The sequence below is a fragment of the Rathayibacter sp. AY1B8 genome (assembly GCF_002932775.1).
Lineage (GTDB): Bacteria > Actinomycetota > Actinomycetes > Actinomycetales > Microbacteriaceae > Rathayibacter.
The window spans coordinates 228977-286647 of the sequence record NZ_PSWJ01000002.1 but is presented as its reverse complement, the minus strand read 5'-3'; the positions used below and the strand labels follow the sequence as shown (position 1 = coordinate 286647).

Genomic DNA, 57671 nt, shown 5'->3' with positions numbered 1-57671 from the left:
CTGGTCTGCACGAAGACGACGCCGGTGGGCCGCCCGCCGCCCTCGACGCCGCGGGTCAGGATCGTCTTCACCATCGCCTCGGCGACGGGCGGGTGCGCGGCCACCGCCGCTCCGATCGCCTCGAGCCAGGCGGCCCGGTCCGGCCGGGGCAGGTCGAGCATCCGGGCCGAGCGCTCGAAGCGGTCCAGGTGCGCGTCGAGCGCCTGCAGCCGTCCGTCGACCAGGTTGATCGTCTCGAACACGCCGTCGCCGCGGGTGAAGCCGAGGTCGGTGACGTCCAGATCGCCGCGCCCGCTCGGATCGATGCGGTGCGCGGGTCCTCCCGGCGAGTGCGCCTCGGCGTCGAGGGAGGGTCGGTCGAGGACGACGAGGGTCTCAGCGGGCATGGGCGGTGCGGTCCTTCCGGGAGCGGCGGCGGGGGGAGAAGCGGAGCAGCGCGATCGTCAGCAGGGCGCCGATCAGGGAGCCGCTGCCGTTCGAGACGAGGTCCTGCACGTCGGAGACGCGGGTCGGCAGCCACAGCAGCTGCGCTGTCTCGACGGCCGCCGACACGGCGAGCCCGATGACGGCGGCCCACAGGCGGCGACCCGCCGGCAACTGCGCGGCGATCAGCGCACCGAGCGGCACGAAGAGCAGCACGTTCGCGGTGAACTCCGCCACGTCGAAGTCGAACCAGCCGGTGAGCGGCGTGGAAGCGAGGAAGGCGATGATCCCGCGGATCAGCGCGTTGGGCTCCCCGGCCGGGTAGGGCGCGGGCGTCAGCGTGATCAGGGCGATCAGCGCGAGCCAGGCGAGCGTCGCGAGGCGGAGAGGTCTCGAGCGGCGCATCGTCCGATTCTGCCAGCCCGTCGGGGTCGGGCACGGCGGGCGCGGTGTGGGAGGCTGGAGGGCATGACCAGCGAGGACCCCGGCGCGGACGCCGTGCTCCCGCGCCACCCCTTCGACGCGTCGCTCGGCGACGGCTGGGTCGAGATCGGCGACGGACGCCGCTTCTGGGGACGCTTCGGCGCCGCCGGCCTCCTCCTGCGCGATCCGTCGGGACGCGTCCTGCTCCAGCACCGCGTCAGCTGGAGCCACTTCGGGGACACCTGGGGGCTGCCCGGCGGCGCCCGTCACCCCGAGGAGACGGCCTTCGAGGCGGCCCTCCGGGAGTCGGAGGAGGAGGCGGGCGTCCCCGCCGACCTGATCCGGCCCGTGCTCTCCAGCGTCGTCGTGATCGGACCGTGGAGCTACTCCACAGTCCTGGCCGAGTCCCGCGAGCACTTCACTCCCCGCATCAGCGACGCCGAGAGCACCGAGCTGCGCTGGGTCGCCCCCGACGAGGTCGACTCCCTGCCGCTGCACCCGGGCTTCGGAGCGGCCTGGCCGGGCCTGCGCGCGCTCGGCTCCTCGATCCCGGTGCTCGTCGTGGACGCCGCCAACGTAGTCGGCTCACGCCCCGACGGCTGGTGGCGCGACCGCGCCGGCGCCGCGGAGCGCCTCCTCGCCTCCCTGGCCCGCCTCGCGGAGGCCGGCGTCCCCGGCCGTCTCCTGGGGATCGACGCCGACACGGTCTGGCCGCGCATCGCCGTGGTGCTCGAGGGAGCGGCGCGCGCCGCCCGTCCTGAGCCGGGCGCTCTCACGGAGCGGCTCACGGTCCACTCGGCCGACGGCTCGGGCGACGACGCGATCGTCGAGCTGGTCGGCGCGCTCGAGACCGCGGTCGTCGTGACGGCCGACCGGGGACTGGCCGCCCGCGTCGAGGCGCTCGGGGCCGCCGTGGTCGGTCCGCGCTCGCTGCTCGACCTCCTCGATCCCGCCCGGGAATAGGCCGCGGGGGCACCCGGTTGCATCCCCCATGGCTACGACTGCGATGACCCTCGACTCCCACGACCAGACGATCGCCGACGGCATCGTCCTCATCGACTTCTGGGCCGACTGGTGCGGCCCGTGCAAGCAGTTCGCTCCGGTCTTCGAGGCCACGAGCGAGAAGAACGCCGACATCACGTTCGCGAAGGTCGACACGGAGGACCAGCAGCAGCTCGCCGCGAGCTACGGCATCTCCTCCATCCCCACCCTCGTGGTGTACCGCGACGGCATCCCGCTGATGGCTCAGCCCGGCGCCCTGCCCGCCCCCGCGCTCGACAACCTGATCGAGCAGGTCCGCGGCCTCGACATGGTCGAGGTGCGCCGCCAGTACGAGGAGGCGAAGGCCGCTCAGGAGGCCGGCGCCGCCCCGCAGGCCTGATCCACCCGGCGCCTCGACCCGCTCCTCAGGCGGGAGGCGCCCGCAGACGCACGAGAACCCCCGGCAGCCGTGAGGCCGCCGGGGGTTCCGTCGTTCCGAGCCGGGATCAGCCGGTGTTCTGCAGACCCGCCGCGACTCCGTTGACCGCGAGCAGGAGCAGCCGCTGGTTCTGCTCCGTCCCGGATCCGCCCGGGTCGGTGCGGAGCGCCTTCAGTGCGCGCAGCTGCAGGAGCGAGAGCGCGTTGACGTACGGGGTGCGCAGGCGCACGGCACGGCCGAGCACGCGGTGGCCCGTGAGCAGGCTCTCCTCGCCGGTGATCGAGAGCACCCACCGGCGGGTGAGCGCCATCTCGTCGAGCACGAGTCCGGCGAGGTCGTCGCGGGAGTCGAGGGCGAGGTAGCGGCGGGCGATGCCCTCGTCGGTCTTCGCAAGCGACATCTCGACGTTGTCGACCATCGTCGTGAACAGCGGCCAGGAGGCGTAGGCCTCGCGGAGCAGGTCGAGGTCGCCGACGGCCTCGAGCGCGCTGCCCAGCCCGAACCAGCCGGTCAGGTTGACGCGGGCCTGGGTCCAGGCGAAGACCCACGGGATCGCTCGCAGGTCCTCGAGCGACTCGACGGAGAGGCCGCGGCGGGCCGGACGCGAGCCGAGGGCGAGCAGGCCCACCTCCTCCTGCGGGGTGACCCGGGCGAACCACGGCGCGAAGCCGTCGGCCTTCACGAGCTCGAAGAAGCGGCGGCGCGACTCGCGGTCCATCGTCGCCGCCACCTCGGCGAAGCGCTCCGCGGCGCCCGCGTTGCGCTCGCCGACAGCGGGGGAGGAGGCGAGCAGCGTCGCTCCCGCCACCTGCTCGATGTGCCGGGTGGCGATGTCCGGGTTGCCGTAGCGGGCGAAGATGACCTCGCCCTGCTCCGTCAGCTTGAAGCGGCCGTCCACCGATCCGGGCGGCTGCGCGAGGACGGCCCGGTTGGCCGGCCCGCCGCCGCGGCCGAGCGCTCCGCCGCGACCGTGGAACAGCGTGAGCACGATGCCCTCGTCGGCCGCCCACTGCGCGATGCGCGCCTGCGCGTCGTAGAGCGCGAGCGTCGCCGAGACCGGTCCGACGTCCTTCGACGAGTCGGAGTAGCCGAGCATCACCTCGAGCCGGTTGCCGGTGGCCGCGAGGCGCGCCTGAACCTGGGGGAGGCGGATCATCTCGGCGAGGATGTCGGTCGAGGCGTCGAGGTCGGCGAAGGTCTCGAAGAGCGGGACCGCGTCGATGATCGGCGGCTTGCCGTCGGTCGCCGCCTCGGCCAGTTCGAAGACCGTCCGCAGGTCGTCGGCCGACTGCGTGAAGGAGACGATGTACCGCCTCGCCGCGTCGGTGCCGAAGCGCTCCTGGACCTTCGCGATCGCCCGGAACACCGACAGGACCTCGAGGCCGCGCTCGTCGAGCTCCTCGCCGGCGCGGATCGCGGCGATCGTCTCGCGGTGCACCTTCGAGTGCTGGCGCACCTCGATCTCGGCGAGGTGGAAGCCGAAGGTCTCGAGCTGCCAGACGAAGTCCTGGAGGTCGCCGTAGGCGGCGCGGACGTCCTCGGCCTCGACCAGGGACTCCTGGATGGTGCGCAGCTCGGCCAGCAGCTCGGCGGCGGCGGAGTAGGCCAGCGGCCCCTCGGACCGGGTCGCGGCCAGGCGCTCGGCCGCGAAGAGCAGGACGCGGCGGTGCGCCTCGTTGGGCGAGCGCTCGGCGATGTCGGCGGCGAGCTCGGGAGCCCGCTCGACGCAGGAGGCCCAGAGCGCCTCGACGGCGGCCGACGGGGGAGTGGTCGACGCGTCGAGGGTCAGCGCGCGGCCCACGCGGCGGGCGACCCGCTCGAGGCCCATGAGGACGTGCTCGGAGGCGATGTCCACCGCAGCGAGGGTCGTCTCGGCGGTGACGAAGGGATTGCCGTCGCGGTCGCCGCCGATCCAGGTGCCCAGGCGGACGAAGGCCGGTGCGACCGGAGCCCGGGTGCCCGAGCCCTCGCCGAGCAGAGCGTCGTCGAGGCGGCGGTAGACGCGGGGGAGCACCGAGAACAGCGACTCGTCGAAGACGCTCATCGCGGTGCGCACCTCGTCGAGGGGAGTGGGCTTGGACTCGCGCAGCGGAGCGGTGCGCCACAGCGTGTCGACCTCGGCCAGCAGCCTGCGGCGGATCTCCACCAGCACGACGCCGCCCATGCGCGGGTCGTCGCGCTGCTCGAGCAGGTCGCTGATGCGGCGGATGGTCGAGGCCACTGCGCGGCGGCGCGCCTCGGTCGGGTGCGCCGTGAGGACCGGGCGGAACTCCAGTCGGGACAGGCGCGCGAACGCCTCGTCCTCCCCGAGCTCCCCGGTCAGCCGGCGCATCGAGGCGAGGATCGAGTCCTCGGGCGACTGCGCGCCGGCGTCGGCCTCGCGCCGGCGCAGCACGCGGACGCGGTGGAACTCCTCCGCCACGTTGACGAGGTGGAAGTAGCAGGTGAACGCCCGGGCGACCTCCTCGGCGCGCTCGAGCGTGAGCGAGGCGACGAACTCCTCCGCCTCCGCGGTCCCGGCGGCGTCGCCGCTGTCGTAGGCGCTGATCGTGAGCGCGCGCAGGCGCTCCACGTCCTCGTAGAGGGAGGGCTCGCCCGACTCGCGGAGCACCTGGCCGAGCAGCTCGCCCAGCAGGTGGACGTCGGCGCGGATCCTCTCGTCGAGCGGAGGCGCGGTCGTCCCGTCGGCGGAGGAGGGGGCGGTGGCGGAGGCGGGTGCTGCGGTCGCGGCGGACGCGTCGGAGAACGGATGCACGGGAGAGACCTTAGCGGCGGTGCGTATCGAGCACATGACGCCTGCGTCACGATCCGAACTGGAATGATCGAGGGGTGACCGTGACAACCGCACCCCCCGCTCCAGCCGTCCAGACCGAGCAGGCGGCACCCCATGTCGTCGTGCTGTTCGGCGCCGTCGGCGACCTGGCCCGGCGCAAGCTCATCCCGGGGATGGCCCACCTCGCGCTCTCCTCCCTCGCACCGGACCTGCAGATCGTCGGCACCTCGCTCGAGGAGCACGACGACGCCTCGTTCCGTGCCTTCGCGAAGCTGGCCTACGACGAGTTCGGGAGCCGCTCCCTGACGCCGGCGCAGTGGGACGAGTTCGCGTCCAAGCTCCGCTACGTCCCGCAGTCCGCGGGCCCGGCCGCGCTGGCCGCCGCCGTGACCGACGCCGAGGCGGTCCTCGGCCCGGACGTGAGCCGGCTGCACTACCTCAGCGTCCCGCCCAGGGCCGCGCTCTCCGTCGTGCGGATGCTCGCCGAGGCCGGGCTGGTCGAGCGCTCGCGGATCATCATGGAGAAGCCGTTCGGCGTCGACCTCGAGAGCGCGGTCGTCCTCAACGCGGAGCTCCACGAGACCTTCAGCGAGGAGCAGATCTTCCGGATCGACCACTTCCTCGGCAAGGAGCCGGCGCAGAACATCCTGGCCTTCCGCTTCGCCAACGGCCTCTTCGAGCCGATCTGGAACCGCAACTTCATCGATCACGTCCAGATCGACATCCCCGAGCGCCTGACTCTCGACCGCCGCGCCGAGTTCTACGAGTCCACCGGCGCCTACAAGGACATGGTCGTCACCCACCTCTTCCAGGTGCTGGCGTTCATGGCGATGGAGCCGCCGACCGCGCTGGAGCCCCAGGCCATCAGCGAGGAGAAGAACAAGGTCTTCCGCTCGATGCGTCCGCTGAACCCCGAGAACGTGGTGCGCGGCCAGTACATCGGCTACCGCGACGAGCCGGGCGTCGCCGCCGACTCCGAGACCGACACCTTCGTCGCGCTGAAGTGCGAGATCGACAACTGGCGCTGGGCGGGAGTGCCGTTCTACCTCCGCACCGGCAAGCGGATGGCCGAGGGCCAGCGCATCATCTCGATCGCGTTCCGCGAGCCCCCGAAGAGCATGTTCCCGCAGGGCTCCGGAGTCGGTGCCCACGGCCCGGACCACCTCACCTTCGACCTGGCGGACGCCTCGAAGGTCTCGCTCTCGTTCTACGGGAAGCGCCCCGGTCCCGGCATGCGGCTCGACAAGCTGAGCATGCAGTTCGCGCTCCAGGAGACCGACCGCGCGGGCGACGCGCTCGAGGCCTACGAGCGCCTGATCCTCGACGCGATGCGCGGAGACCACACGCTGTTCACCACCGCGGAGGGCATCGAGCGGCTCTGGGAGGTCTCCGCGCCGCTCCTGCAGGATCCGCCGCCCGTCCGTCTCTACGCGCCCGGCTCCTGGGGGCCGAACGCCATCCACCAGCTGATCGCGCCGCACGCCTGGCGCCTGCCGTTCGAGCGGGTCTGGCGCGACAAGCGCTGACCACGCCGCCGTGCGCCCCGCCTAGGCTGGGCGCATGGCGCGCACCGGTGAGGACCGGATCTGGACGGTCCCGAACGTCCTCAGCTTGGTGCGCCTCGCCCTGGTGCCGGTGTTCCTCGTGCTCGTGGTCCTCGGCGAGGACGCGCTCGCGCTCCTGACCCTCGTGGTCTCGAGCCTCACCGACTACCTCGACGGCTGGATCGCGCGCCGCTTCGACCAGATGACGCGCCTCGGCCGCGTCCTCGATCCGGCCGCCGACCGCCTCTACATCTTCGCCACCGTCCTGGGCCTCGCGGCCCGCGGACTGGTGCCCTGGTGGCTGGTCGCCGTGCTGCTCGCCCGCGACCTGATGCTCGTGGTCCTGGCGGTCGTCCTGGCGAACAACGGCTACGGACCGCTTCCCGTGCACCACCTGGGGAAATTCGCGACCTTCTGCCTCTTCTACGCGCTCCCGCTGATCATGCTGGGGCAGGCGTTCCCGGCCCTCGCGCCCGCCTCGCTCCCCATCGCCTGGGCCTTCGCGCTGTGGGGCGCGTTCCTCTACTGGTGGGCCGGGATCGTCTACGCCGTCCAGACGCGGGACCTCGTCCTGGGGGTCCGCACAGGTGCTCAGGGGTCCGACGAGGGTCACGATTCGGATACGCTGACCTGATAGGAGGTACGTCTTGGTCGAGCCCGTCGGTGGAGCATCATCCGCCCAGCACAATTCCGTTCCCGGTGAGCCGTCGACGGAGACGACTCTGACGTTCACCGACGACATCGGTGCCCAGCTCGCCGCTCTCGACAACCGCGCGTCCCGCGAGGAGGCCGAGGCCGTCGGGGCTCTGCCCTCGGGATCCGCGCTGCTGGTCGTGCGCCGCGGACCGAACACCGGCGCCCGCTTCCTCCTCGACACCGACTCCACGACGGTCGGCCGTCACCCCGACGCGGGCATCTTCCTCGACGACGTCACGGTCTCGCGCCGGCACGCCGAGTTCGTCCGCCGCGGCACGGCGTTCGAGGTCCACGACCTCGGCTCCCTGAACGGCACCTACTTCGACGGGGTCCGGATCGAGTCCGCGATCCTCACCGACGGCTCCGAGGTGCAGGTCGGCAAGTTCCGACTCACCTTCTACGCGTCCCGCGCCGACCTCGTCGCCGCTCCGGACGCGTGAGCCGTGGGCCGCTCCTCCGCGCGCGCCCTCCCCACCGGCTCCGCCGCTCTGCTGAGCATCGGGCAGGTGCTGGCCAGGCTGACCAGTGAGTTCCCGGACGTCACCCCGTCCAAGCTGCGCTTCCTCGAGGAGCAGGGGCTCGTCTCGCCGGCCCGCACCGACTCCGGCTACCGCAAGTTCTCGGGCTCCGACGTCGAGCGGCTCCGGATGATCCTCGCTCTGCAGCGCGACCACTACCTCCCCCTCAAGGTCATCCGCGGATACCTCGACGACATCGACGCCGGACGCGAGCCCGCCCTGCCGGCCGGTGTCGGGGGTCCGAGCGCCTCGCTCCTCGGCCCCGCCACGCGGTTGACCCGCGAGGGCCTCGCGGCCGAGTCCGGTGCCACGCCCGCTCTCGTCCAGGAGGCCATCGCCGCCGGGCTCGTGCGGGGCGGGGACGTGTTCGGGGACGAGGCCGTGACGACGCTCAAGGCGCTCGTCGACCTCGGCCGATCCGGTATCGAGCCCCGCCATCTCCGACCGCTCCGCGTCGCCGTCGAGCGCGAGATGTCGCTCATCGAGAGCGTCGTCGCCTCCAGCGCCCGCCGCGGAGAGGCGTCCGGCTCCGCCGGCGCTGCCGAGAACGCGGTGGGGCTCGCGACCCAGCTGGGCACGATCCGCGGGGCGATGGTGCGCAGCGCCCTCTCGCGGATCGCCCGCTCGTGAGGGCCGCGCCGCCGGCCGTCGGGCGGCCCGTGCGACACGCCGCGGCGCCGAGGCCGATGTCGTTTACTCGGCCTGCGCCGGTCGGTACGGTAGGGAGCGCGTTCGGAGGATCCGGCGTCCGGATCCGAGAGGCACAGGGATGAGAGAAGTCAGCCGCGACGTCAGCGGCCAGCGCGACCTCGTCCTGTTCACCGACGGACTGCCCGAGCTCGACGCCGACGCGGGCTACCGCGGGGCCGTCGCGGCGCGCGCCGCGGGGATCACCTACCGGCAGCTCGACTACTGGGCGCGGACCGAGCTCGTCGAGCCCACCGTGCGCGGCGCGTCCGGCTCCGGAACGCAGCGCCTCTACGGCTTCCGCGACATCCTCGTGCTGAAGCTGGTCAAGCGCCTGCTCGACACCGGGATCTCGCTCCAGCAGATCCGCACGGCGGTCAACCAGCTCCGCGAGTCCGGGGTCGACGACCTCGCGCAGACGACCCTGATGAGCGACGGCGCGAGCGTCTACCTCTGCACCTCGAACGACGAGGTCATCGACCTGCTCAGCCGCGGCCAGGGCGTCTTCGGCATCGCCGTCGGCAAGGTCCTCCGCGAGGTCGAGTCGAGCCTCGTCGAGCTCGACCACCAGTCGGTCGACCCTGGCGACGAGCTCGCCCAGCGCCGCGCCTCCCGCCGCGTCGGCTGACCGCCCACCCCTCGCAGGTCGACCGCGGCCCCGGGGACTCCCGGGTCCCCTTCGCACGCTCAGCCGATCAGGAGCGGACCCGCCTGCAGCCGCGCTGTGCGAGCAACGGGCGCCATCCGAGTCTGACCGTGCTGATCGAGTGGCGGGCTCCTCCCACGCATCGAGAGTCCGCGCTGAACTCTGACGCCGAGCGTCCGCCGGCGCCGTCCCTGGCACTCATCGAGCATCGAGCATCGCCCGCGTCCCGAGAGCTCGAGCCGGAGAAGTCCGGCGGACCCGCCGGCCCTAGGTCGCGGCGGGGACCTGCTCGCCGATGCGTCCGGTGCGGATGACGCGGTCGAGCAGCAGGTCGAAGTTGTGCGCCATCTCCTGGGCGCTCTCCCCGGGCCAGACGTGGACGGGCTTCGCCGCGCCCTGCGCCTGCTGGAGGGAGGTGCGCTCCGGGAGCTGCGGGCTGAGGACGAGCGGCCCGAACATGTCGCGCAGCTCCTTGATCCGGAACTGGTGCTCCAGCGACTGGACGCGGGCGCGGTTGACGATGATGCCCAGCGGCTGGAGGCGCGGGCTGAGTCCGCGGCGGATCTCCTCGATCGCCCGGAGCGCCCGGTCGGCGGCGGCCACCGAGAACAGGCCCGGCTCCGTGACGACGGCGACGCGGTCGCTCGCGGCCCAGGCCGTGCGGGTCAGGGCGTTGAGCGACGGGGCGCAGTCGATCAACACGAGGTCGTAGTCGGCCTCGACGCTCGCGAGGGCCTCCTCGAGCTTCCAGATGTCGCGGATGCTGGGGTGCGGCCCGTCGAAGTTGATCGCGGAGGGGCTGCCGATCAGCACGTCGATCGTGCCGTGGTGCTCCTTGGTCCAGCCGGAGGGGGCTATCGCCGAGCGGACGATCTTCTCCTTCGGCGACGTCAGGACGTCGGCGATGTTGAGGTGGCCGGCGACGTTGATGTCCATTCCGGTCGACACGTCGGACTGGGGATCGAGGTCGACGACCAGCGTTCGCAGGCCCTTCGAGAACGCCGCGGATGCAAGGCCGAGCGTCACCGTGGTCTTGCCGACGCCGCCCTTGAGGGAGCTCACGCTGAGTACATGCATGGCTGACTACTTTACGTTCCTCCGGGCGGCAGAACCTAACCGTTCGCTGCACGCGCCGTCCGCGCCGCATCCGGAAGCGGGCCGCACTAGCAGTCGGAGCGCGCTCCGACCAAGCCGCCCGGCGCGATCCGGGCCCGCCGGTACACTCGTCCTGAGCGGAAGGAGGCTCGTTCGCATGGATGAGCGCAACGACGAACAGCCCGACACCGGCACCGGTCCCACGCCGCGGACCGCCATGGACGCGGCTCGGGAATCGGGTCAGTACTCCCCGCGAGCGAGCGACACCGCTCCGACCCTCCTGCCCGACGGCGTGCGGATCACCCCGCCCGGCCCGCGGCGCCGCTCCACCGCCCCTGCTCCGGTCGAGGACGAGGACGCGATCGACGTCGGCCGCCTCGGCCTGCCGCCCTCGCGCTCGCACGCTCTCGTGCCCCCGGAGCCGAGTCCTGCTCCGACCCCCTCACCGGCTCCCGCTCACCCGTCAGGCGCGAACGGACCGGTCTCGGCGGGGATCCCCGCCCGAGCGGAGTCCGCCGAGAAGCCCGCGGCGTCCGAGTCCGCGGGGGAGCCCGCCGCCGTCCCCACGCGCCGCGACCGCCTCCGCGCCGAGTCCTCGAGCGTCGCTCCCGCCCCGTCCGCGCCGAGCGCCGCCGTCCCCGAGTCGGCGTCGATGCTCACCCCGGACAGGCTGCTAGAGGTCAACCGCAAGACCCGTCCCGCTCCCACGGGCGGCTGGCACCGCTTCCTCTACGGCCTGACCTTCCACACGGTCAACCTCGGCGACTCCGCGAAGGTGAAGGCGTGGAAGGCGATGGACGAGCGGATCGGCCGGCAGTTCGAGGGCGGCACCCGCTTCGTCCCGGTCATGACCCGCAAGGGCGGCGTCGGCAAGACCACGGTCACGACGCTCCTGGGCATGGCCCTCGCCGACGCGCGCGAGGACCGCATCATCGCGGTCGACGCGAACCCCGACCGCGGCACCCTGGCCGAGCGCGTCCCCAAGCAGACGCGGGCGACCGTCCGCGACGTCGTGAACCGCGCGGCCGGCGTGACCGGGTTCACCGAGTTCTCGACGATGGTCTCCCGCGACGAGACCCGCCTCGACGTCCTCGCCTCCGACACCGACCCGCAGCTCTCCGAGGCCTTCGACGAGGACGACTACAACGTGGTCGCCGACCTGGTCGAGCGCTTCTACTCGATCATGCTCACCGACTGCGGCACGGGCATCGTGCACTCGGTGATGCGGCCCACGCTGCAGCGCGCCGACACGGTGGTGATCGTCTCGGGCGGCAGCGTCGACGAGGCCCGCCTGGCCTCCGAGACCCTCACCTGGCTGGACGCGAACGGCTACGGCGCCCTTGTGCGCAACGCTGTCGTCGCGCTCAACACGGCGACGCAGGGCACGAGCCTGGTGAAGCTGGAGGAGATCGAGTCGCACTTCCGCTCCCGCGTCCGCGACATCGTCCGGATCCCCTACGACCCGGTGCTCGCCGCCGGATCCGTGGTGAAGTGGGAGCAGCTGCGCGAGGGCACGAAGGACGCCGCACGCCTGCTCGCCGCGCTCGTGGTCGAGGGCATGCCGGTCCGACGTGTCTGAGCCCCGGGCTTCCGGGGCGGCGTCCGCCGCGCACCAGGACCGCACCGACGGACCCGACGCGTCCACCGACGCCTTCGACCTGATCGTCATCGGGGCCGGCTCCGGCAACTCGATCGTCGGTCCGGAGTTCGACGGCCTGCGGGTCGCGATCCTCGACGACGGGGAGTGGTTCGGCGGCACCTGCCTCAACGCCGGCTGCATCCCGACCAAGATGTTCGTCCATGTCGCCGACGTGGTCACCGACGTCGACCAGGGCGGCCCGATCGGCGTCCACTCCCGCCTGCGCCGCCCCGAGTGGGCCGAGGTGCGCGACCGGGTCTTCGGCCGGATCGACGCGATCAGCGAGGGCGGTTTCGAGTACCGCGATCAGCGCTCCCCGAACGTGACCGTCCTCCGCGAGAGCTTCGGCTTCGAGTCGCTCGGAGACGGCGACCGCCCGCACGTCCTCGTCAGCGCCAGCGGTGCCCGCATCAGTGCGCCGCAGGTGGTCGTGGCCGCCGGCTCGCGGCCCAGGCCGCTCCTCGCCGCGTACGAGCCGGACCCCCGCATCCAGGACTCCTCCTCCGTCATGCGGCTCGACGAGCTCCCCGAGCGGATGCTGATCCTCGGCGGCGGCGCGGTGGCCGTCGAGTTCGCCCACGTCTTCTCCTCCTTCGGCACGGCCGTGACCGTCGCCGTCCGCGGCGACCGCCTCCTCCGCGCCCTCGACGAGGACGTCTCGCGCCGGTTCACCGGGATCGCCGCCCAGCGGTACACGGTGCTCACCGGAGTGAGCGCCGAGAGCGTCGACGCCCGCCCTGACGGGCTCCGCGTCGCCCTCAGCGACGGCACGACAGTCGAGACCGACCTGCTGCTCGTCGCGCTCGGCCGCGACCCCAACAGCGACACGGTCGCCGCCGCCTCCGTCGGGATCGATCTGCACGAGGACGGCCGGATCAGCGTCGACACCGAGCAGCGCGTCCTCTCCGGCGGACACCCCGTGCCCGGCCTCTTCGCCCTCGGCGACGTGTCGTCCCGCTGGCAGCTCAAGCACGTCGCCAACCACGAGGCGCGCCTCGTGGCGCACAACCTCCTGCACCCGGGAGAGCTGCTCTCCGACACCCTCTCGCCGGTGCCCGGCGCGATCTTCGCCCACCCGCAGATCGCCCACTTCGGGCTCACCGCGGCCGAAGCGCGGGACCAGGGCCTGGACGTCGTCACCGTCACCCAGGAGTACGGCTCCACCGCCTTCGGCTGGGCGCTCGAGGACGACTCCAGCGCCTGCCTCCTGGTCGTCGGACTCGACGGCACCCTCCTCGGCGCGCACATCATCGGGCCGCAGGCCAGTATCCTCATTCAGCCGCTCGTCCAGGCCGCCAGCGCCGGCACCGGCATCCGCGGACTCGCCCGCAGCCAGTACTGGCCGCACCCCGCAGCGAGCGAAGTCGTCGAGAACGCCCTCCTGAGCGCGGAGGAGGCCCTGAGGGAGCGCACCACATGACCGAACGCCAGATCCGCATCTTCGGGGACCCGGTGCTGAAGACCCCGTCCACGACCATCGCGACGGTCGACGCCGGCGTCCGCGGCCTCGTCGAGGACCTCGTCGACAGCGTCCGCCCGCCCGGACGCGCCGGCGTCGCAGCCCCCCAGATCGGCGTCAACCTCCGCGCCTTCAGCTACAACGTCGACGGCGTCATCGGCTACATCCTCAACCCCGAGATCATCGAGCTCAGCGGAGACCCGCAACCGGTCGACGAGGGCTGCCTCTCCGTCCCGAACCTCTGGTACCCCGCGATCCGCTACCCGCACGCGAAGGTCCGCGGTACCGACCTCGACGGCAACGAGATCGTCCTCGAAGGCGACGGCCTCATGGCCCAGGCCCTCCAGCACGAATGCGACCACCTCGACGGACGCCTGTACCTCGACCGCCTCTCCAAGGACGACCGCCGCGCCGCCATGAAGGCCGTCCGGGAATCCGACTGGTTCTGAGTTCGATTCCGGGCCGGTCCCTGCCCGGCCCGGCGCGGTCGGCTTGTCGAGGTGGGCGCGTTCTGTGGAGCGTCGTGCGTTCCGCCGACGGGAAAGCGCTGGGACGCGCTTTCCCGGATACGGCTGTGTTGGTGGGGAGCCGGTCCTTGCCCGGCTCCACGCAGTCGGCCGCTCGAGGTGGGCGCGTTCCGTGGAGCGTCGTGCGTTCCGCCGACGGTGAAGCGCTGGCACGCGCTTCACCGGATACGGCTGTGTTTTGGGGAGCCGGTCCTTGCCCGGCTCCGCGCGGTCGGCCTTTCGAGGTGGGGAGTTTCGTGGAGCGTCGGGCGTTCCGCCGACGGGAAAGCGCTGGGACGCGCTTTCCCGGATACGGCTGTGTGAGGGGGAGCCGGTCCTTTCCCGGCTCGGCGCGGTCTGCATCGCGACGTGGGCGCGACGAGGAGAGCGTCGGGCGTTCCGCCGACGGGATAGAGCTGGGCGCGCTGTCCCGGAGGCGGCTGCGATCGGGACGGCCTGCTGGTAACGGCAGGAGAGCGCGGGGTCAGCGGAGGGAGATGCCCTCGGTGGCGGGGGCGGCGGAGTAGACGGCGGCGATGGTGTCGGCGAAGTCGGCGAGGATGACGTTGCGCTTGATGCTCATCTTCGGAGTCAGGTGACCGCTCGCCTCCGTGAACTCGGTCGGGAGGATCACGAACTTCCGGATCGACTCGGCGCGGGACACGCGCTCGTTCGCCGCATCGACGGCCCGCTGCACCTCGGCCAGAACGACCGGGTTCACGGCCGCGTCCTCGAGTGAGAGGCCCTTGTCCTGCCCGTTGTTCGCGAGCCACGTCGGCAGCATCTCGGAGTCGAGCGTGACAAGAGCGGCGATGAACGGGCGCTGATCGCCGACGACGACGACCTGGCCGACCAGCGGGTTCGCGCGGATCGGATCCTCCAGCGCCGCCGGAGCGACGTTCTTGCCGCCGGCGGTGACGATGATCTCCTTCTTCCGCCCGGTGACGCGCAGGTACCCGTCCTCGTCCAGGGTTCCGAGGTCGCCCGTGCGGAACCACTCGCCGTCGAAAGACTCGGCCGTCGCCGCCTCGTTGTTCCAGTAGCCGCCGAAGACGTCGATGCCGCGCACCTGGATCTCGCCGTCGCCCGCGATCCGGATCGAGACCCCGGGCATCGCCGGGCCCACCGAGCCGATCTTGAACCGCTCGGTGCGGTTGACGGTGGCGGGCGCCGTCGTCTCCGTGAGGCCGTAACCCTCGAGGATCTTGATGCCGAGGCTGTGGAAGAAGTGCCCGAGCCGGTCTCCCAGCGGCGCCGAGCCGGACACGGCGAAGCGGACGTTCCCGCCCATGGCGGTGCGCAGCTTCGAGTAGACGAGCCGGTCGAAGAGGAGGAACTGCAGCTTCAGCGCGAGCGGCACCGAGCCCGCCTCGAGCGCCATCGAGTGGGCGACGGCGACGTCGGCCGCGCGGCGGAAGATCTTCCCCTTCCCCCCGGCCTCGGCCTTCTGCTCGGCGGAGTTGTAGACCTTCTCGAACACGCGCGGCACGGCCAGGAGGAACGTCGGCTTGAAGGACGCGAGTGAGGGGAGCAGCTGCCTGGTGTCGGCCTGGTGCCCCACCTTCACCCCGCCGTGCACGCAGAGGATCGCGATGAAGCGGGCGAACACGTGCGCCGTGGTGATGAACAGCAGCGTCGACGCGCCGGGCTGGTGGATCAGCTCCGTCAGGGCGACCGCCGAGTTGCGGCTGAGCTCGACGAAGTTCGAGTGCCGGATGATGCAGCCCTTGGGGCGGCCGGTGGAGCCGGAGGTGTAGATGATCGTCGCGATGTCGGTGCCGGTCGCCAGCGAGCGGCGGCGCTCGATCTCGGCGTCCGGCACGTCGACGCCGCGCGCGACGAGCTTGTCCAGATCGCCCAGCCCGATCTGCCAGGCGAGTCGGACCTCGGGAAGGTCGGCGCGGATCTCGTCGAAGCGGGCGAAGTGCTCGGGGGTCTCGACGATCACGGCGTGCGCGCCGGAGTCGGCGAGGTTCCACTGCACCTGCGCGGGGGAGGAGGTCTCGTACACCGGGACGAGGATCCCGCCGGCGAACCAGACGGCGAAGTCGATCAGCGTCCACTCGTAGCGCGTCTTGCAGATCAGCCCGACCTTCTCGCCCGGCTCGAGGCCGGCGGCGACGAAGCCCTTCGCGAGGGCCGTGACCTGGTCGAGGAACTCCTGCGCCGTCACATCGCGCCATCCGTCGCCGTCGGGCAGCGCGAAGAGCGGGCGATCGGGCGTCTCGCGGACGCGGTCCAGCAGGAGGGCGGTCGTGTTGGCCTGGGGATCGGCCGGAACCACCAGGGGGGAATCGAACTGGTCCACGGCAACTCCTTCGGTACCTGAATGAACGTCGTCTCCACCCTACCGGCGCGGCGCAAGCTGTGGATCCGTTCAGGGTAACGATCCAGGGGTGGCTCCGCGAGGAGGGCCGACACGCGTCGCCGGGTCTCGCCGCTGAGCCGCATCGGAGCGCTCGCGGTCACTACACTCGTCCTGGCCGCCGCTCAGGGCGGCCCGCCGACGCTGCCGCGCCGGTGGCGACGGGAAGGCGGTTCGCGTGCACGCGATCGGGATCGACATCGGCGGCACGAAGATCGCCGGAGCCCTGGTCGACGAGTTCGGGGGGATCCTCCGCGAGGACCGTCGGCCCACGCCCGCCGGGCACCCCGAGCTGATCGTCGACGTCGTGGTCGAGATGGTCGAGCATCTGCGCTCCGGCCTGCTCCCGGGAGACGTCTCCGCGGTCGGAGTCGCGGCCGCCGGCTTCATCGACGCCTCGCAGTCGATCGTCTACTACGCCCCGAACATCAACTGGCGCAACGAGCCCTTCCGCGAGAAGCTCTCGGCCCGCATCGACCTGCCGATCATCATCGAGAACGATGCGAACGCCGCCGGCTGGGCCGAGTTCCGCTACGGCTCGGGCCGCCTCGTCAGCGACATGCTGATGCTCACCATCGGCACCGGAGTGGGTGGCGCGATCGTCATCAACGACCGGCTCCTGCGCGGCGGCTTCGGCGCCGCGGCCGAGATCGGGCACATGCGCGTCGTCCCCGGAGGCCTGCCCTGCGGCTGCGGCGCCCGCGGCTGCATCGAGCAGTACGGCTCGGGCCGCGCGCTCCAGCGCTTCGCCGGCGAGCTGGCCGACGCGGGCGGGATCGGCCAGGGCATCGCCGACGCCCGCGCCCGCAACGGCGGCGAGCTGAACGGCCACCTCATCTCCGAGCTGATCACCGCCGGAGACCTCGGCGCCCTCGCGGCGCTGCGCCAGCTCGGCCACTGGCTGGGCGAGGCGGCGGCCAGCCTGAGCGCCGTCCTCGACCCGCAGATATTCGTCATCGGCGGCGGAGTGGCGCAGGCGGGCGACCTCCTGCTGGACCCCATCCGCCAGGCCTACCTCGACAACCTCCCCGCCCGGGGCTACCACCCCGAGCCCGAGTTCCGCATCGCGGAGCTCGTCAACGACGCCGGAGTCGTGGGGGCCGCCGACCTGGCGCGCCTGCACGCGAGCTCCCTCTAGCGGCACCCGCCGCACCCGATCCGCCGCACCGCCGAGGAGCCCGATGTTCTACTGGTTCATGAAGCACATCGTCGCGGGCCCGCTCCTGAAGACGATCTTCCGGCCGTGGGTGGTCGGCGCCGACAAGGTGCCGCAGAACGGCGGCGTGATCCTCGCGAGCAACCACCTCTCCTTCATCGACTCCGTGATCCTCCCGCTGGTGATCGAGCGGAACATGGTCTTCCTCGCCAAGAGCGACTACTTCACCGGCAAGGGCCTCAAGGGCTGGGCGACGCGGACGTTCTTCACCGCCACGGGGATGCTGCCCATCGACCGCTCCGGTGGCAAGGCGTCGGAGGCCTCGCTCAACACGGGCCTTCGCGTCCTCGCGGGCGGCCACGCCCTGGGCATCTATCCCGAGGGCACGCGCAGCCCCGACGGCCGCATGTACCGCGGCCGCACCGGTGTCGCGCGCATGGTCCTCGAGGCCCGCGTGCCCGTCATCCCGGTCGCCATGATCGACACCGCGCGCATCATGCCCATCGGGAAGCGCCTGCCGAAGCTGGGCCGCATCGGCATCGTCTTCGGGGAGCCGCTCGACTTCAGCCGCTTCGAGGGCATGGAGGGCGACCGGTTCATCCTCCGCTCGATCACCGACGAGATCATGTACGAGCTCCTCGCCCTGAGCGGCCAGGAGTACCTCGACGTCTACGCGACCTCGGTCAAGGAGAAGCGCGCGGCCCTCACCCGCTGAGCGCGCGCTCGACGCCGGGGCCCCCTCCCGGCCGAGCGCTCTGCCAGGCGATAAGCTCGTCAACCGCTGCCGTCCGTCCGGACGGCGGCCCTCCGCGCGCCGCTGGCGCCCGTCAGAACCGGGAACACCCTCGTGGTCATCGATCCGAACGAACCGTACGTCCTCGCCGCCCCCTCCGTGGTCGCCGGCCTGGACTATTGGCGCGAGCTCGAGATCAAGCAGCAGCCGCAGTGGCCCGATGCGGAGGCCGTGCGAGCGGCGTCCGCCGAGGTGGCCGCGCTCCCTCCGCTGGTGTTCGCCGGCGAGGTGGACCAGCTGCGCGAGCGTCTCGGAGCCGCGGCCCGCGGCGAGGCGTTCCTCCTGCAGGGCGGCGACTGCGCCGAGACCTTCGCCGGAGCGACCGCCGAGCAGATCCGGAACCGCGTCAAGACCGTGCTGCAGATGGCCGTCGTCCTGACCTACGGCGCGAGCATGCCCGTCATCAAGATGGGCCGGATGGCCGGCCAGTTCGCGAAGCCGCGCTCGAGCGACCTCGAGACCCGCGGCGACGTGACCCTGCCCGCCTACCGCGGCGACATCGTCAACGGCTACGACTTCACCCCGGAGTCGCGCGCCGCGGACCCGCGCCGCATCGTGCAGGGTTACCACACCGCCGCCTCGACGCTGAACCTCATCCGCGCCTTCACGCAGGGCGGATTCGCCGACCTGCGCCTCGTCCACTACTGGAACAAGGGCTTCACCGAGAACCCGCAGAACCAGCGCTACGAGCAGCTGGCCCGCGAGATCGACCGCGCGGTCAAGTTCATGGTGGCGTGCGGGGCCGACTTCGAGGGCATGAAGCGCACCGAGTTCTACACCGGCCACGAGGGCCTGCTGATGGACTACGAGCGCCCCATGACGCGCATCGACTCGCGGACCGGCACGCCGTACAACACCTCCAGCCACTTCATCTGGATCGGCGAGCGCACCCGCGAGCTCGACGGCGCTCACGTCGACTTCCTGTCGCGGGTGCGCAACCCGATCGGCGTGAAGCTCGGCCCGTCGACCACGCCCGAGACGATGCTCGAGCTGATCGACAAGCTCGACCCCGAGCGGGAGCCCGGTCGCCTCACCTTCATCACCCGCATGGGTGCCGGGAGGATCCGCGACGCCCTCCCGCCGCTGCTCGAGGCCGTCAAGCGGAGCGACGCCCTGCCGCTGTGGGTGACCGATCCGATGCACGGCAACGGGCTGACGACGCCGACCGGCTACAAGACCCGTCGCTTCGACGACGTGGTCGACGAGGTCAAGGGCTTCTTCGAGGCGCACCGCGCCGCGGGGACGCACCCGGGCGGCATCCACGTCGAGCTCACAGGCGACGACGTCACCGAGTGCCTCGGCGGCTCGGAGCACATCGACGAGGCGACGCTCGCCACCCGGTACGAGTCGGTCTGCGACCCGCGCCTCAACCACATGCAATCGCTCGAGCTCGCGTTCCTCGTGGCGGAGGAGCTCCGGGGCCGCGCGATCTGATCCGACCCCGACCGCCGGTCGAGTCCTCGTTGAGGGCTCGACCGGCGGCGTCAGGTCGTGATGGTGATCGACAGCTGGATCGTCGTGCCGCGCTGCACGAGATCGCCGGCCTTGTTGGACTGGTTCGTGACCTTGGTCAGCTCGTTCGGCGCCGCGTCGATCAGCGGGCCGAGCGTCGTCAGGGAGTAGCTCCACGACAGGTCCGCCGCCTCGAGGGCCGCCTTCGCCTCGTCGCGGTTCATCCCCACGACGTTCGGCACGGCGACGGGCTCGGGCCCCTTCGACACGACGACCGAGACGGTGTCGCCGGTCACGGCGGGCGCCTCCGGGTTCGCCTGCGTGAGGACGACGCCCGCGGCCACGGTGTCGCTCCAGTCCTCGCCGCTGCGGTCGAGGGCGAGACCGGCCGCCTCCGCCTTCGCCGTCGCGTCGTCGATCGAGAGGCCGACGACGTTCGGGATCGGTCCGAGACTCACCACCATCGCGATGGTGCTGGTCTCGGACATCGTCTCGGGCAGCGCCGATCCGTCAGGCAGCGAGGCGGAGACGACCACACCCGCGTCGACGTCGGCGTCGAAGATCTTCGAGACGTCGCCGACGGTGAAGGAGCCGCCCGTCACCGCGGCGGCAGCGTCGGCCTCCGAGAGGCCGGCGAGCGACGGGACCGGCAGCTGGCGCGGCCCGCTCGAGACGGTCAGCGTGATGACGGAGCCCTTGTGCACCCCCTGCCCGCCGGGCGGATCGGAGCTCACCACCGTCCCTGCGGGCACGGTGAGGTCGGGCGTCTCCTGCGGCTGCACCTCGAAGCCCTGCGCCTGCAGCTGGGCCGTCGCGTCCTGCTGCGACTGGCTGACGACGTCCGGGATCGACACGATCGCGCCGGGTCCCTCGCCGAACCACCAGGCCGCCCCGCCGCCGATGAGCGCCAGGAGGAGGACGACCACCGTGAGCAGGACGCCGCGGCGCCGTCGGACGCGGCGCCTGCTCGCGAGCCGGGCGACGGTGTCGTCGTCCTCGTCGACCACGAGCACCGCTCCGGGGGCCGGCGCCGGGTCGAAGACCGAGGTCTGCCCGGGCTCCGCCGTATCGAAGACGGCCGTCGCGGGCGCCGGATCGGCGACGGGCGCCGGGAGCGGGGTGACCGCCTGCGTGTCGCCGCGGCGGTCGCTCGGTGTGATGCCCATGAGCCGCTCGGCCTCGAGCAGCTGCGCGAGCATGACACCGGCGTCGCGGGGCCGCATGTCCGGGTCGCGCTCGGTCGCCCAGAGGACGAGCTCGTCGAGCGAGGTGGGGACGGAGGCGACCGTCGCGCTGGGGTACGGGACGGAGTCGTTCGCGTGCTGGTACGCGATCTGCATCGGCTGCTCGCCCGTGAAGGGCTGCTCTCCGGTGAGCATCTCGTAGATCATGATCCCGATGGCGTAGATGTCGCTGCGGGTGTCGGCGGTGCCCCGCGTGACCAGCTCGGGGGAGAGGTAGGCGATCGTGCCGAGGAGGGCCTGACCGGAGGCGGTGTTGGCGGAGGCGGCGCGCGCGAGGCCGAAGTCGCCGATCTTGATCCGGCCGTCGTCGGCGAGGAGCACGTTCTCGGGCTTGAGGTCGCGGTGGAGGATCCCGGCGCGGTGCGCGGCGGCGAGACCCGAGAGCACGGAGTGCATGATGTCGACGACCTGCTGGGCGGTCAGCCGGCCGCGCTCCTTGAGCAGGTCGCGCAGGGTGATCCCGGGGAGGTACTCCATCACCAGGTAGGCCATGTCCGAGTCCTGGCCCTGGTCGAAGACGCTGACCACGTTCGGGTGGGCGAGACGGGCGGCGGAGCGCGCCTCCTGGACGAAGCGGTTCTTGAACGTCGCGTCGTCGGAGAGGTGGCCGTGCATGACCTTCATCGCCACGCGGCGCTCGAGGCGCTGATCGTGCGCGAGGTAGACCGTCGCCATGCCGCCGCGGGCGATCCTCGAGCGCACCTCGTACCGGCCGTCGACGAGACGGCCGAGGAGGGGGTCGAGCTGGCTGGTGGTCACGCGACGAGTCTAGGCAAGACCCCCGGGGGAACCGGTGAGCGACGCCCGGGCGGAGCAGGACGGGCCCGACTCCTTCTCCGGGGCGCCCGCAGTTGGCGGCCCTCCGGGCTCGTGGCAGTCTTGACGCGTGACCGACTCGTCCGCTTCCCCCGCCACCTCGACCGATTCCGAGCTCGAGTGGCTGACCGTCCCCGACCTCGTGGAGCTGACCGGGCTCGGCGCCGGCCGGGTCCGCCGCCTCCTCGAGGAGCGCCACCTGCTCGGCACCCGCCGCGACGGCGTGCTGAAGGTCCCCGCCCTCTTCGTCCGCGACGGGGAGCCGATGAGCGAGATCCGCGGCACCGCGATCCTGCTCGCCGACTCCGGCTTCACCGACGACGAGGCGGTCGACTGGATGCTGACGGTCGAGGAGAGCCTGGGCACGAGCCCGATCGTCGCCCTCCGCGCCGGGCGCAAGGCCGAGGTCCGGCGGGTCGCCCAGGCCCTGGCCTGATCCCGCCGGTCCGCTCCTAGGAGGTGCGGACCGTGACCTGGGCGGCCAGCTCGCGCAGCTCCCTCACGCCCTCCGTGCGGAGCGGCGCGTCGGGGAGGACCGCGATCGCCGCGGCCACCTCCTGGTCGATGCGCTCCTCGAGCCGCTCGAGGGCGCCGCTGCCCGCGATGATCTCCTGCGCCCGCGCGATGGACGCCGCGTCGGCGTCGCTCCGGCCCACGACCGCGTCGAGCTCGGCCCGCTCGCCCGGCGAGCACGCGCTTCGGGCGAGGCCGAGCAGCACGGTGCGCTTGCCCTCCCGCAGATCGTCGCCGGCCGGCTTGCCCGTCACCGCCGGGTCGCCGAAGACCCCGAGGACGTCGTCGCGCAGCTGGAAGGCGATCCCGACCGGGAGCCCGAAGCGGCGCAGGGCGTCCAGCTGCGCGTCGTCGCCGCCGGCGAGGGAGCCGCCGATCACCAGCGGCGCCTCGATGCTGTACTTCGCGCTCTTGTAGACCACCACCCGCTCCGCCCGCTGCAGGTGCTCGTGCTCGGGGTGCTGCACCCATGCGCTCTCCTCGAGGATGTCGAGGTACTGGCCCAGCGTGACCTCGGTGCGCATCAGGTTGAACTCCGCGCGCGCGCGCTCGGCTGCGACTCGATCCCCGAGCGACCACTCCGCCGCGGCGAAGATCTCGTCCGACCAGACCAGGAGGAGGTCGCCGAGGAGGATCGCGGAGGAGCGGCCGAACTCGTCGCGGTCGCCGGTCCAACCGCCGTCGGCGTGGAAGGAGGAGAAGCGCCGGTGGGCCGCGGGAGCGCCGCGGCGGGTGTCGGAGTTGTCGATCACGTCGTCGTGGACGAGGGCGGCGGCGTGGAACAGCTCCAGCCCGGCGCCCACCCTCGCGATCGGATCGGAGCCGCTCGGATGGGCCTCGCTCGAGGTGCTCGACACCGCGTTCCAGCCCGCCTCGCAGAAGCGCGCGCGGAACCGCTTGCCCCCGCTGAGAAAGTCCCGCGAAAGGTCGCCGAGGGCGGAGACGTCCTCTCCTATGGAGCGCAGAATTGGCGTGCGCCCGGTGAGGAATTCATCGATTCGGAGCTGGACGCGATCGACCAGTCGAGAGCTGTGGTTCACCCGACCAGCCTATGCACCGAAGGTGCCTGGTGCCTGCGTCGGGCTCGGTCTACACTGAAGCGCCGCCCGACCGGTCGAGCCCAGACGCCGCCTATTCCGGTGCCGATCCCCGAAAGGGTCGACGCCACACCCTGAAGGGGTCACGATGCCGCTTTCGGAACACGAGCAACGGCTCCTCGATGAGATGGAGCGGAACCTCTACCAGAACGACGCCGATTTCGTGGCGGCGGTCGGCAAGGGGCGCGGCGGCACCAACTACCGGGCCCTCGTGCTCGGCATCCTGCTCGGCATCCTCGGTCTCGCCGTGCTCGTCGCGGGCGTGGTCGTGCGCCAGCCCCTCGTCGGCATCCTCGGGTTCGCCTTCATGCTCGGCGGCGTGATCGTGGCCATGCGCCCGGCCGCCGGCGGCGCCGCCGAGCCCGGCCTGCCCGACGTCGGCCGTCCGTCGAAGCCCCGCTCGGGCAACCGCCAGGGGTCCGGCTTCATGGACCGACTGAACGACAGATGGGACAACCGCGGAGACGGGCGCGGCTAGCCCCCCTCCGCTCCACCATAGGGTCGATCCTCACGGATCGGCCCTTTTTTCGTGCCCGCGGCCTCCCTCCAGCGACCTTCCCCCTCCACTTCGCCCCACTGTCGCGATTCCGCGGAAACACGCGGATGACCGGGGCCTCTCCGGCGCGCCCCGCGCCGCGCCGGGGTTGTGAGTGGGGGGAAGTGGAGTACTGTGGAGGACACACCATCCTTGGCCGGAAGAAGTGGGGGGCAGTCCGTGTTCCTCGGCACCTATTCCCCCAAGCTCGACGAGAAGGGCCGCGTGATCCTCCCCGCCAAGTTCCGCGACGAGCTCTCCTCCGGAGTCGTCGTCACGCGCGGCCAGGAGCGGTGCCTGTACGTGTTCAGCCAGGCCGAGTTCGAGGTGATGCACGAGAAGATCCGGCAGGCGCCGGTGACCAGCAAGCAGGCGCGGGACTTCCTCCGGGTGTTCCTCTCGGGCGCGAGCGCCGAGACGCCGGACAAGCAGAACCGCGTGACTCTCCCGGCTCCGCTGCGTGCGTACGCGGGCCTCGTCCGCGACCTCACCGTCATCGGAGCGGGCAACCGCGCCGAGATCTGGGCGCAGGGCGCCTGGGAGACCTACCTGCAGGAGCAGGAGTCCGTGTTCTCCGACACCCAGGAGGAGGTGATCCCCGGCCTGTTCTAGGTCCTGTCGCGCGACTCCCAGCCACTCGGCGCCCGGACGCACCTTCCCCGGTGTCCGGACGCGAGGTGGATGGGGATCGGACGACAGGAACGGGAACGGCGGGACCGCCATGGCAGAGAACACTCCGAAGGGCGCTCCGCGCCCGACCGAGGAGCGGCACCTCCCGGTGCTGCTCGAGCGCTGCGTCGAGCTCCTGGCTCCGGCGCTGGAGCGCGACGGGGCGGTCGTCGTCGACGCGACGCTCGGCATGGGCGGGCACTCGCTCGCGCTGCTCGAGCGCTTCCCCGGCCTGCACCTCGTGGGCCTGGACCGCGACCCCGAGGCGCTGCAGCTCGCGGGGGAGCGGCTCTCCGCCCACGCCTCCAGGATCGACCTCGTGCACGCCGTCTACGACGAGTTGCCCGACGTGCTCGACGAGCTGGGCATCGACACGATCGACGGTGCGCTCTTCGACCTCGGCGTCTCCTCGCTCCAGCTCGACGAGACCGAGCGCGGCTTCTCCTACTCCAAGGACGCGCCGCTGGACATGCGGATGGACTCGACCGCCCCGCTCACGGCGGCGAGCATCCTCGCCGAGTACGACGAGACCGCCCTGCGCCGCATCTTCCACGAGTACGGCGAGGAGCGCCTCGCCGCGCGCTACGCCAAGAAGATCGTGGAGGCCCGCCGCGACGCTCCGCTGGAGCGCTCCGGCCGTCTCGTCGAGATCATCCAGGCGGCGACCCCGGTCGCGATCCAGCGGAACGGCCACCCCGCCAAGCGCGTCTTCCAGGCGCTGCGGATCGAGGTCAACCAGGAGCTGTCCGTCCTCGAGCGGGCGATCCCCGCCGCCCTGGGCCGGATCAACGAGGGCGGGCGGATCGTCGTCGAGGCGTACCAGTCGCTCGAGGACCGGATCGTCAAGCGCGCGCTCCAGGCCGCGTCCTCCTCCACCGCCCCGGCCGGCCTCCCGATGGAGCTGCCGGAGCACCGACCCGAGTTCCGACTCGTCATCCGCGGAGCCGAGCTCGCCTCCGACGACGAGAAGGCCCGCAACCCCCGAGCGACACCCGTGCGTCTGCGCGCGGCCGAGAGGATCAGGAGCACCGCATGAGCGCCACCGCCGTCATCGACCCCGCCGTCATCGACCCCGCCGTCATCGACCCCGCCGTCATCGACCCCGCCGTCATCGACCCCGCCGTCATCGACACCGCCCGCCGAGCACGCCCCGAGGAGGAGGCGCCCCGCCCCCGCATCGAGGCCGTCCCGGCCGGTCAGGCGCAGTCGCGCCCGAAGCTCGTCTACGGGATCGTCGCCGTCGCCGGCCTCTTCGCGATCATCGTCGTCCAGCTCCTGGTGAGCGTCGGCCTCTCGCAGGGGGCCTACCAGATCTCGGCGCTGCAGACCGAGCAGAAGTCGCTCACCCGCAGCAACGCGGAGAAGCAGGACGCCGTCGACACGCTGAGCTCGCCGCAGAACCTCGCCACCGCCGCTCAGGGCCTGGGCATGGTCGCCAACACCGCGCCGGTCTACCTCCGCCTCTCGGACGGCGCCGTGCTGGGCGACCCCTCCTCCGCCGCGTCGAGCGAAGTCGCGGGCACCGCCTCCGCGCCGCTCGTGCCAAACGCCCTCGTCCCGGCTCTCCAGCCCGGCGCGAGCGCGTCCTCCCCGGCTGTCGACGGTGCGGCCGTACCGTTGCAGGGCGAGCTGCCCGCGCCCATCACGCACTGACGCACGGCGTCGCGGTCCGCCTCCGCGCGGGCACCCGCCCCGCGGGGCGCACGACGACCATCCGGACCCGACGAACGGCGGCCCGCCCGCCCGGAGCAAGAAGGACACCGCCGCAGTGAGACACCACCGCTCGAGCAGACGCCGCACGGCCGTCACGTTCGTCATCATCGTCGCCGTCGTCGGACTCTTCATCGGCAAGCTGGTGGACATCCAGATCGTGCGGGCGAACGAGCTCACCGATGCGGCCGCCCAGAACCAGTCGAACAGCGTCGTCACCTACGGTCAGCGCGGCCCCATCGTGGACCGCTCCGGGACGGTGCTCGCGGACACCACCACGCGCTACCGGCTGACGACCTCGCCGAAGAACGTGGCCGAGTTCCCGCGCGAGCTGGGCGAGGACCAGAAGGTCATGGTCAGCGTGCAGCAGGCCGCCTCCGAGATCGGCGCGATCACCGGGCAGTCGGTCGAGCAGATCACCGGAGCGGTGGACGCCGCGCTCGCGAAGGACGCGAAGGCCAACTACCTGATCCTCTCGGAGGGGCTCGACCTCGAGGCCTACCAGAAGCTCGTCGCGCTCGACATCCCGTGGACCTACTTCGAGACCCAGCAGGGACGCAGCTACCCCAACGGCGCGGTGGCCGGCAACCTCGTCGGCTACGTCGGGGCGGACGGAGCGGCCCAGGAGGGCATGGAGTACGCGGAGAACACCTGCCTCGCGGGGCAGAACGGGTCCGAGAGCTACGAGCGCAGCGCCGACTACGTCCGGATCCCGGGCAGCACCGTCTCGGAGACCCCGGCCGTCGACGGCGGGACGCTGAAGCTCACCATCGACTCCGACCTCCAGTACTACTCCCAGCAGGTCCTCTCGCAGCGCGTCGCCGAGGTCGGCGGCAGCTACGGGATCGTCGTCGTGCAGGAGGTCAAGACCGGCAAGCTGCTCGCCGTGGCCGAGACGCCGACCGTCGACCCCAACAACGTCGAGGCGAGCGCCTCCGCAGACCGCAGCTCGCGCGCCTTCCGCGCGCCGTTCGAGCCGGGCTCGACCTTCAAGCCGATGACGGCCGCGATGCTGATCGACCAGGGCCAGGCGGGCCCGACGACCCAGGTCGTCGTCCCGGACTCCTTCGAGAAGGACGGCGCCTCGTTCAGCGACGACTTCGCGCACACCCCGACGAACTACACGCTGACCGGCATCCTCAAGGACTCGTCGAACGTCGGCATCTCGATGCTCGGCTCCCGCCTGTCGGCCCAGACCCGCTACGACTACCTGCAGAAGTTCGGTCTCGGCACGCCCACCACGAGCGGCTTCCCCGGCGAGGAGGGCGGCCTGCTCGCCGACTACCAGGACTGGGACAACCAGACGAACTACACGACGATGTTCGGCCAGGGCGTCTCGGCGACCGCGGTGCAGGTCGCGAGCATCTACCAGACGCTCGGCAACGGCGGAGTGCGGCTCCCGTCGCAGCTGATCGACGGCTGCACCACGGCCGACGGCTCCGTCGTGGACGTCCCCGATGCGACGGGCACCCAGGTGGTGTCGAGCTCGGCCGCGAAGCAGGTCGTCGACATGCTTCAGACGCACTACAACGAGGGCTGGCTGGCGAACGACATCCACGTCGACGGCTACAACATCGCCACCAAGACCGGTACCGCGCAGCAGCCCGACGGGAAGGGCGGTTACTCGAAGAGCTACACCGTCTCACTCGCCGGGCTCGCGCCTGCGGAGGACCCGGAGTACGTCGTGACGGTCACCATCGCCGATCCGGTTAAGATGAACACGTCCCAGGCGACGGCTCCCGTCTTCCAGCAGGTCATGACGCAGGTGCTCAAGACCAACCGGGTGGAGCCGTCCACGGTGCCGCCCGTCGAGTACCCCACGACGTGGTGAGCCCCGCCGGGACCACGATCCACGCACCAGAACGAGAGAAAGAGCGGGCAGTGCACGACCCTCGCCCGCAGTCCTCCCTCCGCCCCGAGCACCCCGTGCCGCGGAGCCTCTCGCAGCTCGTGGCCGAGTTCTCCCTCGGCCCGGTCCGCGGCCTCGAGGGCGTCGAGGTGAGCGGAGTCACGCTGGACTCGAACCAGGTCGAGTCCGGAGACCTCTACGTCGGTGTCGCAGGACGCCGTGCCCATGGCGCGGCCTTCGCGTCCGCTGCCGCGGCGTCCGGAGCCGTCGCCGTGCTGACCGACCCCGCCGGAGCGGAGCTCGCCGCCGACAGCGGCCTGCCCGTGCTGGTGACTCCCGACCCGCGGGCCGCCCTCGGCGACGTCGCCGCGTGGATCCACCGGACCCGCGAGGACGTCCCGACGCTCTTCGGCGTGACGGGTACCAACGGCAAGACGAGCGTCGTCTACATCCTCGACGCGCTGCTGCGCCGGCTCGGAGTCGTCTCCGGCCTCAGCTCCACCGCCGAGCGCCGGATCGGCGACGTCGCCGTGGTCAGCTCGCTGACCACTCCCGAGGCGAGTGAGCTGCACGGCCTGCTCGCTCGGATGCGCGAGTCCGCCGTCCGCGCGGTCTCCATCGAGGTGTCGGCGCAGGCGCTCACGCGGCACCGGATCGACGGCCTCGTCTTCGACGTCGTCGGCTTCACGAACCTCAGCCACGACCACCTCGACGACTACTCCGATCTGCGCGAGTACTTCGAGGCCAAGGCCGACCTCTTCGAGCCGGAGCGCGCACGCCGCGGCGTCGTCACGGTCGACAGCGCCTGGGGGCGCGAGCTCGCCGAGCGCAGCCGCATCCCCGTCGCGACGCTCGCCGGCTCTCCGGTCGTCGGAGTCGCCCCGACGACGCCTGCCGACTGGTCGATGACGGTGCTGGACGCGACGCCCGACAGCACCACCTTCCGCCTGGAGGGGCCCGAGAACCGCTCCGTCGTCGTCACCGTCTCGCTGATCGGCTGGTACATGGCGTCCAACGCGGCGCTGGCGATCGTGATGCTGGTGGAGTCGGGCTTCGACCTGGACGCCGTCGCGCACGCGCTCGAGGACAGCCGTCTCGACGTCTACATCCCGGGCCGCGCCGAGCTCGTCTCGGGGGAGCGCGGACCGCGCGTCTACGTCGACTACGGCCACACCCCCGACGCGTTCCAGAACGCGCTCGAGGCGCTGCGGACCATCACGCCCGGCCGCCTGTTCATGGTGTTCGGGGCGGACGGGGACCGCGACACGACCAAGCGGAGCGACATGGGCGGCATCGCCGCCCGCCTCGCCGACGTCGTGGTCGTCACCGACTTCCACCCGCGCTGGGAGGATCCGGCCGCCATCCGCGCCGCTCTCCTCCAGGGCGCCCGGGCCGCCGTGCCCGACCGGGAGATCCACGAGATCGCCGACCCGCGCGCCGCCGTGCGCGCCGCCGTCGCCCTCGCGCGCGAAGGGGACTCGATCCTCTACGCCGGGCCCGGCCACGAAGACCACCAGGAGATCGCAGGAGTGCACATGCCGTATTCGGCCAGAGACGACGTCCGTCACGCGCTGCGCGAGGCGGGCTGGCTGTAGATGATCGCCCTCACCCTCACCGAGATCGCCGAGGCCGTCTCCGGACGCCTCCACCTGGCCGGCTCGTCCGCAACGGCCGCCACCGTGATCGATGGAGCGACCGAGACCGACTCCCGCGAGATCGCGCCCGGCGGCATCTTCGTCGCCAAGCGCGGCGAGCACACCGACGGCCACCTCTTCGCTCCCGCCGCTCTCGAGCGCGGTGCCGCGCTCCTCATCGTGGAGCGCCCCCTCGACCTCGACGTGCCGCAGGTCCTCGTCGACGACTCCGTCGAGGCGCTCGGCGCGCTGGCGACCGAGGTCGTCCGGCGCGTCCGCGCGAAGGGCGGGCTCACCGTCATCGGCGTCACCGGCTCGAACGGCAAGACGACGACCAAGAACCTCCTCCGCACCGTCCTCGAGCGGGTCGGCGAGACGGTCGCTCCGCGCGGATCCTTCAACAACGAGGTCGGCGCGCCGATCACGATGCTCCAGGTGTCCGAGTCGACGCGCTTCCTCGTCGCCGAGATGGGCGCGAGCGCGGTCGGCGAGATCCGCCGCCTCGTCCGGATGGCCAGGCCCGACGTCGGCGTCGTCCTCGCCGTGGGCCTCGCGCACGCCGGCGAGTTCGGCGGAATCGAGCGCACGCTCGAGGCCAAGACAGAGATGGTCGCCGACCTCACCGCCGACGACGTCGCCGTGCTGAACGCCGACGACGGCCGGGTCGCCTCGATGGCGGGCCGCACCGCCGCCCGGGTCCTCTGGTTCGGCCGCGGCGAGAGCGCGGACGTGCGCGCCGTCGACATCGACGCGACCGCCGACGGCACCCGCTTCGCCATCGAGGTCTCGGCCGGGGAGGGCCGCGAGGCCGCCCGCGCCGAGCTCCTGCTGCGCGTCCTCGGCGAGCACCACGTGATGAACGCCCTCGCGGCGACCGCCGCCGCGCTCTCGGTCGGAGTGGCGCTGCCCGCGATCGTCGAGGCGCTCGCGACCGTCACCCTCGCCGAGCGCGGCCGCATGGAGGTCCTGGGCGGCGAGGACGTCCGCGTCATCAACGACGCGTACAACGCGAGTCCCGACTCCACCGCGGCCGCCCTGCGCACCCTCGCCCAGATCGCGAAGCCCGGGGGGCGCACCGTCGCCGTCCTGGGAGAGATGAGCGAGCTCGGCGAGTGGGCCGACGAGGAGCACGAGCGCGTGGGCCTGCTGGCCGTCCGCCTCAACATCTCCCAGATCGTGGTGGTGGGCCGAGGCGCCCGCCGGATCCACGTCGCGGCCGAGCGCGAGGGGTCGTGGAGCGGCGAGTCCGTCTTCGCGGAGACCTCCGACGAGGCGTTCGACCTCCTCGAGGACTACCTGCGACCCGGCGACACCGTGCTGGTCAAGTCGTCCAACTCCGCGGGGCTGCGCTTCCTCGCCGACCGTCTCGGGGAGCGTCACCGATGAGGGCACTCCTCCTGTCCGGCGCGTTCTCGGGAGCCTTCACGCTCCTGATGACGCCCCTGTTCATCCGCCTCTTCCACCGCCTGCAGTGGGGCCAGTTCATCCGCGAGGACGGACCGAAGTCGCACCACGTCAAGCACGGCACGGCGACGATGGGCGGCATCGTCATCATCATCGGCACCGTGGTCGGCTACTTCCTCGGGATGCTGTTCGGCAACCGGGCGATCGCGCCGTCGGCCCTGCTGGTGCTCTTCATGATGGTCGGGCTCGGACTCGTCGGCTTCGTCGACGACTTCCTGAAGACCCGCAACCAGCGCAGCCTCGGCCTCGGCGGCTGGGCGAAGATCGCCGGCCAGGTCATCGTCGCCGCGGCCTTCGCGGTGATCGCGATCATGGTCCGCGACTCCAACGGGCTCACCCCCGCGTCCACCTCGATCTCGTTCATCCGCGACCTGCCGTTCGACTTCGCCTCCCTCGGCTGGATCGGCATCGGCCTGTTCGTGCTGTGGATCTGCATCATCGTCACCAGCACGTCGAACGGCGTGAACGTCGCCGACGGGCTCGACGGACTCGCCACCGGGTCCTCGATCCTCGCGATCGGCTCCTACGTCATCATCGGGTTCTGGCAGTCGAACCAGTGGTGCTTCGACCAGCACCTCAACCCCGAGGTCGTCGACAAGTGCTACCAGGTGAGCGACCCGTTCGACCTGGCCATCATCGCGGCGGCCGTCTCCGGTGCCCTGGTGGGCTTCCTCTGGTGGAACACCTCGCCGGCGCAGATCTTCATGGGCGACACCGGCTCGCTCGGCCTCGGCGGCGCGCTCGCGGCCCTGGCGATCCTCACTCGCACCGAGCTGCTGGTCATCCTCATCGGCGGCCTGTTCGTCATCGTGACCGGCTCGGTCATCCTCCAGCGGATCTACTTCAAGCTGACCCGGGGCAAGCGCATCTTCCTGATGAGCCCGCTCCACCACCACTTCGAGCTCAAGGGCTGGGCCGAGATCACGGTCGTGGTCCGGTTCTGGATCATCGCCGGCATCTTCGTCGCCGCCGGAGTCGGGCTCTTCTACCTGGAATGGCTGTCGCTGGCATGACCGATCCCGCCCGTCCCGACTCCCTCCGCAGCTGGCACTCGGACTGGCGCGGCCTGCGCGTCGCCGTGCTGGGCCTGGGCGTCACCGGGTTCTCGGTGGCCGACACCCTGACCGAGCTCGGCTCCGAGGTGCTGGTCCTCGCCGACCGCGCCGATGAGGAGCGCGAGCGCCTGCTCGAGGTGATCGGCGCCCGCCTGCACCGGGCCGACCGCCTCGACTCCGCTCCGGAGGAGCTGCACGCGTTCTCACCGGAGCTGATCGTGGTGTCGCCCGGCTTCCGGCCGACGCACCCGATCCTCGTGTGGGCGGCGGAGTCCGGGATCCCCGTGTGGGGCGACGTCGAGCTCGCCTGGCGTGTCCGCGACAAGGTCGTGCGCGCCGACGGCACTCCGGCCGACTGGGTGGCCGTCACCGGCACCAACGGGAAGACCACGACCGTCCAGCTCACGGCGACGATGCTCGTGGCCGGCGGCCTCCGCGCCGCCCCCTGCGGCAACATCGGCGTGCCCGTGCTCGACGCGGTCCGCGACCCGCAGGGCTTCGACGTCCTCGTCGTGGAGCTCTCGAGCTACCAGCTGCACTACCTGGGCGCGATCGAGCCGATCGCGAGCGCGTGCCTCAACATCGCCGACGACCACCTCGACTGGCACGGCTCGTTCGACGCCTACCGCGCGGCCAAGGGCAAGGTCTACGCCGGCACCCGCGTCGCCTGCGTGTACAACCGCGCCGACGCGGCGACCGAGCAGATGGTCCTCGACGCCGAGGTGGTGGAGGGCGCCCGGGCGATCGGATTCGGCCTCGGCGTGCCCGGCCCGAGCGACTTCGGGATCGTCGACGGCATCCTCTGCGACCGCGCCTTCCTCGAGGACCGCCGCACCAGTGCCCTCGAGATCACCACCGTGGACGAGCTCGCCGCACGGAACCTCGCCGCTCCGCACATCGTCCAGAACGTGCTCGCCGCGGCAGCGCTCTCCCGAGCGTGCGGGATCGAGGTCGCGGCCGTCCGCACCGCGCTGGCGTCCTTCGAGCTCGACGCCCACCGCATCCAGGTCGTCGCCGAGCGCGACGGGGTGACCTGGGTGAACGACTCCAAGGCCACGAACCCGCACGCCGCCGACGCCTCGCTGCGGGCGTACCCGTCGGTCGTCTGGGTCGTCGGCGGGCTGCTCAAGGGCGTCGACGTGGACGCCCTCGTGGCCGCGCACGTCGGCCGCCTGCGGGGCGCCGTGGTGATCGGCGTCGACCGCTCGGCGCTGCTCGCGGCATTCCGGCGACACGCGCCCGCCCTCCCCGTGAGCGAGGCGGTGCCGGACGACACTGGTGCGGTGATGCAGGCGGCCGTCGAGGCCGCCGCGACGCTCGCCCGCTCGGGGGACGTCGTCCTGCTCGCACCCGCCGCGGCCTCGATGGACCAGTTCCTCGACTACGCGGCTCGGGGCCGCTCCTTCGCGGCCGCCGTGGCGACACACCTGGGAGGGGGAGCCGATGACCGCTCCGACGACGAGCCGCCCCGCGGGCCGCTCGCGCACTGAGCCGCGCGGGAAGGACCGGAGCGGGGCCCGCTCCGCGCGGATCGTCCTGTCGAAAGTCTTCGCCTCCCACTCGCCGAACTTCTACCTCCTCTTCGGCACCACGCTCTTCCTTGTGCTGTTCGGACTGACGATGGTGCTCTCCTCCTCGTCGGTCACCTCCTACGTGTCGAGCGACGACTCCTTCGGCGGCTTCCTGCGCCAGGGCGGATTCGCCCTCCTCGGGATCCCGATGATGCTGGTGGTCTCGCGGCTGCCCCTCGGCGTGTGGAAGCGCGTGACGCCGATCCTGCTCATCGCCGGCTGCGTCCTCCAGTGCCTCGTGCTCTTCACGCCGCTCGGCGACTCCGTCGGCGGGAACCGCAACTGGATCCGACTCGGCGCCTTCAGCATGCAGCCCTCCGAGATCATCAAGCTCGCGCTCGCCCTCTGGCTGGGGCTCCTGCTCGCCCGCCGCTACCGGTCGCCGAAGGACTGGAAGGACGCGCTCATCCCCGTCCTGATCGTCGGCGGCGCAGCGATCGGACTGGTCCTCATCGGAGGCGACCTGGGCACGGTCGTGATCATGGCGGGCATCGTCCTCGCCGCGCTCTTCTACGCGAACGTCCAGATGAAGGTCCTCGTGCCGATCGTGGTGGTCGGTGCGATCGGAGCGGTGCTGTTCGCCGTCTCCAGCGACAACCGCCTCACCCGGATCATGTCCTTCCTCGGCGACTGCTCCAACGTCGAGGAGTACCAGAACTCGTGCTGGCAGCCGGTGCACGGCACCTGGGCGATGGCCTCCGGCGGGATCTTCGGCGTGGGCCTCGGCAACTCGAAGGCCAAGTGGTCCTGGCTGCCCGCCGCGGACAACGACTACATCTTCGCCATCATCGGCGAGGAGCTCGGGCTGATCGGAGCGATCGTCGTCCTGGCGCTGTTCGTGGTCCTCGCGGTCGCCTTCTTCCGCGTCATCCACGCGTCCTCCGATCCGTTCGTGCGGATCAGCACCGGCGCGATCATGGTCTGGCTGATCGGCCAGGCGTTCGTCAACATCGGCGTCGTCCTGGGGGTGCTCCCGGTGCTGGGGGTCCCGCTGCCGCTGATCTCCTCCGGAGGCACCGCCCTGCTCAGCTCGCTCCTCGCCATCGGCGTCGTCCTCTCCTTCGCCCGCACTCAGACCGCGCCCCTGCCCGGCGCGGGCGTGCTGCGCCGCAGGAAGGCGGCGGCGGAGTGACCCGCTACCTCCTCGCCGGCGGCGGCACCGCCGGCCACGTCAATCCGCTGCTCGCGACGGCCGACGAGATCCGCAGGCGGAACCCGGACGACGAGGTGCTCGTGCTCGGCACCGCCGAGGGGCTCGAGGCCCGCCTCGTCCCCCTCCGCGGCTACGAGCTCTCGGTGATCCCGCGGCTGCCGTTCCCGCGCCGCCCGAACGCGGCGGCGCTGCGGTTCCCCGGAGCCTTCCGTGCGACCATCGCCGGCATCGTCCGGACGATCCGCGACCGGCGGATCGACGCGGTGGTCGGCTTCGGCGGGTACGCGGCAGCACCCGCCTACCTGGCGGCGCGCCGCGCCGGCGTCCCCTTCACCGTCCACGAGGCCAACGCGCGCCCCGGGCTCGCCAACCGTCTCGGCGCGCGCGCGACCCGCTCGGTCGGCGTGGCCTTCGAGGGCACGCCCCTGCCGCACGCGCGGGTGGTCGGCATGCCGCTGCGCCGCGAGATCGCCGAGCTCGACCGGGCCGCGCGCCGCGACGAGGCGATGGCGGCGCTGGGCCTCGACCCGTCCCGGCAGACCCTCCTGGTGACCGGCGGCTCCCTCGGCGCTCGACGGATCAACGCGACGGTGCACGCCGCCGCCCGGGATCTCGTCGCCACCGGCTTCCAGGTCCTCCACATCACGGGCGACCGCGCCGAGATCACGGACCCGGGGGTGGCCGGCTACCACCTCCTCGCCTACTGCGACCGGATGGACCTCGCGCTGTCCGCCGCGGACGTGGCCGTCTCCCGCGCGGGGGCAGCGACGGTCAGCGAGCTGACAGCCCTCGGCCTGCCCGCGGTCTACGTCCCGTACCCGGTCGGCAACGGCGAGCAGCGCTACAACGCGCGCGGCGTCGTCGACGCCGGGGGAGCGGTCCTCGTCGAGGACGCCGCCTTCCTCCCCGGCTGGGTCCAGCGGGAGCTCGTACCGCTACTGGGCGACACCGCCCGTCGCGACGAGATGGCGCGCCGGGCCGCCCGCGTGGGAGTCCGCGACGGCTCCGGGCGGCTCGTCGACCTGATCGAGTCGACCCTCTCCGAGCCGCGCTGAGCCCGCTCCGCGCGGCTCGGGAGAGCACTCCCGCCCACCGTCTACACTGATCCGGCGCACCGCGGGAGGCCCCTCCCGCCCGCCGCGACCCACCCGAAAGCGAGAGCCCCGTGATCAAGCCCGACCTCGGCATCACCGTCCCCGACGAGCTCGGCTCGGTCCACTTCATCGGCATCGGCGGCTCCGGGATGAGCGGGATCGCCCGGCTGTTCCACCACGCCGGGCACCGGGTCACCGGTTCCGACGTCCGCGAGTCCCACCCCATCGAGCAGCTGCGGGAGCTCGGCGTCCCGGTCGCCATCGGCCACGACGCGGCGAACCTCGGGGACGCCGAGGCGGTCGTCGTCACCTCCGCCCTGTGGCCCGACAATCCGGAGTACCTGCTCGCGAAGGAGCGCGGCCTGCCCGTGCTGCACCGCTCGCAGGCCCTCGCCTGGCTGGTGCGCGGCAAGCGCCTGGTCGCGGTCGCCGGAGCGCACGGCAAGACCACGTCGACCGGGATGATCGTCACCGGCCTCCTCGGCGTCGACGCCGACCCCAGCTTCGTCAACGGCGGCATCATCGAGAGCCTCGGCACCTCCTCCGCCGCCGGCTCCGGCGAGGTCTTCGTCGTCGAGGCCGACGAGTCGGACGGCAGCTTCCTCCTGTACGACACCGCGGTCGCCCTCATCACGAACGTCGACCCGGACCACCTCGACCACTACGGATCGCTGGAGGCGTTCGAGGAGGCCTTCGTCACCTTCGCCTCCTCCGCGAGCGAGCTCGTCGTCATCTCCTCCGACGACCCCGGCGCCGTCCGCGTCACCGAGCGGCTGGACGGCGGACGGGTGCTGACCTTCGGCGAGGCCGAGGGGGCGGACGTCCGCGTCGTCGACCTCGACCTCGTCGGCCCCGTCGGCTTCTCGGTCGAGTACGAGGGCAGGCGCTACCCGGCCCGCCTCCGCATCCCCGGCCGGCACAACGCGATCAACGCGGCCGGCGCGTTCGCAGTGCTGGTGGGCCTGGGCTTCGATCCGGCCGCCTCGCTCGAGGCCGTGTCGGCGTTCGGAGGCACGGAGCGCCGCTTCGAGCTGCACGGAGCGGTCCGCGGAGTCAGCGTCTACGACGACTACGCCCACCACCCCACCGAGGTGGCCGCCGCCCTCTCCGCCGCGCGCACCGTGGTCGGCGAGGGCCGCATCATCGCCGTGCACCAGCCGCACCTCTACAGCCGCACCCGCCTCTTCGCCCGCGAGTTCGCCGAGACGCTCGAGCGCTACGCCGACGAGACGATCGTCCTCGACGTCTACGGGGCGCGCGAGGATCCGGAGCCCGGAGTGACCGGAGCGCTGGTCAGCGAGAAGTTCGCCGACCCGTCGCACGTCTCGTTCGTCCCGGACTGGGCGGAGGCGGCCCGCCTCACGGCCGGCATCGCGCGCGAGGGCGACTTCGTCATCACCCTCGGCTGCGGCGACGTCTACCGGATCATCCCGCAGGTGCTCGAGTCGCTCGGCGCGAGCGAGGCCGCGCCGGTCGCACGATGACCGCGGTCCTCGCGCCCGAAGCGGGGGAGCGGCCGTGAAGCGGCCCGATGGCGGACGCCCTCCGGCGCCCGGTCGGAGCGTCCCCGCGCGCGGCGGCGAGCCGGAGCCGGACACCGAGCCGATCCGGATCGTCACCGCGATCCGCGTGGACCCGGAGCCGGCCGAGCGCACTCCGTCGCGCGCGGGCGCGGTCCGCCGCACCCTCTCGGGCCTGCGCCTGCCCGGAGCCGAGAACCGGGCCGTCTCCCGGGCCGCTAGCGAGCGGAGGCGCTACGAGCGGGTGGAGGTCCGCCGCTTCACGAAGCGCGCGCGTCGGCGCCGCCTGATCGCCCTGGTCGTGGCCGGGTCGCTCGTCGCCCTCGCCCTGATCGTCGGGGTCGCGGCCTACTCGCCGCTCATGGCCGTGCGCACGATCGAGATCTCGGGCACCCAGCGCGTCGACGCCGCCGCCCTGCAGAGCGAGCTCGACGACCAGCTCGGCGTCCCGCTCACCCTGGTGGACCGGGACGAAGTCGGCCGCGTGCTGGGCGCGTCCCCGCTCATCCAGAGCTACTCGGTGCAGACCCGTCCGCCGAGCACCCTCGTGGTGTCGATCGTCGAGCGCACGCCCCTCGGCGTGATCGCGGCGGGGGGCCGCTTCGAGCTCGTGGACGCGGCCGGAGTCGTCATCGAGACGGCGGACTCGGCGCAGCCCGGCTACCCGGTCCTCACCACCGCGTCCGGCGACGCCTCGGGAGCCGGCTTCCGCGCGACCGCGCGGGTGCTGCGCTCCCTGCCCGCGTCGCTCGCTCCGCAGGTGACGGCCGCCACGGCCACGACCGGCGACGACGTCTCGCTCACCCTGCAGAACGGCACGGAAGTCGTCTGGGGCGGGTCGGACGAGTCGGCGCTCAAGGCCGTCGTGCTCGAGAAGCTGATGGCCGCGACCGACCCCGCCGTCGTCGGCACTTACGACGTGTCCTCGCCCCAGGCCGCCGTCGTGGCGCCCCGGCCCTGACCGGCGACGGATCCGCGCGTTCTTTCGAGCGTTGCGGGCGTGTCTGCTGGGAGCGCGACCGGACTCCGCCTACCGTCGGAGCCGAACCCCAAATGCATACTCAGCATAACTTTAAGCCTCAACTACAGGTTTAAGGTTCAGCCCGGAGGCCGGAGACGTGACTTCAAACCAGAACTACCTCGCCGTGATCAAGGTCGTCGGCATCGGCGGTGGCGGCGTCAACGCCGTCAACCGCATGATCGAGCTCGGCCTGCGCGGTGTCGAATTCATCGCGATCAACACGGACGCCCAGGCGCTCCTGCTCAGCGACGCCGACGTCAAGCTCGACGTGGGCCGCGAGCTGACCCGCGGACTCGGCGCCGGCGCCGACCCCGAGGTCGGCCGCCGCGCCGCCGAGGACCACGCCGAGGAGATCGAGGAGGTCCTCGCGGGGGCCGACATGGTCTTCGTCACCGCGGGCGAGGGCGGCGGTACCGGCACCGGCGGCGCGCCCGTCGTCGCGCGGATCGCCAAGTCGATCGGCGCCCTCACCATCGGCGTCGTGACCAAGCCCTTCGGGTTCGAGGGACGCCGTCGGCAGACGCAGGCCGAGGCCGGCGTCGCGACGCTGAAGAACGAGGTCGACACGCTCATCGTCGTTCCGAACGACCGCCTGCTCGAGATCAGCGACCGCGGCATCTCGATGCTCGAGGCCTTCGCGACCGCCGACCAGGTGCTCCTCGCCGGCGTCCAGGGCATCACCGACCTGATCACCACGCCCGGCCTGATCAACCTCGACTTCGCCGACGTGAAGTCGGTCATGCAGGGCGCGGGCTCGGCGCTGATGGGCATCGGCTCGTCGCGCGGCGCCGATCGCGCGATCAAGGCGGCCGAGCTGGCCGTCGCCTCACCGCTGCTCGAGGCCAGCATCGACGGCGCGCACGGCGTGCTCCTCTCGATCCAGGGCGGCTCGAACCTCGGCATCTTCGAGATCAACGACGCGGCGCGCCTCGTCCAGGAGGCGGTGCACGCCGAGGCGAACATCATCTTCGGTGCCGTGATCGACGACACGCTCGGCGACGAGGTGCGCGTCACCGTCATCGCCGCGGGCTTCGACGGCGGAGAGCCGGGCGGGACCGCTCAGGCCGCGATCGCCCAGCCGCGCCAGCAGCAGAGCTCGGCGAGCGAGTCGGCCGCCGAGCCCGTCCCGGCTCCCGCAGCCGCCCCTGCGGCCGGCTCGATCTGGTCGAGCACCCCCGTCGCCGCCCCGGCCCCTGTCGCCGACCCGTCCTTCGATGACGACGACAGCGACCTGGACATCCCCGACTTCCTCAAGTAGTCGTGCCGGATCCGGAGCTGGCCGCGCGCTGGGCCGAGGTCTTCGAGCGGGTCGCCGACGCGACCCGCTCGGCCGGTCGCGAGGCGTCCTCGGTCACGACCATCGTGGTGACCAAGTTCCACCCCGTGTCGCTGCTCCGCGACCTCCTCGAGCTGGGCGTCGTCGACTTCGGCGAGAACCGGCACCAGGAGGCGCAGGAGAAGTCGGCCGAGCTGGCGGGGACCGCTGCGCGCTGGCACTTCATCGGGCAGCTCCAGAGCAAGAAGGCGCGCCAGGTGCGCCGCTACGCCGACGCGGTCCACTCCGTCGACCGGCTCGCGCTCGTCCCGCTGCTGGAGGCGGGGGAGGAGCCGCTCGACGTGTTCCTGCAGGTCAACCTCACCGAGGATCCCGACCGCGGGGGAGCGTCGCCTGCCGACGTCGAGCCCCTCGCCGAGGCTCTCGCCGGGGCGCCCGGCCTCACGCTGCGCGGCGTGATGGCGGTCGCCCCGCTGGACGAGGAGCCCCGTCCGGCTTTCGCCCGGCTCCGGTCGATCTCCGACCGCGTGCGCGCCGTCGAGCCCTCCGCCACGGCGATCTCGGCGGGCATGTCGAACGACTTCGCCGAGGCGATCGCGGAGGGTGCGACACACCTGCGAATCGGATCGGCAATCACCGGAGAACGCCCCGCCCGCACCTAACCTCGTGGTGACCCACCTGTGGGAGCACACACGACACGGAGGACACCCCATGGCCAACCCGCTGAAGAAGACGATGGTCTACCTCGGACTCGCCGACGAAGAGGTCGAGTACGAGCGCGCAGAACCCGTCGAGGCGGCCCCGGCGACGGCCCACCGCGCACCGGTCTCCCCGGTGCAGCCCGTCCCTCCCGTCGAGCCGGTGCAGCAGCCCCGCGCGACGGTCACCCCGCTCCGCAAGCCCACCCCCCAGACCCCGAAGGCGACGGCACCCGCCGAGATGAACGAGATCCTCACCGTCCACCCGAAGCAGTACCGCGACGCGCAGGTCATCGCGGAGAACTTCCGCGACGGCATCCCCGTGATCATCAACCTCTCGCAGATGAGCGATGCGGACGCCCGCCGCCTCATCGACTTCGCGAGCGGACTCTCGCAGGGCCTCTACGGCCGCATCGAGCGCGTGACGAGCAAGGTCTTCCTGCTCTCGCCGTCGCACATCACCGTCGCCGGCGACTCCGCCTCCGCCGAGAGCGACGCCGACGCGTCGTTCTTCGCGAAGTCCTGATCCCGGGGAGCCCTGGCCCCCGGTGACCTCCGTCGTCTCGCTCCTCGGGAGCGTCCTGTACTTCGTGCTGCTGCTCTACTTCTTCGCGATGTGGGCGCGGTTCGTGCTCGACCTCGTCCGCGTGATCCGACGCGACTGGCGCCCCCGCGGTGCCGGCCTCGTCGCCGCGGAGGGCGTCTACACCGTCACGGACCCGCCGATCGGCTTCTTCCGACGCCTGATCAAGCCGGTCTCGATCGGTCCGATCGCGCTCGATTTCGGCTGGAGCCTCACCATGCTCTGCGTCATCGTGGGCATGTACATCGCCACGTGGCTCCAGCGCGCCTGACCGTCCCTGTATCGTTGGCACGTCCGGACGTTCCCCGCGGTGTCAGCACTGCGCCGTGCGCCTGAAGTTGCTAGCTTTAGTCGCGCGTTGTTAAACGTGTACCTACTTGAAATCGAAGGTGGAAAGCCATGGCGCTCACTCCCGAAGACGTTGTCAACAAGCGGTTCCAGCCGACCAAGTTCCGTGAGGGATACGACCAGGACGAGGTCGACGACTTCCTCGACGAGGTCGTCGTGGAGCTCCGCCGCCTGAACCAGGAGAACGAGGAGCTTCGTCAGCGCCTCTCCTCCGGCGACAGCCGCCCCTCGGACGCCCGAGTCCCCGACGCCCCGCGCGAGAGCACTCCTGCTCCCGCCCCGGTGGTCGACGAGGCACCGGAGCCGGAGCCGCAGCCCGAGCCCGAGCCCGAGCCCACCCCGGCTCCCGCACCGGTCGTCGCTCCCGTCAGCTCCTCGCAGTCGGCTCCGGTCGACGAGGCCGAGAGCTCCAGCGGACTCCTGCAGCTCGCCCGCCGCCTCCACGAGGAGCACGTGCGCGAGGGTGCCGAGAAGCGCGACGCTCTCGTCGCCGAGGGCCGTGCCACGGCCGCCCGCATCGTCGCCGAGGCCGAGGCCAAGCAGCGCCAGCAGGTCGCGAAGCTCGAGGAGGAGCGCGCGACGGTCGAGCACCGCATCGACGAGCTGCGCACCTTCGAGCGCGAGTACCGCCAGAAGCTGAAGAGCTACATCGAGGGCCAGCTCCGCGACCTCGACACCCAGCCGGCGTCGACGGAGTCCTCGCTGTCGGGCTTTGGGGCGTAGTCCCGCCGCAGCGGACGTCAGGCCGAGGGTGCTCGTCACCCTCGGCCTCGTCGCGCTCGCGGTCTTCGCGATCGATCAGACCGCGAAGTTCCTGGTCACGACGAACCTGACCCTGGGCGAGGACGTCCATGTCCTCGGCGACGTCCTGATCCTGCACTACGTGAAGAACCCGGGTGCTGCCTTCTCCCTCGCGAGCGGGTCGACCTGGATCTTCTCGATCATCGCGGCGTGCGTCGTCGTCGCCGTGATCTGGTTCTCGCGCCGGATCCGCTCCACCGCGTGGGGCGTCTTCTTCGGCCTGCTGCTCGGCGGCACCCTCGGCAACCTCTTCGACCGGCTGTTCCGAGAGCCCTCCTTCGGGCTCGGACACGTCGTCGACTTCCTCTTCACGCCGTGGCTGCTCCCGGCGATCTACAACGTCGCCGACATCGCGATCTGCACGGCGATGGCGCTGTTCGTCCTCCTGAGCGTGCGGGGCGTCGGCCTCGACGGCACCCGTGAGCGCGCGGGCCGCGACGAGCAGGACCAGGTCGTGTCCGAGAACGGCGCTCCCGCCGCCCCCGGAGCGGGCGCCCCCGCAGCGGCCTCCTCCGTCGAGGAGGCGGCCCGCGACGCCGACCGCCCCGGCGGACGCTGATGGCGCAGTCCCGAGAGCTGCCGGTCCCGGACGGGCTCGACGGCCTCCGCGTGGACGCGGCCGTCGCGAAGCTGCTCGGCTTCTCGCGCACCTTCGCGGCCGAGGTCGCCGAGGCGGGCGGAGTGAGCGCCGACGGACGGGTCCTCGACAAGAGCGACCGCGTGCACGCAGGCACCTGGCTGAGCGTCGAGTGGAGTCCGCGCGAGGAGCCGCGGATCGTGGCGATGGCGGTCCCCGGCCTCGGCATCGTGCACGACGACGACGACATCGTGGTGATCGACAAGCCCGTCGGAGTGGCCGCGCACCCCGCCGTGGGCTGGGAGGGACCGACGGTGCTCGGCGCCCTCGCCGCCGCGGGCTTCACCGTGTCGACCTCCGGTGCGGCCGAGCGCGCGGGCATCGTGCACCGGCTCGACGCCGGCACGAGCGGCCTCATGGTCGTCGCGAAGTCCGAGCGCGCCTACACGCACCTCAAGCGCGCGTTCCACGACCGCATGGTCGAGAAGGTCTATCACGCGGTCGTGCAGGGCCACCCCGACCCGCTCGCCGGGACGATCGACGCCCCGCTCGGCCGCCACCCGTCCTCGGACTGGAAGTTCGCGGTCCGCGCCGACGGCAAGCCCTCGGTGACCCACTACGAGACGATCGAGGCCTTCCCGTTCGCCTCCCTCCTCGAGATCCACCTCGAGACCGGCCGCACCCACCAGATCCGCGTGCACATGGCCGCCCAGCGCCACCCGTGCGTCGGCGACGCGATGTACGGCGCCGATCCGACCCTCTCGAAGCGGCTCGGCCTCACCCGCCAGTGGCTCGACGCAGTCCGGCTCGGCTTCACCCACCCGGGCTCGGGGGAGTGGGTGCAGTTCGAGGCGTCGTACCCCGACGACCTGGTGCACGCCCTCGAGGTGCTGCGCGGGGAGTGATCCGCGCTCTCCCGGCCGGACCCGCGTCCGGCGCGGTTAGACTTCTTCCCGCCGTGTCCACGGGCCCTCCCGGGTCGCCGGCCATCCCTCCCCTGCCCGCAGTCCGCCGGAGGCGCATCCTTGCCGAGTAACGATTCCTTCGTCCACCTCCACGTGCACAGCGAGTACTCGATGCTCGACGGTGCAGCGCGGGTGAAGCCGCTGATCGACGCGGCGGTCGAGGAGGGCATGCCGGCCATCGCCGTGACCGACCACGGGAACGTGTTCGGCGCCTTCGACTTCTGGCGCACCGCGACGGCGGCGGGGATCAAGCCGATCATCGGCACCGAGGCCTACCTCACCCCGGGGACGCACCGCTCCGACAAGACCCGCATCCGCTGGGGCGACGGCGGAGGGGACGACGTGTCCGGCTCCGGCGCGTACACCCACATGACGCTGCTCAGCTCGACCACGACGGGCATGCACAACCTCTTCCGCCTCTCCTCGCGCGCGTCGATCGAGGGCTACTACTTCAAGCCGCGCATGGACCGCGAGATCCTCTCGCAGTACTCCGAGGGCCTGATCGGCACCACGGGCTGCCCGAGCGGCGAGGTCCAGACGCGCCTGCGCCTCGGCCAATACAAGGAGGCCCGCCAGGCGGCCGCCGACTACCGCGACATCTTCGGCAAGGAGAACTTCTTCGCCGAGATCATGGATCACGGCCTCGACATCGAGCGGCGGGTGATCGGCGACGTCATCCGGCTCGCGAAGGACCTCGACCTCCCGTTGGTCGCCACCAACGACCTGCACTACACGCACGCGCACGACGCGACCTCGCACGCGGCGCTGCTCTGCGTGCAGTCCGGAACCACCCTCGACGACCCCAAGCGCTTCAAGTTCGACGCGGACGAGTTCTACCTCAAGTCGCCGCGCGAGATGCGCCAGGTCTTCCGCGACCACCCCGAGGCCTGCGACAACACGCTCCTCATCGCGGAGCGCTGCGACGTCCAGTTCGACACCTCGGCGAACTACATGCCCCGCTTCCCGGTGCCGGAGGGCGAGACGGAGGACACCTGGTTCGTGAAGGAGGTCGAGGCCGGACTGCGCGAGCGCTACCCGGACGGCATCTCCCAGGAGGTGCGCGACCGGGCGGACTACGAGACCCGCGTCATCCTGCAGATGGGCTTCCCCGGCTACTTCCTCGTCGTCGCCGACTTCATCAACTGGTCCAAGCGCAACGGGATCCGCGTCGGTCCCGGCCGCGGCTCCGGTGCCGGCTCGATGGCGGCCTACGCGATGAAGATCACCGACCTCGATCCGCTGCGCCACGGCCTGATCTTCGAGCGCTTCCTCAACCCCGACCGCGTCTCCATGCCCGACTTCGACGTCGACTTCGACGACCGTCGCCGCGGCGAGGTCATCCGCTACGTCACCGAGAAGTACGGCGACGAGCGCGTCGCGCAGATCGTCACCTACGGCACCATCAAGGCGAAGCAGGCTCTCAAGGACGCCTCGCGCGTCCTCGGCTTCCCGTTCGGGATGGGCGAGAAGCTGACGAAGGCCATGCCGCCCGCGATCATGGGCAAGGACATCCCGCTCAGCGGCATCAACGACCCCGCCCACGCGCGCTACAAGGAAGCGCTCGACGTGCGCAACGTCATCGCCGAGGACCCGCAGGCCAAGCTGGTCTTCGACACCGCGCTCGGACTCGAGAACCTCAAGCGCCAGTGGGGCGTGCACGCGGCCGGCGTCATCATGTCCAGCGATCCGCTGCTGGACATCATCCCGATCATGAAGCGGGAGCAGGACGGCCAGATCGTCACGCAGTTCGACTACCCCGCGTGCGAGTCGCTCGGGCTGATCAAGATGGACTTCCTGGGGCTGCGGAACCTCACGATCATCGACGACGCCCTCGACAACATCCGCGCCAACCGCGGACAGGACCTCGTGCTCGAGGACCTCGAGCTCGACGACCAGGCCGCCTACGACCTCCTCGCCCGCGGCGACACGCTCGGCGTGTTCCAGCTCGACGGCGGCCCGATGCGCGGCCTTCTCCGACTGATGAAGCCCGACAACTTCGAGGACATCTCCGCGGTCCTCGCGCTCTACCGGCCGGGCCCGATGGGCGCCGACTCCCACACCAACTACGCGCTGCGGAAGAACGGCGTGCAGGAGATCACCCCTATCCATCCGGAGCTCGAGGAGCCGCTCTCGGAGGTGCTCGGAGGGACCTACGGCCTGATCGTGTACCAGGAGCAGGTCATGTCGATCGCGCAGAAGCTCGCGGGCTTCACGCTCGCACAGGCCGACCTGCTGCGGCGCGCGATGGGCAAGAAGAAGAAGTCCGAGCTGGACAAGCAGTTCGAGGGCTTCTCGGGCGGCATGATCGCCAACGGCTACTCGATGGAGGCCGTCAAGACCCTCTGGGACATCCTGCTGCCCTTCTCCGACTACGCCTTCAACAAGGCGCACTCGGCGGCGTACGGCGTCGTCTCCTACTGGACGGCGTACCTCAAGGCGCACTACCCCGCGGAGTACATGGCCGCGCTGCTCACCAGCGTCGGCGACTCCAAGGACAAGATGGCCGCCTACCTCAACGAGTGCCGGCGGATGGGGATCAAGGTGCTCCCGCCGGACGTCAACGAGTCGATCGGCTTCTTCACCGCAGTCGGCACCGACATCCGCTTCGGCCTCGGCGCCGTCCGCAACGTCGGCATGAACGTCGTCGAGGGCATCCGGGCCGCCCGCGAGGAGAAGGGCCGCTTCGAGACGTTCCACGACTTCCTCCGCAAGGTGCCGCTGCAGGTGACCAACAAGCGCACCATCGAGTCGCTGATCAAGGCCGGCGCCTTCGACTCGCTCGGCTCGACGCGCCGCGCCCTGGTCGAGGTGCACGAGGACGCCGTCGAGGCGGCGGTGGGGGAGAAGCGCAACGAGGCGAACGGCCAGGTCGGCTTCGACTTCGACAGCCTCTGGGACGAGCCGCAGGCCGCGATCCAGGTGCCCGAGCGGCCCGAATGGGCCAAGCGCGACAAGCTCGCCTTCGAGCGCGACATGCTCGGGCTCTACGTGTCCGACCATCCGCTCGCCGGACTCGAGACCGAGCTCGCCAAGCACTACAGCACCACGATCGCCGACCTGCTGATCTCGGAGACGATCGCCGACGGCGAGACCGTGGTCGTCGCGGGCCTCGTCACGAGCGTCCAGCACCGCATGGCCAAGGCCTCCGGCAACCAGTACGGGATGATCCAGGTCGAGGACTTCGGCGGCGAGATCACCTGCATGTTCATGGGGAAGGCGTACCAGGAGTTCGCCCCGGCGCTCACGAACGACTCCATCGTCGTCGTCAGAGGCCGCGTCAGCATGCGCGACGACGGGATGAACCTGCACGCGTTCAGCCTGTTCGCCCCCGAGATGAGCCAGGACGGCGACTCGGGACCGCTCACCGTCTCGATGCCCGAATCGCGCGCGACCACCGACACGGTCTCGCAGCTCAGCGACGTGCTCATCCGCCACTCCGGCCAGACCGAGGTGCGGCTGAAGCTCATCAAGGGCGACACGGCCCGCGTGTTCGAGGTCCCGTTCCCCGTGCGCATCACCCCGGACCTCTTCGGCGAGCTGAAGAGCCTGCTGGGGCCGAACTGTCTGTATTGAATTCCGAGCCGGTCCCCGACCGGCTCGGCGCGGTCGGCTGGGGAGGGTGGCCGGGTTCGTGAGAGCGTCGTGCGTCCGGCTACGACGATCCGCTGGCACGCGGATCGCCGGTTCGCCTCGGAGGGTGCGGCGAGAGGGTGGCGGATCGGAGTGCGAGCCTGCGGCCGCCGGTATCCTTCTGGTGATCGAGTAATGGCGGCGCGGGTATAGGGACCGGGCAGGCCCGTAGATGGTGGTCGAGTAGCCGCGGAGCAGCGTGTTCAGACCGGGCGGGACGGGGTCCGGGCGGGGGAGCGCGCGGCGAGGGAGCGGGGAGGGCGGCGCGTAGACTGGGGCGGCCATGATCCAGACTCTCGACCTCCGCGGCCGTCGTCCCTCCTCCGCCGAGCTCCTCGCCCTCGTGCCCCGCAATCCGGGCACGTCCGCCTCCGTCGGGCCCGTCGTCGCCGAGCTGATCGCCGACGTCCGAGAACGCGGCGCGGAGGCGCTCCTCGACCAGGCGGAGCGGCTGGACGGCGTGCGCCCCCCGCACCTCCGCGTGCCCGCCGAGCAGATCGCCGAGGCGCTCGACCGCCTCGACCCGGCCATCCGCAGCGCACTCGAGGAGGCGATCGCGCGCGTCCGCCGCGCCAGCGCCGCGCAGATCCCCCCGCCCCGCACCACCGAGCTCGACGACGGCGCCACGGTCACCCAGCGCTGGCAGCCCGTCGCCCGCGCCGGGCTGTACGTCCCCGGCGGCAAGGCGGTCTACCCGTCGAGCGTCGTCATGAACGCCGTGCCCGCGCAGGCCGCCGGAGTCGCCTCCATCGCCCTGGTCTCGCCGCCGCAGAAGGCGTTCGGCGGCTCCGTCCACCCCACGATCCTCGCGGCGGCCGCTCTGCTCGGCATCGACGAGGTCTACGCGGTCGGAGGCGCCGGAGCCGTCGCCGCACTGGCCTACGGCGTCGACTCGATCGGGCTGGATCCCGTCAGCATCATCACCGGGCCGGGCAACGTCTGGGTCACCACCGCGAAGCGCCAGGTGCTCGGGCAGGTCGGCATCGACTCCGAGGCGGGCCCGACCGAGATCCTCGTGATCGCCGACGACTCCGCCGACCCGCGCCTTGTCGCCGCCGACCTGGTCAGCCAGGCCGAGCACGACGAGGCCGCCTCCGCGGTCCTGGTCACCGACAGCGCCGAGCTCGCCGCCGCCGTCGAGCGCGAGGTCACCGCCCAGGCCGCTGCCACCCACCACGCGGAGCGCGTGGCCATCGCGCTCGACGGCCCGCAGTCCGCGCTCGTGATCGTCGACGACCTCGAGCTCGCCTGCGCGTTCAGCGACGCCTACGGCCCCGAGCACCTCGAGCTGCACACGGCCGACCCCGTCGCGACGGCCGAGCGGATCCACGACGCCGGCGCGATCTTCCTCGGTCCGACCACCCCGGTGAGCCTGGGCGACTACCTCGCCGGCTCCAACCACGTGCTCCCGACGCTGGGGCAGGCGCGCTTCTCCTCCGGGCTCGGCGCCTACACCTTCCTCCGGCCGCAGCAGCTGATCTCGTACGACCGCGGTGCGCTCGAGCGCGTCGCCCCGCACATCCGCGCTCTCAGCGACGCCGAGGCGCTGCCCGCCCACGGCGACGCCGTCGACGCCCGCTTCGCCTGAGACCGAGAGGCCCTCGATGTTCTGCCCCTTCTGCCGGCACCCCGACTCCCGAGTGATCGACTCGCGCACGAGCGACGACGGCCTCTCGATCCGCCGCCGCCGGCAGTGCCCGTCGTGCGGCCGGCGCTTCTCGACGACCGAGACCGCGAGCCTCGTCGTGATCAAGCGCAGCGGAGTCGTGGAGCCGTTCAGCCGCGAGAAGATCGTCAGCGGCGTCCGGAAGGCCTGCCAGGGCCGGCCCGTCACCGACACCGATCTCGCCGTCCTCGCGCAGCGGGTGGAGGAGAGCATCCGCTCCACGGGCGCGTCGCAGATCGACGCGAACGACATCGGCCTCGCCATCCTGCCGCCGCTGCGCGAGCTCGACGAGGTCGCCTACCTCCGCTTCGCGAGCGTCTACCAGGCGTTCGACTCGCTGGACGACTTCGAGTCTGCGATCACCCTGCTCCGCGCCGAGCGCACCTCCGTGCCCCACAGCGCCGACGAGATCTGAGGCCCGGGTGTACCCGCTCCTGTTCCGCACCGTCCTGCGCCGCCTCGACCCGGAGCGGGCGCACCACCTGAGCTTCCCGGTGATCCGGGCCCTCGGAGCCCTCGCTCCGGTCCTGCGCCGGACCACCGTCCCGCGCGGAACGCCCGCGGTCGAGACGCTCGGCCTCCGCTTCGAGACCCCGTTCGGCGTCGCGGCCGGCTTCGACAAGGACGCCACCGCGGTCCTGGGCTTCGGCGCGCTCGGCTTCGGACACGTCGAGGTCGGGACCCTGACCGCTCGGGCGCAGCCGGGCAACGACCGGCCGCGCCTCTTCCGGCTGATCGCGGACCGCGCCGTCGTCAACAGGATGGGCTTCAACAATCACGGCGCCGAGGCCGCGGCGCAACGGCTGATCCGGCTGCGCAGCGCGCGCCGCCGCCCCGTGATCGGCGTGAACATCGGCAAGAGCCGGGTGGTCGAGGTGGACGACGCGATCGAGGACTACCTGATCAGCACGCGCCTGCTCGCGCCGCTCGCCGACTACCTCGTCGTGAACGTCAGCTCGCCGAACACCCCCGGGCTCCGCGGCCTGCAGGAGATCGACCGCCTCGAGCCGCTCCTCGCGGCCGTCAAGGACGCCGCCGACACGACGCCCCTGCTGGTCAAGATCGCCCCGGACCTCTCCGACGACGAGGTCGGCCGGGTCGCCGAGCTCGCCGTCCGCCTGGGTCTGGACGGGATCATCGCGACCAATACCACACTCTCCCGGGAGGGCCTCTCGACCGACCGCGCCGTGGTCGAGGCGGCCGGCGCCGGCGGCCTCTCCGGTGCCCCGCTGGCCGCGCGCTCGCTCGAGGTGCTCCGTGTGATCCGCGGCGTCGTCCCCGCGGCCTTCTGCGTGATCTCCGTCGGAGGAGTCGAGACGGCCGAGGACGTGCGCGAGCGCCTCGACGCGGGCGCCACCCTCGTCCAGGGCTACACCGCCTTCATCTACCGCGGGCCCCTGTGGGCTCGGGACATCAACCGGGGACTGGCCCGCGCCTCCTGACCCGCCGTGCACCACGAAGGGCCCCCGGAGCCGCGCGAGGCGCGACCGCAGGGGCCCTTCGTGGTCCGCCGTCCGACTACTCGGGGAAGGCGCGGCGCTTGACCTGGGGCTTCGGCAGTCGCATGACGCGCAGCTGGAGGGCGCGCATCGCGGCGTACCAGCGGATGCCCTTCTCGACCTTGTCGGCGCCGTAGCGCTCGGCGAGCTTCCGGCGCATCCGCATGCCGAGGAGGATGCAGTCGATCACCGCGAGGAGGAAGAACACCCAGAGGATGACGAGCGTCGCGTACTGCAGCTCCGGCTGCGGGAAGAAGCTCAGCAGCAGGACGACGACCATCACCGGGATGAGGAACTCGCCGAGGCTGAAGCGTGCGTCGACCCAGTCGCGCACGAACTTGCGCTGAGGACCCTTGTCGCGCAGCGGCAGGTAGCGCTGGTCACCGGCGGCCAGGCCGATGCGGGCCTGCTCGCGTGACACCGCGGCCTTCTCGCGGGCGTCGCGGGCGGCCTGCTTGCGGTCGGTGACGACCAGCGGACGCTTGCGGGCCAGCTCCTGCTCGCGCCGGGTCGGCGTCGGCCGGCCCTTCCCGGAGCCGGGCGAGCCGGCGTCGTCGGGCGTGTCGGTTGCGATCGGGTGCTTGGCCACGGGGAACGTCCTTGGAATCGGGGGTCTCTTAAGATTACCTCCATGGCTCACGACGCTCCGACTCCGCCCGCACTCTCCTCCGACGAGGAGGCCGTCCTCGCCGCCGTCCGCGACGATCTGCCGCGCTCGCTCGCCCAGCTCGGGCAGCTCGTGCGGATCCCGTCCGTCTCGTGGGACGGCTTCGACGCCACCCGCGTGGCCGCCAGCGCCGAGGCCATCGCCGAGCTCGCGCGCGAGACGGGCGTCTTCGACGACGTCGCGATCCACAGCGCCACGATCGACGGCACCGACGTGCTCGGCCAGCCTGCCGTCCTGGCCACCCGCGCCGCCCGCAACGGAGCGCCGACCGTCCTCCTCTACGCCCACCACGACGTTCAGCCGCAGGGCGCCGAGTCGGCGTGGGAGACGCCTCCGTTCGAGCCGACCGTGCGCGGCGACCGCCTGTACGGGCGCGGTGCCGCCGACGACAAGGCGGGAGTCGTGTCCCACCTCGCCGCGGTGCGCGCACTCCGCGAGGTCGCGGGCGAGGACCACGACCTCGGGCTCGTCCTCTTCATCGAGGGGGAGGAGGAGTTCGGGTCGCGTTCGTTCCCCACCTTCCTCCGCGAGCACCACGACGCCCTCCGCGCGGATGCGATCATCGTCGCCGACAGCGACAACTGGGACGTCGACACCCCCGCGCTGACGGTGGGCCTGCGCGGCAACGTCACCTTCACCCTCACCGTCAGCACTCTCGCGCACGCCTCGCACTCGGGCATGCTCGGCGGAGCGGTCCCGGACGCGATGCACGCGGCGGTCCGCCTGCTCGCGACGCTCTGGAACGAGGACGGCTCGGTCGCCGTCGCCGGCCTCACCGAGCACGACGGAGCGGTGCCCGAGACGACCGAGGAGGACCTCCGCCGCGACTCCGGGCTGCTCGACGGGGTCTCGCCGATCGGCACCGGCGCGATCCTCTCGCGCCTGTGGTCGAAGCCGGCCGTCACGGTCACCGGGATCGACGCGCCCAGCGTCGTCGACGCCTCCAACACCCTCGTCCCGTCCGTGCGCGTGAAGATCAGCGCCCGCATCGCCCCCGGCCAGGACGCGGAGGAGGCGTTCGCCGCCATCGAGAGCCACCTCCGGGCGAACTCCCCGTTCGGCGCCCACCTCGCGATCGAGGACGTCGACACCGGCAGTCCGTTCCTGGTCGACGCGACCGGCTGGGCCGTGGACCTGGTGAAGGGCGCGATGGCGGACGCCTGGGGACGCGAGCCTCTCGAGACCGGGATCGGCGGGAGCATCCCGTTCATCGCCGACCTCGTGCGCGAGTTCCCCGAGGCGCAGATCCTCGTCACCGGTGTCGAGGACCCCGACTCGCGCGCGCACAGCCCCAACGAGTCGCTGCACCTGGGCGTCTTCAAGCGCGCCGCGCAGACCGAGGCGCTGTTCCTGCTCCGCGCCGCCGCTCACCGCGACTGACCACCGGTCGTGGAATACCCGGGTGACCACCCGGGTTGCAGCCGTAGAATCCCGGAAGGCACGACGACCGTTCCGCCCGTCCCCTGAGGAGTGACATGTCAGACACACTGACCGACCAGACGGCGACCCCCCTCGCCACCCCGCCCAGCGCGGCCCACGGCGTCTCGATGACCCCGACCGCCGCCGCCAAGGTCAAGAGCCTGCTCGAGCAGGAGGGCCGCGACGACCTGCGCCTGCGCGTCGCGGTGCAGCCCGGCGGCTGCTCCGGCCTCATCTACCAGCTCTACTTCGACGAGCGCACCCTCGACGGCGACGCCGCGGTGGAGTTCGAGGGCGTCGGCCTCGTCGTCGACAAGATGAGCGTCCCCTACCTCGACGGCGCCTCGATCGACTTCGAGGACACCATCCAGAAGCAGGGCTTCACCATCGACAACCCCAACGCGGGCGGCAGCTGCGCCTGCGGCGACAGCTTCCACTGACGCCGCGCGGCCCCGGGCCGCAGCGCCTCCGAACGGCGTCCGACAGTCCACCCCGTGGCCCGTCGGGCGCCGTTCGTCATGACTGCACCACTCGGCCGGGACGTCAAGAGCGGGTCGTCGTGCACCGGGCCGCCGGAGCGGAAGGGTAGGCTGGAGCCGGTCTAATACAGTTTCGTGTGAACTGGTCCCCAGTCTTCCGAAAGGTCACCGGTGCGCTTCAATCGCCGAATCCGCAGATGGGTCGCTGCCCCCGTCGCAGGAGCCCTCGCCCTCGTCCTCGCGGGCTGCACGCAAGAGCAGCTCCAGGGCTGGCTCCCCACCGAACCCGGCACGACGAACCACGTCGACCGCGTCATCGGACTCTGGGTCACCTCCTGGATCGTCCTGCTCGCCGTCGGCGTCGTCACGTGGGGTCTCACCATCTGGGCGGTGGTCGTCTACCGCCGTCGCAAGGGGCAGACCGGCCTGCCGGTCCAGCTGCGCTACAACATGCCGATCGAGATCTTCTACACGATCGTGCCGCTGATCCTCGTGATCGGCTTCTTCGCCTTCACCGCGCGCGACCAGGCCGCCATCGAGCAGCCCTACGACGACCCGGACGAGACCATCCAGGTGTACGGCAAGCAGTGGGCGTGGGACTTCAACTACGTCGACGAGGACGTCTACTCCGCCGGTATCCAGGGCCAGTACCAGGAGGGCGGAGACGCCGCCGGCTCGCTCGTCGAGTCCGAGATCCCCACGCTCTACCTGCCCGTCGGACAGAAGATCAAGATCCAGCTCGACGCGCGCGACGTGATCCACTCCTTCTGGGTCGTCGACTTCCTCTACAAGAAGGACATGATCCCCGGCAAGACGAACTACATGTACGTCACGCCTCTCAAGGAGGGGACTTACGCGGGCAAGTGCGCCGAGCTCTGCGGCGAGTACCACTCCGCGATGCTCTTCAACGTCAAGGTCGTCTCGCAGGGCGAGTACGACGACTACATCCAGTCGCTGCGCGACGCGGGCCAGACCGGTCAGCTCGGCGCCGAGTACAACCGTAATTCGAACCTTCCCGGAACCGGCGCGCCGGCCCGCGAGAACGAGGAGTAAGGGAGCATGAGCACCGCTACGGCACCCCGCCCGACGCGCACCGCCGGCACTCCGCCGGTCCAGCGCAAGGCGAACGTCCTCGTCCGCTGGATGACGTCGACCGACCACAAGGTCATCGGGTACATGTACCTGATCACGTCGTTCATCTACTTCTGCATCGCCGGCGTGATGGCACTCGTCATCCGCGCACAGCTGTTCGAGCCCGGCCTGAACGTGGTCGAGACGCGCGAGCAGTACAACCAGCTGTTCACGATGCACGGCACGATCATGCTGCTGATGTTCGCGACGCCGCTCTTCGCCGGCTTCGCCAACGTCCTGATGCCGCTGCAGATCGGCGCCCCCGACGTCGCGTTCCCCCGCCTCAACGCCTTCGCGTACTGGCTCTACAGCTTCGGCTCGCTCATCGCGGTCGCCGGATTCGTCACCCCGCAGGGTGCGGCGTCCTTCGGCTGGTTCGCGTACGCGCCACTGTCGAGCACGACGTTCTCACCAGGGCTCGGCGGCAATCTCTGGGTCTTCGGCCTCGCGCTCTCGGGCTTCGGCACGATCCTCGGCGCGGTGAACTTCATCACGACGATCATCACGATGCGCGCCCCCGGCATGACGATGTTCCGCATGCCGATCTTCACCTGGAACATCCTGGTGACGTCGATCCTCGTGCTGCTCGCGTTCCCGGTGCTCGCCGCCGCGATGTTCGCCCTCGGCGCCGACCGCGTGTTCGACGCCCACATCTACGACGCGGCCAACGGCGGCGTCCTGCTCTGGCAGCACCTGTTCTGGTTCTTCGGCCACCCCGAGGTGTACATCATCGCGCTGCCGTTCTTCGGCATCGTGTCCGAGGTCTTCCCGGTCTTCAGCCGCAAGCCGATCTTCGGCTACAAGACGCTGATCTACGCGACCATCGCGATCGCCGCCCTCTCCGTGACGGTGTGGGCGCACCACATGTACGTCACCGGATCGGTCCTGCTGCCGTTCTTCTCGCTGATGACGATGCTCATCGCGGTTCCGACCGGCGTGAAGATCTTCAACTGGGTCGGCACCATGTGGCGCGGATCGGTGACCTTCGAGACTCCGATGATCTGGGCGATCGGCTTCCTGATCACCTTCACCTTCGGTGGACTCACCGGCGTCATCCTCGCGTCCCCCCCGCTCGACTTCCACGTCTCGGACTCGTACTTCGTGGTGGCGCACTTCCACTACGTCGTGTTCGGAACCGTCGTCTTCGCGATGTTCTCGGGCTTCTACTTCTGGTGGCCGAAGTGGACCGGCAAGATGCTGAACGAGACGCTGGGCAAGTGGCACTTCTGGCTGCTGTTCATCGGCTTCCACACCACCTTCCTCATCCAGCACTGGCTGGGCGTCGTCGGCATGCCGCGCCGCTACGCCAGCTACCTGCCCGAGGACGGCTTCACCTGGATGAACCAGGTGTCGACGGTCGGAGCGATGATCCTCGCGGTGTCGCTGATCCCGTTCTTCCTGAACGTGTACATCACGGCCCGCAAGGCGCCCAAGGTGACGGTGAACGACCCGTGGGGCTTCTCCCGGTCGCTCGAGTGGGCCACCTCGTGCCCGCCGCCCCGCCACAACTTCACCTCGATCCCGCGTATCCGAAGCGAGGCCCCGGCATTCGACCTCAATCACCCCGAGGCCGGCATCCCCGTCGGAATCGGTCCGGCGAAGGACGCTCCGGACGCCCCCACGTACGACAAGTCCGAAGGCACGGTGAAGTAGGGCCATGCGCGCCAACGTCAATCTCTTCTGGCTCCTCGCGGGCTTCTTCCTCCTCGCCGACATCACGTACATCGTGTGGTCGCTGCTCGACACGGGCCAGGTGGAGTGGGTCGGCACCGTCGGCATCGGCCTCTCGGCCGTGCTGGGCGCGTTCATCGCGTTCTACGTCGGCCGCGTCCACAAGGCTCAGGGTGCCGAGCTCCCCGAGGATCGCCTCGATGCGGACATCGATGACGGAGACCCCGAGCTGGGCTTCTTCAGCCCGTGGAGCTGGTGGCCGCTGATCCTGGGCGGTTCCGCGGCCCTCGGATTCCTCGGCCTGGCCGTGGGGTTCTGGATCACCTACATCGCCGTCGGACTCTTCCTGGTCGCCATCGCCGGCTGGGTGTACGAGTACTACCGCGGGTACTTCGCCCGCTAGGGCGCATCGCACGGCCGAGGGCCGGGTGCACGGGGGCTTCGGCTCCGTGCACTCGGCCCTTTCGTGTATCCAGGAGGAAGCGCGCGTGGTTGGGACCCGGTCGGCTCGGCCGTTCGGCTTCGTGCAGGGGCGTCATTCGCCGATCGGTGGCGGATCAAGCCTCCCGGTGAGAGCCGGGACCTCCCGGTGAGGGCCGGGACCGCTCAGTGAGGGATGACGAGGTGAGCTGGATCTCTCGCGGTGTCCTGCTGGCGGGACACCGAGGCGTCCTGCGCGGAAGAACTCGTCGGTGCACATCCCGACGGCCCGCGACGTGGAAGCTCGCAGGGGAGTGCAGCGGGCGGCGCCGGGCAGGAGCGTCGGCCCGCGTCATCACCCCTACGGGTCTGCGCTGCGACGGCTCCTGCTCCGGTCACGGCTGAGCGGGCTACGCCTGTGGCGGCTCTCCTGTGCGCGTGTGGGTGTGCCGACGGTGGTGGCCGCTACGGTCGGGGATACTGCTGCGCCTGCGGCCGTACTGGGCCTGCCGCGCCTGTTCTGGCGCCTGCGCCGCCCTACGGACTCCTGCACACCGTTCCGACCCCAGCGGAGCCCGCACCCCGGCGGAACCGCGGGCGCCCCTGCGGCTCTTGGAGTTCCTCGGTACGTCTAGCGGGTCGTGCCGGTCGGTGCGAGGACAAGGAGCCTGAGATGCCGCTGCAGCGACGGTCGTCGAGGCCCGGAGGTCGCCTCCTCTGTCTCACCGGCGAGCGTCGCCGTCGCCGATCACAGAGGGTTCGGCCGTGAGCGGGGGAGGGCAGTCCTGACGGGCCTGCTGAGGATGGGTGCCCTGGAACCGATGCCGAGCGTCTCGACGTGAACGGGAACCGGGAGACCTCACCGGACGACGACGCTGCGAGCACGCAGAGGGGCTGGATCACTCCATGATCGGACGGGGGCGGACGTCTCCAGCTCGGCGGTCAGATGGCATCTCGTGATCCGAGGAGCGGAGGCCTCGAGGTCCGGTGGATCGCCCCACGTCCCTGCTGGCTTGTCGCCGTCGAGGCGCTGTGATCCGGTCTCACCGGCTCTCGGTCCACCGCCGACCTCTGCCGCGCCGGAGGACAGGCCCCGCCCCGCTGCAGGAACGACGAAGGGCCCGGACGAATGAAACGTCCGGGCCCTTCGGGGGAGGATCAGTGCTCGCTGTGCGAGCTCTCGAGCTCCTTCTGGGTGACGGGGGTGATCCGGTCCTCGAAGAACCAGCGGGAGAGGCCGGCGCGGACGCGCTGCGGGGCGGTGATGCGGCCACGCGAGTCCGGACGGATCATCAGGGGCT

Annotated in this window: 52 protein-coding genes (2 of these 52 running past the window's edge); 43 read left to right on the top strand and 9 right to left on the bottom strand. The window is 71.4% G+C overall.

The genetic code is table 11. The annotated features are described in order from the left end of the window. Together C5C63_RS02930 and C5C63_RS02925 are read right to left on the bottom strand one after the other, a co-directional pair. Positions 1-386: the beginning of an aminotransferase class IV gene (locus C5C63_RS02930; protein WP_104325458.1), read on the bottom strand. It extends 499 nt beyond the left edge of the window; only the first 386 of its 885 coding nucleotides appear in the window; the start codon lies at positions 384-386; its stop codon lies beyond the left edge, outside the window. After that, positions 376-828: a VanZ family protein gene (locus tag C5C63_RS02925; RefSeq protein ID WP_104222568.1), complete on the bottom strand. Its 453-nt coding sequence runs from the start codon at positions 826-828 to the stop codon at positions 376-378. Before C5C63_RS02925 ends, C5C63_RS02930 begins: the two co-directional genes overlap by 11 nt. Positions 829-891: 63 nt before the next feature. Between C5C63_RS02925 and C5C63_RS02920 the strand changes: the two genes are divergently transcribed. Continuing rightward, complete coding sequence (locus C5C63_RS02920; RefSeq protein ID WP_104292460.1) at positions 892-1809, top strand: NUDIX domain-containing protein; 918 nt, start codon at positions 892-894, stop codon at positions 1807-1809. A 28-nt stretch (positions 1810-1837) separates the two neighbouring features. Continuing rightward, positions 1838-2227, top strand: a complete 390-nt coding sequence (trxA, locus tag C5C63_RS02915) for a thioredoxin (RefSeq protein WP_104225382.1) — start codon at positions 1838-1840, stop codon at positions 2225-2227. Between the two features lie 106 nt (positions 2228-2333). Here trxA and C5C63_RS02910 read toward each other — a convergent pair whose 3' ends face one another. Beyond that, positions 2334-5057, bottom strand: a complete 2724-nt coding sequence (locus C5C63_RS02910; RefSeq protein ID WP_104325457.1) for a phosphoenolpyruvate carboxylase — start codon at positions 5055-5057, stop codon at positions 2334-2336. A gap of 44 nt (positions 5058-5101) precedes the next feature. On the opposite strand from C5C63_RS02910, the gene zwf reads away from it, so the two are divergent. The 5 genes from zwf (at position 5102) to C5C63_RS02885 (ending at position 9112) form a co-directional block, all read left to right on the top strand. Continuing rightward, positions 5102-6565 (top strand): glucose-6-phosphate dehydrogenase, encoded by a 1464-nt coding sequence (gene zwf, locus C5C63_RS02905; protein WP_104225448.1) that lies wholly within the window; start codon positions 5102-5104, stop codon positions 6563-6565. 34 nt (positions 6566-6599) lie between these two features. Further along, positions 6600-7217, top strand: coding sequence for a CDP-alcohol phosphatidyltransferase family protein (locus C5C63_RS02900; protein ID WP_104295637.1), 618 nt, complete (start codon positions 6600-6602; stop codon positions 7215-7217). A 13-nt stretch (positions 7218-7230) separates the two neighbouring features. Next, the gene (locus C5C63_RS02895; protein WP_104222573.1) at positions 7231-7719 is read left to right on the top strand and encodes an FHA domain-containing protein; all 489 of its coding nucleotides are present in this window, start codon (positions 7231-7233) and stop codon (positions 7717-7719) included. A 3-nt stretch (positions 7720-7722) separates the two neighbouring features. Then, positions 7723-8427 (top strand): MerR family transcriptional regulator, encoded by a 705-nt coding sequence (locus C5C63_RS02890; protein WP_104222574.1) that lies wholly within the window; start codon positions 7723-7725, stop codon positions 8425-8427. Between the two features lie 139 nt (positions 8428-8566). Further along, entirely contained in the window at positions 8567-9112 is a 546-nt protein-coding gene (locus tag C5C63_RS02885) for a MerR family transcriptional regulator (RefSeq protein WP_104222575.1), read from the top strand. A gap of 285 nt (positions 9113-9397) precedes the next feature. Here C5C63_RS02885 and C5C63_RS02880 read toward each other — a convergent pair whose 3' ends face one another. Beyond that, a complete protein-coding gene (locus C5C63_RS02880) occupies positions 9398-10207 on the bottom strand; it encodes a ParA family protein (RefSeq protein ID WP_104222576.1) in 810 nt (269 codons plus the stop codon). A gap of 175 nt (positions 10208-10382) precedes the next feature. On the opposite strand from C5C63_RS02880, the gene C5C63_RS02875 reads away from it, so the two are divergent. The 3 genes from C5C63_RS02875 to def are packed head-to-tail and all read left to right on the top strand — an operon-like array spanning position 10383 to position 13772. Then, on the top strand, positions 10383-11804 hold the full coding sequence (locus C5C63_RS02875; RefSeq protein ID WP_258062898.1) for a MinD/ParA family protein: 1422 nt from the start codon (positions 10383-10385) through the stop codon (positions 11802-11804). Then, complete coding sequence (locus C5C63_RS02870; RefSeq protein ID WP_104325456.1) at positions 11797-13284, top strand: mycothione reductase; 1488 nt, start codon at positions 11797-11799, stop codon at positions 13282-13284. The genes C5C63_RS02875 and C5C63_RS02870 overlap by 8 nt, the downstream gene beginning before the upstream one ends. Beyond that, positions 13281-13772 (top strand): peptide deformylase, encoded by a 492-nt coding sequence (gene def, locus C5C63_RS02865; RefSeq protein WP_104295639.1) that lies wholly within the window; start codon positions 13281-13283, stop codon positions 13770-13772. The genes C5C63_RS02870 and def overlap by 4 nt, the downstream gene beginning before the upstream one ends. A 541-nt stretch (positions 13773-14313) precedes the next feature. On the opposite strand, the gene C5C63_RS02860 is transcribed toward def, so the two are convergent. After that, on the bottom strand, positions 14314-16137 hold the full coding sequence (locus C5C63_RS02860; protein ID WP_104247148.1) for a long-chain fatty acid--CoA ligase: 1824 nt from the start codon (positions 16135-16137) through the stop codon (positions 14314-14316). Positions 16138-16372: 235 nt separating this feature from the next. Here C5C63_RS02860 and C5C63_RS02855 point away from each other — a divergent pair, with 235 nt between their 5' ends. The 3 genes from C5C63_RS02855 to C5C63_RS02845 all read left to right on the top strand — a co-directional run bounded on the left by C5C63_RS02855 (position 16373) and on the right by C5C63_RS02845 (position 19577). Further along, complete coding sequence (locus C5C63_RS02855; RefSeq protein WP_104325455.1) at positions 16373-17332, top strand: ROK family glucokinase; 960 nt, start codon at positions 16373-16375, stop codon at positions 17330-17332. Between the two features lie 43 nt (positions 17333-17375). Continuing rightward, positions 17376-18065, top strand: coding sequence for a 1-acyl-sn-glycerol-3-phosphate acyltransferase (locus C5C63_RS02850; RefSeq protein ID WP_104222581.1), 690 nt, complete (start codon positions 17376-17378; stop codon positions 18063-18065). A gap of 177 nt (positions 18066-18242) precedes the next feature. Further along, entirely contained in the window at positions 18243-19577 is a 1335-nt protein-coding gene (locus C5C63_RS02845; protein ID WP_104222617.1) for a class II 3-deoxy-7-phosphoheptulonate synthase, read from the top strand. Positions 19578-19627: 50 nt separating this feature from the next. On the opposite strand, the gene pknB is transcribed toward C5C63_RS02845, so the two are convergent. Beyond that, entirely contained in the window at positions 19628-21598 is a 1971-nt protein-coding gene (pknB, locus tag C5C63_RS02840) for a Stk1 family PASTA domain-containing Ser/Thr kinase (RefSeq protein ID WP_104325454.1), read from the bottom strand. Positions 21599-21725: 127 nt separating this feature from the next. Between pknB and C5C63_RS02835 the strand changes: the two genes are divergently transcribed. After that, entirely contained in the window at positions 21726-22091 is a 366-nt protein-coding gene (locus C5C63_RS02835) for an Rv2175c family DNA-binding protein (protein ID WP_104325453.1), read from the top strand. 16 nt (positions 22092-22107) lie between these two features. On the opposite strand, the gene C5C63_RS02830 is transcribed toward C5C63_RS02835, so the two are convergent. Then, positions 22108-23208 carry a polyprenyl synthetase family protein gene (locus C5C63_RS02830; protein ID WP_104325452.1) on the bottom strand — a complete coding sequence of 367 codons (1101 nt, stop codon included), beginning with the start codon at positions 23206-23208 and terminating at the stop codon, positions 22108-22110. A gap of 145 nt (positions 23209-23353) precedes the next feature. On the opposite strand from C5C63_RS02830, the gene C5C63_RS02825 reads away from it, so the two are divergent. The 24 genes from C5C63_RS02825 to C5C63_RS02710 all read left to right on the top strand — a co-directional run bounded on the left by C5C63_RS02825 (position 23354) and on the right by C5C63_RS02710 (position 50526). Then, positions 23354-23743: a DUF3040 domain-containing protein gene (locus C5C63_RS02825; RefSeq protein ID WP_104295641.1), complete on the top strand. Its 390-nt coding sequence runs from the start codon at positions 23354-23356 to the stop codon at positions 23741-23743. Between the two features lie 237 nt (positions 23744-23980). Continuing rightward, positions 23981-24412, top strand: a complete 432-nt coding sequence (gene mraZ, locus C5C63_RS02820; RefSeq protein WP_104325451.1) for a division/cell wall cluster transcriptional repressor MraZ — start codon at positions 23981-23983, stop codon at positions 24410-24412. A gap of 109 nt (positions 24413-24521) precedes the next feature. Next, on the top strand, positions 24522-25505 hold the full coding sequence (gene rsmH / locus C5C63_RS02815) for a 16S rRNA (cytosine(1402)-N(4))-methyltransferase RsmH (RefSeq protein ID WP_104325450.1): 984 nt from the start codon (positions 24522-24524) through the stop codon (positions 25503-25505). Beyond that, the gene (locus C5C63_RS02810; RefSeq protein ID WP_104325449.1) at positions 25502-26122 is read left to right on the top strand and encodes a hypothetical protein; all 621 of its coding nucleotides are present in this window, start codon (positions 25502-25504) and stop codon (positions 26120-26122) included. Before rsmH ends, C5C63_RS02810 begins: the two co-directional genes overlap by 4 nt. A gap of 115 nt (positions 26123-26237) precedes the next feature. After that, positions 26238-28010, top strand: coding sequence for a penicillin-binding protein 2 (locus C5C63_RS02805; protein WP_244229623.1), 1773 nt, complete (start codon positions 26238-26240; stop codon positions 28008-28010). Positions 28011-28060: 50 nt separating this feature from the next. Continuing rightward, on the top strand, positions 28061-29623 hold the full coding sequence (locus tag C5C63_RS02800; RefSeq protein ID WP_104318957.1) for a Mur ligase family protein: 1563 nt from the start codon (positions 28061-28063) through the stop codon (positions 29621-29623). Further along, positions 29624-31048, top strand: a complete 1425-nt coding sequence (gene murF, locus C5C63_RS02795) for a UDP-N-acetylmuramoyl-tripeptide--D-alanyl-D-alanine ligase (protein ID WP_104222590.1) — start codon at positions 29624-29626, stop codon at positions 31046-31048. Further along, the gene (gene mraY / locus C5C63_RS02790) at positions 31045-32139 is read left to right on the top strand and encodes a phospho-N-acetylmuramoyl-pentapeptide-transferase (RefSeq protein ID WP_104222591.1); all 1095 of its coding nucleotides are present in this window, start codon (positions 31045-31047) and stop codon (positions 32137-32139) included. The genes murF and mraY overlap by 4 nt, the downstream gene beginning before the upstream one ends. Beyond that, on the top strand, positions 32136-33671 hold the full coding sequence (gene murD / locus C5C63_RS02785; protein WP_104325448.1) for a UDP-N-acetylmuramoyl-L-alanine--D-glutamate ligase: 1536 nt from the start codon (positions 32136-32138) through the stop codon (positions 33669-33671). Before mraY ends, murD begins: the two co-directional genes overlap by 4 nt. Then, on the top strand, positions 33625-34884 hold the full coding sequence (gene ftsW / locus C5C63_RS02780; RefSeq protein WP_104222593.1) for a putative lipid II flippase FtsW: 1260 nt from the start codon (positions 33625-33627) through the stop codon (positions 34882-34884). The genes murD and ftsW overlap by 47 nt, the downstream gene beginning before the upstream one ends. After that, positions 34881-35960 carry an undecaprenyldiphospho-muramoylpentapeptide beta-N-acetylglucosaminyltransferase gene (murG, locus tag C5C63_RS02775; RefSeq protein WP_104222594.1) on the top strand — a complete coding sequence of 360 codons (1080 nt, stop codon included), beginning with the start codon at positions 34881-34883 and terminating at the stop codon, positions 35958-35960. The genes ftsW and murG overlap by 4 nt, the downstream gene beginning before the upstream one ends. A gap of 110 nt (positions 35961-36070) precedes the next feature. Further along, positions 36071-37483, top strand: a complete 1413-nt coding sequence (murC, locus tag C5C63_RS02770; RefSeq protein ID WP_104325447.1) for a UDP-N-acetylmuramate--L-alanine ligase — start codon at positions 36071-36073, stop codon at positions 37481-37483. A gap of 34 nt (positions 37484-37517) precedes the next feature. Then, on the top strand, positions 37518-38480 hold the full coding sequence (locus C5C63_RS02765) for a cell division protein FtsQ/DivIB (RefSeq protein ID WP_104325446.1): 963 nt from the start codon (positions 37518-37520) through the stop codon (positions 38478-38480). 157 nt (positions 38481-38637) lie between these two features. Beyond that, positions 38638-39798 carry a cell division protein FtsZ gene (gene ftsZ / locus C5C63_RS02760; protein WP_104222597.1) on the top strand — a complete coding sequence of 387 codons (1161 nt, stop codon included), beginning with the start codon at positions 38638-38640 and terminating at the stop codon, positions 39796-39798. Between the two features lie 2 nt (positions 39799-39800). Further along, on the top strand, positions 39801-40478 hold the full coding sequence (locus C5C63_RS02755; protein WP_104325445.1) for a YggS family pyridoxal phosphate-dependent enzyme: 678 nt from the start codon (positions 39801-39803) through the stop codon (positions 40476-40478). Positions 40479-40527: 49 nt separating this feature from the next. Then, positions 40528-41040 (top strand): cell division protein SepF, encoded by a 513-nt coding sequence (locus tag C5C63_RS02750; protein WP_104222599.1) that lies wholly within the window; start codon positions 40528-40530, stop codon positions 41038-41040. A 22-nt stretch (positions 41041-41062) separates the two neighbouring features. Then, entirely contained in the window at positions 41063-41368 is a 306-nt protein-coding gene (locus tag C5C63_RS02745) for a YggT family protein (RefSeq protein ID WP_258059242.1), read from the top strand. 128 nt (positions 41369-41496) lie between these two features. After that, positions 41497-42168 (top strand): DivIVA domain-containing protein, encoded by a 672-nt coding sequence (locus C5C63_RS02740; protein WP_104292476.1) that lies wholly within the window; start codon positions 41497-41499, stop codon positions 42166-42168. A gap of 28 nt (positions 42169-42196) precedes the next feature. Beyond that, a complete protein-coding gene (gene lspA / locus C5C63_RS02735; RefSeq protein WP_104273469.1) occupies positions 42197-42805 on the top strand; it encodes a signal peptidase II in 609 nt (202 codons plus the stop codon). After that, a complete protein-coding gene (locus tag C5C63_RS02730) occupies positions 42805-43728 on the top strand; it encodes an RluA family pseudouridine synthase (RefSeq protein WP_104325444.1) in 924 nt (307 codons plus the stop codon). Before lspA ends, C5C63_RS02730 begins: the two co-directional genes overlap by 1 nt. A 171-nt stretch (positions 43729-43899) precedes the next feature. Next, the gene (gene dnaE, locus C5C63_RS02725) at positions 43900-47361 is read left to right on the top strand and encodes a DNA polymerase III subunit alpha (RefSeq protein ID WP_244229655.1); all 3462 of its coding nucleotides are present in this window, start codon (positions 43900-43902) and stop codon (positions 47359-47361) included. Positions 47362-47701: 340 nt separating this feature from the next. Beyond that, positions 47702-49006: a histidinol dehydrogenase gene (gene hisD / locus C5C63_RS02720; protein ID WP_104325443.1), complete on the top strand. Its 1305-nt coding sequence runs from the start codon at positions 47702-47704 to the stop codon at positions 49004-49006. A 16-nt stretch (positions 49007-49022) separates the two neighbouring features. After that, complete coding sequence (nrdR, locus tag C5C63_RS02715; protein ID WP_104224657.1) at positions 49023-49499, top strand: transcriptional regulator NrdR; 477 nt, start codon at positions 49023-49025, stop codon at positions 49497-49499. A gap of 7 nt (positions 49500-49506) precedes the next feature. Further along, a complete protein-coding gene (locus C5C63_RS02710) occupies positions 49507-50526 on the top strand; it encodes a quinone-dependent dihydroorotate dehydrogenase (RefSeq protein ID WP_104224656.1) in 1020 nt (339 codons plus the stop codon). Positions 50527-50602: 76 nt separating this feature from the next. Here the strand turns inward: C5C63_RS02710 and C5C63_RS02705 are convergent, their stop codons facing one another. Next, positions 50603-51172, bottom strand: coding sequence for a DUF3043 domain-containing protein (locus C5C63_RS02705; RefSeq protein WP_181027102.1), 570 nt, complete (start codon positions 51170-51172; stop codon positions 50603-50605). Positions 51173-51214: 42 nt separating this feature from the next. Here C5C63_RS02705 and C5C63_RS02700 point away from each other — a divergent pair, with 42 nt between their 5' ends. The 5 genes from C5C63_RS02700 to C5C63_RS02680 all read left to right on the top strand — a co-directional run bounded on the left by C5C63_RS02700 (position 51215) and on the right by C5C63_RS02680 (position 56353). Further along, a complete protein-coding gene (locus C5C63_RS02700; RefSeq protein WP_104325442.1) occupies positions 51215-52630 on the top strand; it encodes a dipeptidase in 1416 nt (471 codons plus the stop codon). 95 nt (positions 52631-52725) lie between these two features. After that, positions 52726-53109 carry an iron-sulfur cluster insertion protein ErpA gene (gene erpA, locus C5C63_RS02695; RefSeq protein WP_104224654.1) on the top strand — a complete coding sequence of 128 codons (384 nt, stop codon included), beginning with the start codon at positions 52726-52728 and terminating at the stop codon, positions 53107-53109. A gap of 210 nt (positions 53110-53319) precedes the next feature. Beyond that, complete coding sequence (gene coxB / locus C5C63_RS02690; protein WP_104224653.1) at positions 53320-54201, top strand: cytochrome c oxidase subunit II; 882 nt, start codon at positions 53320-53322, stop codon at positions 54199-54201. Between the two features lie 6 nt (positions 54202-54207). After that, positions 54208-55932: a cytochrome c oxidase subunit I gene (gene ctaD, locus C5C63_RS02685; protein ID WP_104224652.1), complete on the top strand. Its 1725-nt coding sequence runs from the start codon at positions 54208-54210 to the stop codon at positions 55930-55932. A gap of 4 nt (positions 55933-55936) precedes the next feature. Beyond that, the gene (locus C5C63_RS02680; protein WP_104224651.1) at positions 55937-56353 is read left to right on the top strand and encodes a cytochrome c oxidase subunit 4; all 417 of its coding nucleotides are present in this window, start codon (positions 55937-55939) and stop codon (positions 56351-56353) included. A gap of 1175 nt (positions 56354-57528) precedes the next feature. Here C5C63_RS02680 and C5C63_RS02675 read toward each other — a convergent pair. Beyond that, positions 57529-57671, bottom strand: the final stretch of a protein-coding gene (locus tag C5C63_RS02675) for a ubiquinol-cytochrome c reductase cytochrome b subunit (RefSeq protein ID WP_104224650.1). The gene runs 1513 nt beyond the window's last position; the window shows 143 of its 1656 coding nt (coding positions 1514-1656); its start codon lies beyond the right edge, outside the window; it ends in the stop codon at positions 57529-57531.

Bases quoted from the DNA above. Each gene is read 5' to 3' on its own strand.
- C5C63_RS02925 (WP_104222568.1), bottom strand. From the start codon at position 828: ATGCGCCGCTCGAGACCTCTCCGCCTCGCGACGCTCGCCTGGCTCGCG.
- C5C63_RS02920 (WP_104292460.1), top strand. From the start codon at position 892: ATGACCAGCGAGGACCCCGGCGCGGACGCCGTGCTCCCGCGCCACCCC.
- trxA (WP_104225382.1), top strand. From the start codon at position 1,838: ATGGCTACGACTGCGATGACCCTCGACTCCCACGACCAGACGATCGCC.
- C5C63_RS02910 (WP_104325457.1), bottom strand. From the start codon at position 5,057: ATGTGCTCGATACGCACCGCCGCTAAGGTCTCTCCCGTGCATCCGTTC.
- C5C63_RS02900 (WP_104295637.1), top strand. From the start codon at position 6,600: ATGGCGCGCACCGGTGAGGACCGGATCTGGACGGTCCCGAACGTCCTC.
- C5C63_RS02885 (WP_104222575.1), top strand. From the start codon at position 8,567: ATGAGAGAAGTCAGCCGCGACGTCAGCGGCCAGCGCGACCTCGTCCTG.
- C5C63_RS02880 (WP_104222576.1), bottom strand. From the start codon at position 10,207: ATGCATGTACTCAGCGTGAGCTCCCTCAAGGGCGGCGTCGGCAAGACC.
- C5C63_RS02875 (WP_258062898.1), top strand. From the start codon at position 10,383: ATGGATGAGCGCAACGACGAACAGCCCGACACCGGCACCGGTCCCACG.
- def (WP_104295639.1), top strand. From the start codon at position 13,281: ATGACCGAACGCCAGATCCGCATCTTCGGGGACCCGGTGCTGAAGACC.
- C5C63_RS02850 (WP_104222581.1), top strand. From the start codon at position 17,376: ATGTTCTACTGGTTCATGAAGCACATCGTCGCGGGCCCGCTCCTGAAG.
- C5C63_RS02825 (WP_104295641.1), top strand. From the start codon at position 23,354: ATGCCGCTTTCGGAACACGAGCAACGGCTCCTCGATGAGATGGAGCGG.
- rsmH (WP_104325450.1), top strand. From the start codon at position 24,522: ATGGCAGAGAACACTCCGAAGGGCGCTCCGCGCCCGACCGAGGAGCGG.
- C5C63_RS02810 (WP_104325449.1), top strand. From the start codon at position 25,502: ATGAGCGCCACCGCCGTCATCGACCCCGCCGTCATCGACCCCGCCGTC.
- murF (WP_104222590.1), top strand. From the start codon at position 29,624: ATGATCGCCCTCACCCTCACCGAGATCGCCGAGGCCGTCTCCGGACGC.
- mraY (WP_104222591.1), top strand. From the start codon at position 31,045: ATGAGGGCACTCCTCCTGTCCGGCGCGTTCTCGGGAGCCTTCACGCTC.
- murD (WP_104325448.1), top strand. From the start codon at position 32,136: ATGACCGATCCCGCCCGTCCCGACTCCCTCCGCAGCTGGCACTCGGAC.
- ftsW (WP_104222593.1), top strand. From the start codon at position 33,625: ATGACCGCTCCGACGACGAGCCGCCCCGCGGGCCGCTCGCGCACTGAG.
- C5C63_RS02750 (WP_104222599.1), top strand. From the start codon at position 40,528: ATGGCCAACCCGCTGAAGAAGACGATGGTCTACCTCGGACTCGCCGAC.
- C5C63_RS02740 (WP_104292476.1), top strand. From the start codon at position 41,497: ATGGCGCTCACTCCCGAAGACGTTGTCAACAAGCGGTTCCAGCCGACC.
- C5C63_RS02730 (WP_104325444.1), top strand. From the start codon at position 42,805: ATGGCGCAGTCCCGAGAGCTGCCGGTCCCGGACGGGCTCGACGGCCTC.
- dnaE (WP_244229655.1), top strand. From the start codon at position 43,900: ATGCTCGACGGTGCAGCGCGGGTGAAGCCGCTGATCGACGCGGCGGTC.
- hisD (WP_104325443.1), top strand. From the start codon at position 47,702: ATGATCCAGACTCTCGACCTCCGCGGCCGTCGTCCCTCCTCCGCCGAG.
- nrdR (WP_104224657.1), top strand. From the start codon at position 49,023: ATGTTCTGCCCCTTCTGCCGGCACCCCGACTCCCGAGTGATCGACTCG.
- C5C63_RS02700 (WP_104325442.1), top strand. From the start codon at position 51,215: ATGGCTCACGACGCTCCGACTCCGCCCGCACTCTCCTCCGACGAGGAG.
- erpA (WP_104224654.1), top strand. From the start codon at position 52,726: ATGTCAGACACACTGACCGACCAGACGGCGACCCCCCTCGCCACCCCG.
- ctaD (WP_104224652.1), top strand. From the start codon at position 54,208: ATGAGCACCGCTACGGCACCCCGCCCGACGCGCACCGCCGGCACTCCG.
- C5C63_RS02680 (WP_104224651.1), top strand. From the start codon at position 55,937: ATGCGCGCCAACGTCAATCTCTTCTGGCTCCTCGCGGGCTTCTTCCTC.